General features: G+C 71.0%; 45 protein-coding genes and 1 pseudogene (1 of these 46 cut by a window edge). 25 read left to right on the top strand and 21 right to left on the bottom strand.

Annotation, left to right across the window (positions count from 1 at the left end; translation table 11 throughout):
- Positions 1 to 18 precede the first annotated feature (18 nt).
- The 5 genes and pseudogenes from ACIPK3_RS08215 to ACIPK3_RS08195 all read left to right on the top strand — a co-directional run bounded on the left by ACIPK3_RS08215 (position 19) and on the right by ACIPK3_RS08195 (position 4,475).
- Positions 19 to 945 (top strand): carbohydrate ABC transporter permease, encoded by a 927-nt coding sequence (locus ACIPK3_RS08215; RefSeq protein WP_402567330.1) that lies wholly within the window; start codon positions 19 to 21, stop codon positions 943 to 945.
- Position 946: 1 nt separating this feature from the next.
- Entirely contained in the window at positions 947 to 1,819 is an 873-nt protein-coding gene (locus tag ACIPK3_RS08210) for a carbohydrate ABC transporter permease (RefSeq protein ID WP_402567327.1), read from the top strand.
- Between the two features lie 47 nt (positions 1,820 to 1,866).
- Positions 1,867 to 3,333 (top strand): glycoside hydrolase family 32 protein, encoded by a 1,467-nt coding sequence (locus ACIPK3_RS08205; RefSeq protein WP_402567858.1) that lies wholly within the window; start codon positions 1,867 to 1,869, stop codon positions 3,331 to 3,333.
- Positions 3,334 to 3,812: 479 nt separating this feature from the next.
- Positions 3,813 to 3,980, top strand: a pseudogene (locus ACIPK3_RS08200) (hypothetical protein); the annotation flags it as partial.
- Positions 3,981 to 4,028: 48 nt separating this feature from the next.
- On the top strand, positions 4,029 to 4,475 hold the full coding sequence (locus ACIPK3_RS08195; RefSeq protein ID WP_402567857.1) for a VWA-like domain-containing protein: 447 nt from the start codon (positions 4,029 to 4,031) through the stop codon (positions 4,473 to 4,475).
- A 165-nt stretch (positions 4,476 to 4,640) separates the two neighbouring features.
- Here ACIPK3_RS08195 and sbnA read toward each other — a convergent pair whose 3' ends face one another.
- The 5 genes from sbnA to ACIPK3_RS08170 are packed head-to-tail and all read right to left on the bottom strand — an operon-like array spanning position 4,641 to position 13,651.
- Entirely contained in the window at positions 4,641 to 5,666 is a 1,026-nt protein-coding gene (sbnA, locus tag ACIPK3_RS08190) for a 2,3-diaminopropionate biosynthesis protein SbnA (RefSeq protein ID WP_402567326.1), read from the bottom strand.
- A 35-nt stretch (positions 5,667 to 5,701) separates the two neighbouring features.
- Positions 5,702 to 6,772: a 2,3-diaminopropionate biosynthesis protein SbnB gene (gene sbnB / locus ACIPK3_RS08185; protein WP_402567325.1), complete on the bottom strand. Its 1,071-nt coding sequence runs from the start codon at positions 6,770 to 6,772 to the stop codon at positions 5,702 to 5,704.
- Complete coding sequence (locus tag ACIPK3_RS08180) at positions 6,769 to 7,773, bottom strand: TauD/TfdA family dioxygenase (RefSeq protein ID WP_402567324.1); 1,005 nt, start codon at positions 7,771 to 7,773, stop codon at positions 6,769 to 6,771. The genes sbnB and ACIPK3_RS08180 overlap by 4 nt, the downstream gene beginning before the upstream one ends.
- Positions 7,774 to 7,815: 42 nt before the next feature.
- Entirely contained in the window at positions 7,816 to 11,073 is a 3,258-nt protein-coding gene (locus ACIPK3_RS08175) for an amino acid adenylation domain-containing protein (protein WP_402567322.1), read from the bottom strand.
- A gap of 13 nt (positions 11,074 to 11,086) precedes the next feature.
- Positions 11,087 to 13,651 (bottom strand): Pls/PosA family non-ribosomal peptide synthetase, encoded by a 2,565-nt coding sequence (locus tag ACIPK3_RS08170; RefSeq protein WP_402567320.1) that lies wholly within the window; start codon positions 13,649 to 13,651, stop codon positions 11,087 to 11,089.
- Positions 13,652 to 13,950: 299 nt separating this feature from the next.
- Between ACIPK3_RS08170 and ACIPK3_RS08165 the strand changes: the two genes are divergently transcribed.
- Positions 13,951 to 15,144, top strand: a complete 1,194-nt coding sequence (locus ACIPK3_RS08165) for a PP2C family protein-serine/threonine phosphatase (RefSeq protein WP_402567318.1) — start codon at positions 13,951 to 13,953, stop codon at positions 15,142 to 15,144.
- Positions 15,145 to 15,202: 58 nt separating this feature from the next.
- Here ACIPK3_RS08165 and ACIPK3_RS08160 read toward each other — a convergent pair whose 3' ends face one another.
- Positions 15,203 to 17,062 (bottom strand): M1 family aminopeptidase, encoded by a 1,860-nt coding sequence (locus ACIPK3_RS08160; protein WP_402567316.1) that lies wholly within the window; start codon positions 17,060 to 17,062, stop codon positions 15,203 to 15,205.
- A gap of 207 nt (positions 17,063 to 17,269) precedes the next feature.
- Positions 17,270 to 19,729, bottom strand: coding sequence for a SpoIIE family protein phosphatase (locus ACIPK3_RS08155; RefSeq protein WP_402567315.1), 2,460 nt, complete (start codon positions 19,727 to 19,729; stop codon positions 17,270 to 17,272).
- A gap of 202 nt (positions 19,730 to 19,931) precedes the next feature.
- On the opposite strand from ACIPK3_RS08155, the gene ACIPK3_RS08150 reads away from it, so the two are divergent.
- From ACIPK3_RS08150 to ACIPK3_RS08130, 5 genes are all read left to right on the top strand, one after another.
- The gene (locus ACIPK3_RS08150; protein ID WP_402567313.1) at positions 19,932 to 21,998 is read left to right on the top strand and encodes a SpoIIE family protein phosphatase; all 2,067 of its coding nucleotides are present in this window, start codon (positions 19,932 to 19,934) and stop codon (positions 21,996 to 21,998) included.
- Positions 21,999 to 22,102: 104 nt separating this feature from the next.
- The gene (locus ACIPK3_RS08145) at positions 22,103 to 23,605 is read left to right on the top strand and encodes a M1 family metallopeptidase (protein ID WP_402567312.1); all 1,503 of its coding nucleotides are present in this window, start codon (positions 22,103 to 22,105) and stop codon (positions 23,603 to 23,605) included.
- Positions 23,606 to 23,855: 250 nt separating this feature from the next.
- Positions 23,856 to 25,787, top strand: a complete 1,932-nt coding sequence (locus ACIPK3_RS08140; protein ID WP_402567310.1) for an N-acetylmuramoyl-L-alanine amidase — start codon at positions 23,856 to 23,858, stop codon at positions 25,785 to 25,787.
- Positions 25,788 to 25,918: 131 nt separating this feature from the next.
- Positions 25,919 to 27,352 (top strand): WGR domain-containing protein, encoded by a 1,434-nt coding sequence (locus tag ACIPK3_RS08135; RefSeq protein ID WP_402567856.1) that lies wholly within the window; start codon positions 25,919 to 25,921, stop codon positions 27,350 to 27,352.
- A 114-nt stretch (positions 27,353 to 27,466) separates the two neighbouring features.
- Positions 27,467 to 27,682 (top strand): hypothetical protein, encoded by a 216-nt coding sequence (locus tag ACIPK3_RS08130; protein WP_402567309.1) that lies wholly within the window; start codon positions 27,467 to 27,469, stop codon positions 27,680 to 27,682.
- Between the two features lie 55 nt (positions 27,683 to 27,737).
- On the opposite strand, the gene ACIPK3_RS08125 is transcribed toward ACIPK3_RS08130, so the two are convergent.
- The 4 genes from ACIPK3_RS08125 to ACIPK3_RS08110 all read right to left on the bottom strand — a co-directional run bounded on the left by ACIPK3_RS08125 (position 27,738) and on the right by ACIPK3_RS08110 (position 31,234).
- Positions 27,738 to 28,439: an SDR family oxidoreductase gene (locus tag ACIPK3_RS08125; protein WP_402567307.1), complete on the bottom strand. Its 702-nt coding sequence runs from the start codon at positions 28,437 to 28,439 to the stop codon at positions 27,738 to 27,740.
- Between the two features lie 96 nt (positions 28,440 to 28,535).
- Positions 28,536 to 29,264, bottom strand: coding sequence for a TIGR03943 family putative permease subunit (locus ACIPK3_RS08120; protein ID WP_402567305.1), 729 nt, complete (start codon positions 29,262 to 29,264; stop codon positions 28,536 to 28,538).
- The gene (locus ACIPK3_RS08115) at positions 29,261 to 30,301 is read right to left on the bottom strand and encodes a permease (protein ID WP_402567304.1); all 1,041 of its coding nucleotides are present in this window, start codon (positions 30,299 to 30,301) and stop codon (positions 29,261 to 29,263) included. Before ACIPK3_RS08115 ends, ACIPK3_RS08120 begins: the two co-directional genes overlap by 4 nt.
- 108 nt (positions 30,302 to 30,409) lie before the next feature.
- Positions 30,410 to 31,234, bottom strand: coding sequence for a lysozyme (locus ACIPK3_RS08110; RefSeq protein ID WP_402567854.1), 825 nt, complete (start codon positions 31,232 to 31,234; stop codon positions 30,410 to 30,412).
- Between the two features lie 1,034 nt (positions 31,235 to 32,268).
- On the opposite strand from ACIPK3_RS08110, the gene ACIPK3_RS08105 reads away from it, so the two are divergent.
- From ACIPK3_RS08105 to ACIPK3_RS08090, 4 genes are all read left to right on the top strand, one after another.
- A complete protein-coding gene (locus ACIPK3_RS08105) occupies positions 32,269 to 32,733 on the top strand; it encodes a hypothetical protein (protein ID WP_402567302.1) in 465 nt (154 codons plus the stop codon).
- Between the two features lie 72 nt (positions 32,734 to 32,805).
- Positions 32,806 to 34,425 carry a multicopper oxidase family protein gene (locus tag ACIPK3_RS08100; RefSeq protein WP_402567300.1) on the top strand — a complete coding sequence of 540 codons (1,620 nt, stop codon included), beginning with the start codon at positions 32,806 to 32,808 and terminating at the stop codon, positions 34,423 to 34,425.
- Positions 34,426 to 34,563: 138 nt separating this feature from the next.
- The gene (locus tag ACIPK3_RS08095) at positions 34,564 to 34,950 is read left to right on the top strand and encodes a roadblock/LC7 domain-containing protein (protein WP_402567299.1); all 387 of its coding nucleotides are present in this window, start codon (positions 34,564 to 34,566) and stop codon (positions 34,948 to 34,950) included.
- An 87-nt stretch (positions 34,951 to 35,037) separates the two neighbouring features.
- Positions 35,038 to 36,039 (top strand): NAD-dependent epimerase/dehydratase family protein, encoded by a 1,002-nt coding sequence (locus ACIPK3_RS08090; protein WP_402567298.1) that lies wholly within the window; start codon positions 35,038 to 35,040, stop codon positions 36,037 to 36,039.
- Between the two features lie 30 nt (positions 36,040 to 36,069).
- Here the strand turns inward: ACIPK3_RS08090 and ACIPK3_RS08085 are convergent, their stop codons facing one another.
- Both ACIPK3_RS08085 and ACIPK3_RS08080 read right to left on the bottom strand, forming a co-directional pair.
- Positions 36,070 to 37,182, bottom strand: coding sequence for a sensor histidine kinase (locus tag ACIPK3_RS08085; RefSeq protein ID WP_402567296.1), 1,113 nt, complete (start codon positions 37,180 to 37,182; stop codon positions 36,070 to 36,072).
- Positions 37,183 to 37,184: 2 nt separating this feature from the next.
- Positions 37,185 to 37,937 carry a response regulator transcription factor gene (locus ACIPK3_RS08080; protein ID WP_402567295.1) on the bottom strand — a complete coding sequence of 251 codons (753 nt, stop codon included), beginning with the start codon at positions 37,935 to 37,937 and terminating at the stop codon, positions 37,185 to 37,187.
- 114 nt (positions 37,938 to 38,051) lie between these two features.
- Here ACIPK3_RS08080 and ACIPK3_RS08075 point away from each other — a divergent pair, with 114 nt between their 5' ends.
- The 3 genes from ACIPK3_RS08075 to ACIPK3_RS08065 are packed head-to-tail and all read left to right on the top strand — an operon-like array spanning position 38,052 to position 40,170.
- On the top strand, positions 38,052 to 38,789 hold the full coding sequence (locus ACIPK3_RS08075) for a glycosyltransferase family 2 protein (RefSeq protein WP_402567294.1): 738 nt from the start codon (positions 38,052 to 38,054) through the stop codon (positions 38,787 to 38,789).
- Positions 38,786 to 39,403 carry a DUF2064 domain-containing protein gene (locus ACIPK3_RS08070; protein WP_402567293.1) on the top strand — a complete coding sequence of 206 codons (618 nt, stop codon included), beginning with the start codon at positions 38,786 to 38,788 and terminating at the stop codon, positions 39,401 to 39,403. Before ACIPK3_RS08075 ends, ACIPK3_RS08070 begins: the two co-directional genes overlap by 4 nt.
- On the top strand, positions 39,400 to 40,170 hold the full coding sequence (locus tag ACIPK3_RS08065) for a class I SAM-dependent methyltransferase (protein WP_402567292.1): 771 nt from the start codon (positions 39,400 to 39,402) through the stop codon (positions 40,168 to 40,170). Before ACIPK3_RS08070 ends, ACIPK3_RS08065 begins: the two co-directional genes overlap by 4 nt.
- A gap of 325 nt (positions 40,171 to 40,495) precedes the next feature.
- Here the strand turns inward: ACIPK3_RS08065 and ACIPK3_RS08060 are convergent, their stop codons facing one another.
- Entirely contained in the window at positions 40,496 to 41,734 is a 1,239-nt protein-coding gene (locus tag ACIPK3_RS08060; protein WP_402567291.1) for a molybdopterin-dependent oxidoreductase, read from the bottom strand.
- Positions 41,735 to 41,848: 114 nt separating this feature from the next.
- On the opposite strand from ACIPK3_RS08060, the gene ACIPK3_RS08055 reads away from it, so the two are divergent.
- A complete protein-coding gene (locus tag ACIPK3_RS08055) occupies positions 41,849 to 43,264 on the top strand; it encodes a hypothetical protein (protein WP_402567289.1) in 1,416 nt (471 codons plus the stop codon).
- Between the two features lie 72 nt (positions 43,265 to 43,336).
- On the opposite strand, the gene ACIPK3_RS08050 is transcribed toward ACIPK3_RS08055, so the two are convergent.
- Together ACIPK3_RS08050 and ACIPK3_RS08045 are read right to left on the bottom strand one after the other, a co-directional pair.
- Entirely contained in the window at positions 43,337 to 45,265 is a 1,929-nt protein-coding gene (locus tag ACIPK3_RS08050; RefSeq protein WP_402567287.1) for a collagenase, read from the bottom strand.
- A 150-nt stretch (positions 45,266 to 45,415) separates the two neighbouring features.
- Positions 45,416 to 46,375: a LysR family transcriptional regulator gene (locus tag ACIPK3_RS08045; protein ID WP_402567285.1), complete on the bottom strand. Its 960-nt coding sequence runs from the start codon at positions 46,373 to 46,375 to the stop codon at positions 45,416 to 45,418.
- A 163-nt stretch (positions 46,376 to 46,538) separates the two neighbouring features.
- Between ACIPK3_RS08045 and ACIPK3_RS08040 the strand changes: the two genes are divergently transcribed.
- The 3 genes from ACIPK3_RS08040 to ACIPK3_RS08030 all read left to right on the top strand — a co-directional run bounded on the left by ACIPK3_RS08040 (position 46,539) and on the right by ACIPK3_RS08030 (position 49,347).
- The gene (locus ACIPK3_RS08040) at positions 46,539 to 46,757 is read left to right on the top strand and encodes a hypothetical protein (RefSeq protein ID WP_402567284.1); all 219 of its coding nucleotides are present in this window, start codon (positions 46,539 to 46,541) and stop codon (positions 46,755 to 46,757) included.
- 107 nt (positions 46,758 to 46,864) lie between these two features.
- Entirely contained in the window at positions 46,865 to 48,310 is a 1,446-nt protein-coding gene (locus ACIPK3_RS08035; RefSeq protein ID WP_402567283.1) for a glyceraldehyde-3-phosphate dehydrogenase, read from the top strand.
- Between the two features lie 341 nt (positions 48,311 to 48,651).
- Positions 48,652 to 49,347: a DegT/DnrJ/EryC1/StrS family aminotransferase gene (locus ACIPK3_RS08030; protein WP_402567281.1), complete on the top strand. Its 696-nt coding sequence runs from the start codon at positions 48,652 to 48,654 to the stop codon at positions 49,345 to 49,347.
- Here ACIPK3_RS08030 and ACIPK3_RS08025 read toward each other — a convergent pair.
- Together ACIPK3_RS08025 and ACIPK3_RS08020 are read right to left on the bottom strand one after the other, a co-directional pair.
- Positions 49,330 to 49,830 carry a hypothetical protein gene (locus tag ACIPK3_RS08025; protein ID WP_402567280.1) on the bottom strand — a complete coding sequence of 167 codons (501 nt, stop codon included), beginning with the start codon at positions 49,828 to 49,830 and terminating at the stop codon, positions 49,330 to 49,332. The two genes, ACIPK3_RS08030 and ACIPK3_RS08025, sit on opposite strands and share 18 nt — an antisense overlap.
- Positions 49,831 to 49,863: 33 nt before the next feature.
- Complete coding sequence (locus tag ACIPK3_RS08020) at positions 49,864 to 50,337, bottom strand: SHOCT domain-containing protein (RefSeq protein WP_402567279.1); 474 nt, start codon at positions 50,335 to 50,337, stop codon at positions 49,864 to 49,866.
- 389 nt (positions 50,338 to 50,726) lie between these two features.
- Here ACIPK3_RS08020 and ACIPK3_RS08015 point away from each other — a divergent pair, with 389 nt between their 5' ends.
- The gene (locus tag ACIPK3_RS08015; protein ID WP_402567277.1) at positions 50,727 to 51,320 is read left to right on the top strand and encodes a potassium channel family protein; all 594 of its coding nucleotides are present in this window, start codon (positions 50,727 to 50,729) and stop codon (positions 51,318 to 51,320) included.
- Positions 51,321 to 51,353: 33 nt separating this feature from the next.
- Here the strand turns inward: ACIPK3_RS08015 and ACIPK3_RS08010 are convergent, their stop codons facing one another.
- The gene (locus tag ACIPK3_RS08010) at positions 51,354 to 54,104 is read right to left on the bottom strand and encodes a LuxR C-terminal-related transcriptional regulator (RefSeq protein WP_402567853.1); all 2,751 of its coding nucleotides are present in this window, start codon (positions 54,102 to 54,104) and stop codon (positions 51,354 to 51,356) included.
- A 156-nt stretch (positions 54,105 to 54,260) separates the two neighbouring features.
- On the opposite strand from ACIPK3_RS08010, the gene ACIPK3_RS08005 reads away from it, so the two are divergent.
- Together ACIPK3_RS08005 and ACIPK3_RS08000 are read left to right on the top strand one after the other, a co-directional pair.
- Positions 54,261 to 55,682 carry a purine-cytosine permease family protein gene (locus tag ACIPK3_RS08005; protein ID WP_402567851.1) on the top strand — a complete coding sequence of 474 codons (1,422 nt, stop codon included), beginning with the start codon at positions 54,261 to 54,263 and terminating at the stop codon, positions 55,680 to 55,682.
- Positions 55,683 to 55,785: 103 nt separating this feature from the next.
- A complete protein-coding gene (locus tag ACIPK3_RS08000) occupies positions 55,786 to 56,775 on the top strand; it encodes an aldo/keto reductase (RefSeq protein WP_402567276.1) in 990 nt (329 codons plus the stop codon).
- 36 nt (positions 56,776 to 56,811) lie between these two features.
- On the opposite strand, the gene ACIPK3_RS07995 is transcribed toward ACIPK3_RS08000, so the two are convergent.
- Both ACIPK3_RS07995 and ACIPK3_RS07990 read right to left on the bottom strand, forming a co-directional pair.
- A complete protein-coding gene (locus ACIPK3_RS07995; RefSeq protein WP_402567274.1) occupies positions 56,812 to 57,429 on the bottom strand; it encodes a class F sortase in 618 nt (205 codons plus the stop codon).
- Positions 57,430 to 57,554: 125 nt separating this feature from the next.
- Positions 57,555 to 57,671 carry the end of a hypothetical protein gene (locus tag ACIPK3_RS07990; protein ID WP_402567273.1) on the bottom strand. 441 nt of this gene lie beyond the right edge of the window, so 117 of the gene's 558 nt are visible here — the last part of the coding sequence; its start codon lies beyond the right edge, outside the window — the gene reads right to left on this strand; its stop codon occupies positions 57,555 to 57,557.

Below are 57,671 nucleotides of genomic sequence, written 5' to 3'. Positions count from 1 at the left end.
GGAGCTACCGTGACCACCATGATCGCAGCCTTCGCCCGGCTGCGTCCGGTCCGGCGAAATCGAACGACCAACGCCCGCCGCCGTGAGCGCCTCACCGCCCTCGGCATGGCCACCCCGGCCGTCGCGCTGCTCGTCGTCTTCCTCGTCGTACCGGTCGCCCTCGCCTTCGCCCTGGCCTTCACCGACGCGAGGCTCGTCTCGCCGACCCCGGCCCGCTTCGTGGGTCTGAGGAACTTCACCCAGCTCTTCGAAGACCCGGTCTTCTACAAGTCCCTGCGCAACACCGCGTACTTCGCGGCTGTCGTCGTCCCGCTCCAGGCGGGGCTCGCCCTGGCGCTGGCGCTACTGGTCAACGCGAAGGTGCGGGGCATCAACTTCTTCCGCACCGTCTACTTCCTGCCGGTCGTCACCTCGATGGTCGTGGTGTCCTTGCTGTGGACCTTTCTCTACAGGCAGGACGGCCTGGTCAACCGGGTGCTCACGGCGCTCACCCTCGGCCACGTCCACGGCCCGGACTGGCTGAGCGACCCCGTGACCGCCATGCCCGCAATCATCCTCATGTCGGTATGGCAGGGCGTCGGCTTCCACATGATCATCTGGCTGGCCGGCCTGCAAACCATCCCCGCCGAACTCTACGAAGCCGCCGACCTCGACGGGGCCACGCGCTGGCACCGATTCCGCCACGTCACCTGGCCCTGCCTGCGCGAGACACGCACGTTCGTGCTCGTCACCATCACCATCGCGGCGCTCAGCCTCTTCACCCAGATCCGGGTGATGACGCAAGGCGGCCCGCTCGACTCCACCACCACCGTCGTCTACCAGGCAGTGCACACCGGCTACGACCAACAGCAGACAGCTTACGCCTCGGCGATCTCGCTGGTCTTCTTCGTGCTCGTCCTGACCGTGTCCCTGATCCAGCGTTTTCTGACCCGGGAGAAGGACTGACATGACCTCCCTCCTGAAGCACCTCGGCGGTCACATTGGCCGCGTCGTCGTGGCCCTGGTCTTCGCGCTTCCTCTGCTGTTCATGGTGGTCTCTTCGTTCAAGCCGGACGACCAGATCTTCGGAGACCTCGGCTCGGTACGCGCCTTCCTGCCGCTCGGCACCCTGTCCCTGAACAACTACATCGGCGTCTTCGACCGCGTCCCCGCCGCGCGGTTCCTGCTGAACTCCGTGCTGATCTCCTCGATCACCGTGGTGCTCGGCATCATCGTCAACAGCCTCGCCGCGTTTGCCCTGTCCCGGATGCGCTGGCCCGGCCGCAAGGCCGTACTGACCGCGATCATCGCCACTCTCATCGTGCCGTTCGAGACCTTCGCCCTGCCCATGGTGTGGTGGGTCAACCAGCTGCCGCTGCTCCGCGTCAACGGCTTCCACCTGGAGTGGACCACCGGCTGGATGGACACCTACCAGGTCCAGATCGTGCCGTTCATCGCAAACGCCTTCTCGATCTTCTTCTTCCACCAGTACTTCCAGAGCATCCCCAAGGAACTGGATGAAGCGGCGATCGTGGACGGCGCCGGCTGGTTCACCATCTACCGCCGCATCGTCATGCCGCTGTCCGGGCCGGCCGTCGCCACCGTTGCCATCCTTACTTTCCTGCCCGCCTGGAACTCCTACCTGTGGCCGCTGATGGTCGTGCAGAGCGAGGAGCTGCGGCCGGTGATGGTGGGCATCTCCTACTTCTTCCAGCTGAACGTGGGCTGGGGCCAGATCATGGCGTACTCCTCCATGATCACCGTACCGATCCTGGCGTTGTTCATGGCCTTCCAGCGGTCGTTCGTCAACAGCATCGCCTCCTCCGGCGTAAAGGGCTGACCACGCTTCGCCCGGCCCCGCACCGAAAGGACCCCTGCGTGTCCGTCATGCCCACAGACCCTCATTTCCCCGTCTCGCACCTGCGCCCGCCCCGCAACTGGATCAACGACCCCAACGGGCTGGCTTACCACAACGGCCACTACCACGTGTGTTTCCAGTACAACCCGTACGGACCCGAGCACGCGAACATGCACTGGGGGCACTTCCGCAGCCCCGACCTGATCACCTGGGAAGAACTCCCCATCGCTCTCACCCCCACACCGGGCGGAGAGGACGCCGACGGCTGCTTCTCCGGCAACGCCGTCTCCGACGGCGACCGCATGGTCGCCTTCTACTCCGCCTTCCGCACCGACCGCTGGGCCCAGCCCGTCACCACCGCCGAGTCCGCGGACAACGGTGCCACCTGGACACCTCGCGGCAGGCTGCTCATCCCCGAGCCGCCCGAGGGCACCACGATGTACCGCGACCCGTACGTGTGGCGGGAGGCCGGCCGCTGGCGCATGCTGGTCGGCTCCGCCCTGGCGGACGGACGGGCGGCCGCCCTGCTGTACGAGTCCGCAGACCTCGAACAGTGGGAGTACCGGGGGCCGTTCCTGGACCGGGCCCCGCAGGCGGTGGCGCCGAGCGCGGACACCGGGCTGGGGTGGGAGTGCCCCCAATACCTCCACGTCGGCGGACGCGGTGCCTTGATCGTCAGCACCTGGGATCCGGAGCAGGGACCACGCCGGACCGTGGTCTACCCGGGCAAGGAGCAACACGGCCGCTTCCTCGCCGAGGCCCCCGCGCTCCTCGACCACGGCCCCGACTTCTACGCTCCCGCTCTACTGCCCGCCACCAACGGCCGGTGGCTGCTCTGGGGCTGGTCCTGGGAAGCACGCGACCCCGAGTGGGTGAGCGAGGCCGGCTGGGCCGGGCTGCTGACCCTGCCGCGCGAGGTGACCCTGGCCCACGACGGCACGGTACGCCAGCGGCCAGCCGCGGAACTCCTGGCGCTGCGCGCGGAGCGCACGGTGACGGCGACCGGGGAGACCAGGGGCTCGGCCGTCCTCGGCACGGTCGGTCCCAGCTTCGATCTGACGGCCCGTCTGGAGCCCCGCACGGCCAGGACAACAGCGGGGCTACGGTTGGTGACCTCCGCCGACGGCAACGAGTATCTCGACATCGGCCTCGACTCCACCACCGGCGAACTCGTCGTGGACCGCGACCACGCGTCCCTCGACCCGCGCGCGCACGGCGGCACGTATCGCGTACCCGCAGCCCCCGGCGTCCCCGTCGAGTTCCGCCTCGTGGTGGACCGCTCCGTCGCCGAGCTCTACCTGCCGTCGGGCCGGACACTGACCCTGCGCTTCTACCCGACCGGCGGTGCTCCCTGGCGGATCGAGGCCCGCGCCGGAGGTGGAGACGGACTCGGGTACACGGTCAGGGCGTGGAACCTGCGGCCGTACATGACGAGGTACATGGACAGGGCGAGCGCCGAGTCCGCGCTCATCGACGTCGGTCTGCCCCACCCCTGACCCCATTGCCGCGCCGAGACTCCGGCCTCCTGCGCTCCCGGCCCCGCCCGCCGACCTGTCGTGGGCGGTTTCCTGATCCGCACACCGCCCGTGGCCCGGCACGTGCCCTTCACGAGGTCGCACGGGAACACGGCCTGACCGTGACCGGCCCGGCGGAGCGGCTGCGGATGACATCGCCGCCGGCCCAGAGATCAACGACGACGTGTTCGGGGAGAGGCTGGTGCGGCCTGAAGCGGGCCTGCTGCCAGAGCCGTTGGGGCTCCATCGGCTCGCTCATGGAGGAGGAGCTGCGCAGGCTCCGTATCGATCCGAGCTCGCGCGGCGCCGCCTGGCTGGACTGTGTGGCAGCGGCGCCGACAGGCTGACCCGCCCGTGGGACCTCGGGCCGGAGGGGCCCACGGTCTGAGCGAGCAGGAGCGGGACACGGTGCGAGCACCGTCAGCAGCTCGGCGGACCCGGCGACCACGGCCTGGACGCCTTCTCGCCCTCGTCGAGCCGTTCCGGGGGCGCAGGGCGTCACCGGCCGGCCGGGCAGCGCCTCCCGGGGGTGGCGGCGGTGGGCTGACGAGGCGTTCCATCCCCCGCAGCCGTGGCGGGAGTTGCTGGGGTCGGCCGTCCGTACGGCGGCGTCCGGCTCCGGCGAGGACTACACGTACGGGCGCCCGTCCCGCCGCTCGGCCGGGTTGCCCGGGGTCGTGCTCCCCAGTCAGCGGCGCAGGCCGCCCCGGGTCGCCGTGGTCATCGACACGTCCGCCTCGGTCAGCGACCCGGAGCTGGGCAGCGCACTCCTCGAAGTGGCCGCGATCGCACGGGCGGTGGGCGGCGCCGCGATCTGGTCAGTGTGCTGCCGTGCGACGCGTCGGTCCCGCTCGTGCCATCCGCTGTGCCAGGGCGAGGGCATACCCCTGGTCGGCGGCGGGGGCACGGATCTGCGCACCGGCTTCACCAGGGCGCTCCGGTCGCGGCCCGACGTGGTGGTGGTCCTGACCGACGGGCAGACCCCGTGGCCGGACCGGCGCCCGCCGTGCCGCACGGTGGTGGGCCTGTTCCCCCGGGTGGGGCGGATCGACGAGGCCGACCCCGACCATGTGCCGGACACGCCGCCCACATGGGCGCGGGTGGTCGAGATCGGGTCCGGGTGACGGCCCGACGACAGGGCGAGGAGGACGCGCCCAGGAACGACCGCGGCGCCGTGCGGTGCGACGCACCCGCCCGGCCCGGATGACGGTGGAGCGGCGGTGAGCGACCGCCGGGCCGGGTGGTGCCGTGGGCACGACCCGGCCCGGAGCGGGAACGCCGCCGGGCGGCTACGGTCTGGGCCGGCGAACCGACTCCCCCGGCACGGGCTTGGCCGACTGCGGTGCCGCGGGCATCGGCTCGGAGTCGAGGATGTGGTCGCCGTACAGATCCTGGAGCCAGTTGATCTGGTAGATGGTGTCGAGGTAACGCTCACCCAGGTCGGGGGCGATGGCCACCGCCGTGAGGTCACGTGTGTCGTGCCGGGCGAGCCAGTCCATCGCGCCGCTGACGACGGTTCCGGTGGAGCCGCCGAACAGGAAGCCGCGTCGGGCCAGGCGGTGGCAGGTGCGGATGGTGTCCGCCTCCTCGACCCGGATCACCTCGTCGACATAGGACTCGTCGAGCAGCGGCGGGCGCATGCTCATGCCGAGGCCCGGGATCATCCGGCGGCCGGGTTCGCCACCGAAGGCCACCGAGCCGACACTGTCCACGGCGACGATCCGCACCGGACGGTGCCAGTGCCGGAAGTAGCGCGCGCAGCCCATCAGGGTCCCGGTGGTGCCCGCGCCGATGAACAGCACGTCGAGCTGCGGGAACTGAGTGGCTATTTCCGGTGCCGTGGTGCGGTAGTGGGCGCGCCAGTTGCCCGCGTTGGTGTACTGGCTGAGCCACACATACCGGTCGTCGGAGTCGCACAACCCGCGGACGTAGTCGATCCGCTTGCCGAGGAAACCGCCGTTGGAGTCCAGGTCGGCCACGATGTGCACCTCGCTCCCCAGCGCCTCCATCAGCAGTCGGGTCGAGAGGTTGCACCGGGAGTCCGTCACACAGAGGAACCGGTAACCCTTGCTCGCGGCGATCACGCTGAGCGCCACGCCCAGGTTTCCGGACGAGGACTCGACCAGAATCGAGTCGCGGGTCAGGATTCCCTCACGTTCGGCGCTCTCCACCATCTCGTTCGCGGCCTTGAGCTTGATCGAGCCGGCGAAATTGAAGCCTTCACACTTGAGGTAGAGACGGAACCCGAAGATCGACTCCAGGTCGACGTAGAGTCCGCCTTCGTTGAAGGCATGCGGGGCGGATATGACGGGCACGATGGGCCTCCTGGTGCCAGGGCGAAGTCGGGTCTTCAGCCGTACCGGCGCAGGTCGTGGAAGAAGTCGTCGATGAGTCGGAGCTGCCCCGCGCGGGTCACCTGGTCGTAGACGAACTTGCCGACCGCGAGGTCGAGCACGCCCAGTCCGAAGGGGGAGAAGATCAACGTCCGGTCGTCCGGCGGGATCCGCCGTCCGGTCATGACGTCGTCGAGGGTGCCGTCGAGGAAGTCGCGGTTGCCCGTGAGCTGCTCGGCCAGGTGGGGTGAGGTGTCCGCCTTCAGGCAGTGCTCGACGTCGTCGACGATGTTGGTGGAGCCGAGCAGGATCTCCGGGGCGAGGTCGCGCAGGGAGATGTGCAGCACCAGCGGGTGGTGGGAGAACCAGCCGGGGTCGGTGACGTGCGGTTCGCCGGCGACGGTGGCGAAGACCACCAGGTCGCTGGAGCGGATCAGTTCCTCGGCGCTGTCGTGGACGTCGATCTGCGCGGTGGTGCCGGTCTGCCGCAGATAGCCGGAGAATCCGGCGGCGCTGTCGGCGGACACGTCGTGCACGCCGATCGTGTCGAACGTCCAGCCGGTGCCGGCCAGGAAGGTGTGGATGTAGCGGGCGATCAGGCCGGTGCCGAAGAACCCGATCCGGGTGGGGCGCGGCCCGCGCCGGCTGAGCCAGTCGGCGGCCAGCGCCGCGGAGGCCGCGGTCCGGGTCGCGCTGATGATGGAGCTCTCCAGGCAGGCGAGGGGGTAGCCGGTCTCGTGGTCGTTGAGGATGAGGACCGCCGAGGCGCGGGGCAGGCCCGCCTGCACGTTGGCCGGGAAGCTGGAGATCCACTTCAGGCCGTCCACGTGGTTGGCGCCGCCGATGGAGGCGGGCAGCGCGATGATCCGCGAGCTGGGCCGGTCGGCGAAGCGCAGGAAGTAGGAGGGCGGGTTGACCGAGTCCCCGGCACCGTGCAGCCGGTAGGTGGTCTCGACCAGCTCCACGATCTCCTTCTCGCGCCCGCTGAGCGCCTGCTGTACCTGGGCTCCCGGGATCACCGCGAACGTCGGTATCGAGGGCTGGGGGGAAGTGCCCCGCTCGGTTGCGGGGGACAACAGGTTGGTCATCGCTGACTTGCCTCCGGGGTCGGGCAGCAGTCGGCCAGCCGGCAGGGCTCGGCCATGGCGACCAGCACCTGGCGTTCCCCGGTGTAGGCCTCTCTGCTGTGGGCGGTGCGGATGTTGTCGACGAGCATCAGATCGCCGGACTGCCAGGGTTCGCGCCGGGTGTGCTGCTCGTAGGTCGAGTTGAGTTGCTGGACGACGTCCTCGCCGATCGGGCTGCCGTCTCCGTAGCGGGTGTTGAACGGCAGCCCGTCCTCGCCGTAGACCTCCACCAGGTACTCGCGGACCTCCGGGGCGAGTGTCCACTCGTTGAGGAACGCGATCTGGTTGAACCAGCAGCGCCGCCCGGTGACCGGGTGCCGTACGACGGCGCTGCGCCGCTGCCGGGTGTGCAGGGAGCCGTCGGGCTGCCAGGTGAAGTCGATGTCGTGGGCGCGGCAGTAGCGTTCGACGGCGGCGGGGTCGTCGGTGCCGAAGGACTCGGCCAGGGAGGCACCGATCTCCTCGTTGTAGCTGCGGGTGAGCAGCCAGCCCTCCCGCTCGAACCGCTCGCTGAGCTCGGCGGGCAGCGCCTGGAGCACCTGTTCCGCGTCGGCCACCGCCGTGGCTCCGCCGTCGCCGGGTGCCGTCAGGCAGGCGAACAGCATCAAGCCGGGGACCTCGACGGTGTAGCTGAGCTCGTGGTGCATGCACATCGGCTGGTTGGCCGGCCAGGTCGAGGAGGAGTACAGCCCGGGTCCGTAGGTCTGCCGGGGGGCGAAGGCCTCCCGCTCGGTCATCAGGCCTCCGGACAGTCCGGCGAAGACGGCCTGGACCTGGTCCTGGTCGCTGAGGCCGAGCCCGCGGACGAGGACGGCGCCGTGCTCGGTGACCTGAGCGCGCAGCGCCTCGCGGTGCTGGGCGGCCCAACTCGCCGCGTCTTCAGGGGACTCCACGCGCAGGACGGGCGGTTTATCCGGCTTCAGCTCCAGATCGAGCGGTGACGCCAGGGGGGATGACGGCATGTCGGTTTCCCTTCGGGTTGCCCCTCCGGAGGCGGTGGACTTTCAGGAGGAGGCGAGCGGTTCGGTGGCGCCCAGTACGACCTGTGCCGCTTCGGTCGGCCGGGTGCGCAGGAAGTAGTGGCCTCCGTCGCCGAGTTCACGCAGGTCCACGTGCTCGGCCAGCAGTTGCCAGTCGCGGTGCCGGTCGGCGTACCCGGCCGTGTGGGGGTCGTCGGCGGCGACGACCACGGTGACCGGTGTGGCGAGGAGTGCGCCCGGCGGGGTCTGGATCGCGTCGGCGAAGTAGGTGTGGGCGCCCGCGCAGTCGTGGCGGTAGGCGGCGCCGATGTGTTCGGCGTGCGACGCGTTGAGTTCGCTGAGTTCGGTGTAGCCGCTCTGCGCGGTGAGCTCCGCGGCGATCTCGGCGTCGCTCCGGCCGGCCAGTTCGGCTGCCGCGGCGCGTCGTTCGGGGGCGGTGCCGAGCAGTTGCGCGCACAGGAAGACCCGTGCGACATCGATGTCACGCCCGTGCAGCCTGCGTGCCGTCTCCACGGCGGGCGCGGTGCCCGAGGAGTGGCCCCACAGCATCACCCGGGCCGGTCCGAGCGCGATGATCTCGTCGGCCACCCGTTCCGCCAACTGGTCGACCGGGAGGAACGGCTCGGTGTGGGCGGCCAGGTCGTGGCCGGGCAGTTCCACCGCGTAGACCGCGGTTCCGTGCTCCGCCAGGGCGGTGGCCATCGGCTGGTAGTTGACGGCGTTGCCGCCCGCGTAGGGGAAGCAGACGAGGACGCACTCCGGTGTGCCCGGTAGGTCGGTGAGCGGCTGGAGCAGTTCGGTGCGCCGGGCTCCGGCGCCGTCGAGGAGTGCGGCGAGGTCGGAGAGGACCGGGTGCCGGGTGATGTCCTTGAGGGACACGGCGCGGTCCAGGGCGATGGTGAGTTTCACCGCGGACAGTGAGGTGCCGCCGCGGTCGAAGAAGTGGTCGTCGCGGCCGATGCCGTCCTCCGGGATGCCCAGCAGCTCGGACCAGACGGCGGCGAGCCGGCGTTCGGTCGGGGTGAGCGGGGCGCTGCCGGGCCGCCGGGCGGCGTCGGCGGACTGCTCCTGCTGTCCGGCGAGTACCGTCAGGGCCTTGCGGTCGATCTTGCCGTTGGCGGTCAGCGGGAGGGTCTCCTGCCAGTGGAAGGCGGCGGGGACCATGTAGGCGGGCAGTGCCGCGCCGAGCGCTTCGCGCAGTTCGTCCGTGCCGAGGCGGCGGCCCGAGTGAAAGGCGATCAGGTGCTTGCTGTGGTCGGGGCGTTCGGCGATGACCACGGCGCCGTCCCGCACGCCGTCGACGCGCAGCAGGGTGTTCTCGATCTCGCCGATCTCGATGCGGAAGCCCCGGATCTTGACCTGGTTGTCCCGGCGGCCCAGGAACTCCAGTTTGCCGCCGGGGTGCCAGCGTCCCCAGTCACCGCCGAGGTAGAGCCGCTCCCCCGGCCGGAAGGGGTCGTCGCGGTAGGCCTCGCGGGTCCGGTCCGGGTCGTTGACGTACCCCCGGCCCACGCACACCCCGGAGAAGGCGATCAGTCCGGGGGCGCCGAGCGGTACCAGTGCCAGGTGCTCGTCGACGACGTGGACGCGGACGTTGTTGACCGCGCGGCCGAGCAGTACCCGTTCCGGCACCTCGGTCATGACCTCGTGGTTGGTGTCGTCGGAGGTCTCGGTCAGGCCGTAGGCGTTGACCAGCTTGATGCCGGGCTGGATCGCGAACCAGCGTTGGACCAGCTCCCGCTTCAGGGCCTCACCGGTGACGGACACACAGCGCAGGTCGGGCAGTTCGCGGGGGTGCCTTTCGAGGTAGGACACCACCACTTCGAGGTAGGACGGCACGAGCTGGGCGACGGCGGCGCGGCCGCGGACGACGGTGTCGAGGAACCGCTCGACGTCCGTGATCGATTCCTGTGGTACCAGCAGGGTCCGGCCGCCGACCAGCAGGGCGGAGATCAGCTGCCACAGCGAGATGTCGAAGCACTGCGGGGCGGTCTGGGCGACCACGTGTCCCTGGTCGATGTCCAGGTCGTCGATCTTGGCGTAGAGGTGGTTGAGCAGACCGGCGTGCTCGCACATCGCGCCCTTGGGCTCGCCGGTGGAGCCGGAGGTGAAGTAGATGTAGGCGAGTTGGCCCGGTTCGACCGGCACACCGGGGTCGGTGTCGGCGTGCTGTTCGGTGAGGGCGTCCTCGATGAACAGCTTCTCGGTGTCCGGGAGCGTACCGAGGGCCTGGTCGAGGGTGCCGGTGCTGCCGGGTTCGGTCAGCACCAGGCGGCATCCGGACCGGGACAGGGTGGCGGAGATCCGGCCGGCGGGGAAGTGCGGCTCGATCGGCAGGTAGACGCATCCGGCCTTGAAGACCGCGAGTACGGCGGCCAGCCAGTCGAGGTTGCGTTCCGTGACGACGGCGACGACGTCCTCGCGGTCGAGTCCGCGGGCCAGCAGTGCTCTCGCCAGCCGGTTGGCACGGGCGTTGAGTTCGCCGTAGGTCAGCTCGCGCTCGCCGTGGACGGCCGCGACCTCGCCCGGATGGGCCCGGGCGCGCTGTTCGAAGAGTTCGTGGGCACGCTTTTCGGGCAGCGGACGGCTGGGCCCGGCGAGGCCTTCGAGCTGCTCGCGCACCTCGCCGTCGCAGAGCAGGCTCTGCCGGGTGTGGTCTGCGTCCGGGTCGGCGGCCATCAGCCGCAGCGCGGTGAGGTGGTAGCCGGCGATCCGGGCGGCGGACTCCGCGTCCAGGACCTCGGTGCGGTAGTGCAGGTGCACCGTGGGCCGTCCGCCGCGAAGTCGCCAGCCGACGGCGAGTACGGCGTCGTCGGTGAGGCGGCCGCCGGCTCCCGAGGTGTCGAACACGATCTCGTACGACGGTTCGGACACGCCCAGTTCCCGGCGCAGTTCGGCCACCGGGAAGTCGCGGTGCGCGACCAGTTCCGCCTCGGTCTGCCGCGCCCGCGCCAACAGGGCGCGCCAGGGGCCGGGCGGTACGGTCAGCCGGCAGGGCAGTGGCCCGTGCCGTCGCCCGGCGGTGTGACCGGTCACCACGTCCTGTTCCGCGGACAGTGCCGTGAGCACCTTGGCGTGTGCCGCGAGCAGTACCGCGCGCAGCGGCACTCCCGAGGTCCGCGCCAGTTCGCGTACCGCGGCCGTCACCTCGTCGGGGACGGGCGTCTCGTGTTCGGCGACTCCCGGTACCGGGTTCCCGGCCCAGCGGGGTACCGCGGTGAATCCACCGGCGGTCAGCACTCGGTTCCAGAACTCCCGATCCGCTTCCACGCGCGCTTCCATCGTTTCGCCTTTCTCAACTCACCGTGGCGGTCGTGCTGTTGGGCGCTGACAGGGTGTTTGCCGAACCGATGCCAGTGACCTGGTCGCGGGCGTCGGGCATGTCCACGGCGGGGTTGCCGCCCCACCGCGCGAGGGAGGGGACTTCCTCGCCCTTCATGAGGAAGGAGTCGGCGGCCAGTACGGCGCCGTCCCCCATCGTCACGCCGTAGTGCACATGGGAGCCGACGCCGAGGGTGCAGCCGGGTCCGAGGACGGTGACGTCGGACTTGAAGGTGCCGTCCTCCTGCGAGTGGCACTGGATCTTGCTGCCCGCGTTGAGCGTGCAGCCGTCGCCGATGGTGGCGAGGGTCCGCTCCGTCAGATAGCAGCCGTCGTCGAACACCCTGCTGCCGATACGGACGCCCAGCAGCCGCCAGATCAGGCTCTTGAAGGGGGTCCCGTTGAACACGGCGAGGTGCCGGTCCGGAACCTTCCACAGGCGTTCGTGCCACCAGAAGTAGGGGTCGTAGATGGAGCACAGCCTGGGGCGCAGCGACCGGAAGGAGGTGATGCAGCGCTCCAGCAGCACGTAGTACAGGGCGGAGAAGGCGAGGGTGAAGGCCAGGTACCCGGCGATCACCACATGTCCGAGTACGCCGTACAGGTCGACGGTGGCCAGGCCGAACAGGGTGAGCGCAAAGGTGAAGAGCCAGCGCACGAACAGCATGAGGGCCATCGACCGGAGGTTGTAGCGGTTCTTGGCGGCGAGGCGGTGGCGCAGGGTGTCGCCGGTTCTGAGGTCGTCGAACCGGGTGTCCCTTTCCACGGTCCGCGGGATCTCGAAGCAGGGTGAGCCGAGCAGGCCCACACCCTGGCGGAGCTCGCCGTCGAGGGGGATCATCACCTTCGTCGCGAGGAGGCAGTTGTCGCCGGTCCGGCCGCCCGCGGGGTAGGCGATGTTGTTGCCGAGGAAGTTGTAGGGGCCGATCGACACCCGGGAGATCTTGAAGGACGTGCTGGAGTAGTCCGCGTTCACGATGGAGAGTCCGTCGGCCACCATCGTTCCGCTGCCGACCGAGACCAGGTAAGGGGTCTCGTGCTGTACCTCGGTACCGAAGTTCGAGCCCGTCTGCTCGACCTTCGACAGGTCGTAACCGATTCCGCGCAGGTAGTACACGATGAAGGAGCTGTCGCCGAAGAGCCAGGCGAAGAACCTGACGTTCGTCATGCGGACCGTGGCCTGGTGCAGCGCGTAGTGGAATCCGTAGAGCGGGTAGGTCCGGTCGGGCTTGATGAACAGCTGCACCACGCGCGGCAGGGTGCAGAGCGCGAACAGGCCGAGGACGACGAATCCGAGGAACATGCCGGCGGACAGCAGCAGCGCGTCGGTGAGCAGCGCGCCCACGGTGGGCCTGACCGCGTCCGGACCGATGCGGGAACCGAGCGCCGGGACCTGGGTGAAGAGCATGTACAGTCCGCCGATCGCGAGCGGAATGTAGAGCAGGAACAGCTGGACCAGGGTGACCAGGCCGTACCAGGTCCGGCGCAGGGTGCCACTCTTCGCCGGGGGGACCCTGATGTGCTCGATGTCCGTGGGCTCGGCCGGGGAGCCGTGGCGGTGCTCGCCCGCCGGGATCGACTGGCCGCGGTGCAGGGCGGACGAGTGGCCGAGCTGTGCTCCGTCGCCCATCGACGTGTCGATGTCGAGGACCGTCTTCTCGCCGATGAACACCTCACGGCCGAGGGTGATCCGGCCGGTCTGGATGCGTCCGGCGTGTGCCCGGTAGCAGAGCAGGAAGGCGTCCTTGCGGATCACTGTTCCGGCGCCGATGGTGAGGAGGTCGGTGCAGACCGGAAGGGTGCGGGAGAGGATCGTGACTCCCTTGCCGACCCGTGCGCCCAGTGCCCGCAGGTACAGGTTGTACAGCGGATTTCCGGCGAGGAAAACCATCGGATTTCCGTGCAGCAGTACCTTGACGAGCCAGAACCGAATATAGGCCGCGCCCCAGACGGGGAATTCTCCGGGCTTCCAGCGGCCGATGAGAATCCATTTCGCGGCGATCGGGAAGGCGCAGAGGAGGAAGAATCCTATTCCTCCGAACACCACTGCACGCTGATAGGTGGCGAAGACACCCGGGGCTTCTTCGATCCAGTTGTAACCGCGGGTGGAAACGACTCCGAAGACAAAGGAGTATGCCAGGAAGATCAGCAACTGGACGGTTCCGCAGAGGGAATGGACCAGTCTGCTCGGCAGTTTCACCGGCTCCGGCGGAGTCTGCTCGGCCAGAAGAGCGGCGGCGGTCGACGGCACATCCGCTGCGACAGACGCGGCGGGTACCTCGGCGAGCGCCTCGGCGAGCGCCTCGATCGTCGGGTACCGGTAGATGTCCTTCATCGACGCGGACGGCAGGTCGGGTATCTTCCTGACCCGTGCGCAGAATTGCGCCATCACGAGAGAATTCGCACCGAGATCGTTGAAGAAATGACTGTCGACCGCAACGCTCTGCGCGTTTGTGACGTCGGCGAGCACTTCCGCGAACCGGTGGGCGACCGTAGTGTCAGGCCCCGATATATGGACCCCGGAGGACTGCTCCATCATCCGACCCTCCTGGAGGACGTTTCGACAGGGCCGTGTTTTCATTCCTGATCACGAACCGTGGGTTCAGTCTCGGTCGCCGGAGGTCACGTTGCCACTCCGAAACGTCGGTGCGGAAAGGCCGCCCCGGGCGACGGGCCCGTGTTCTCCGGGTCCCGCACGGCTGACGGCGCCCCGGAGATCACCCGGATGGCCGTCCGCCCAGTGAGACGGACATGCCGCCCGGTGGAGCAATCGCCGGTGCGTCGGGGCCGGGCGCCGCAGGGTGGACGCGTCGCTGCGATCTTGTCCGGGAGTTCGGTGTGCACAGGCTGCGTCAGTGGGACCGTCGCGAGTCCCTGACCGGCGGCGAGGACGGCCGGGCGCGGCCCTCCGAGCCTGCCTGGTTGCGCTGGCTGCCGGTGCTCTACGTGGCGGGACTCCTGGTCCTGGAGCCGATCACGCCGGTGCAGTGGCCGGTCAGCTTCATCCTGATCGCCCTGCCCGTGGTGGCCGCCTTCTCGCACGGGCCCGCGATCGTGGCGCTGACCACCGTCTTCGCCATCGTCTTCCTGGGGGTCCTGGCCGGCACCCCGTGCTGTGCGGGCCGTGAGGTCGGCTATCTGTGGGACCGGCACTATGTGGCCGCCTACATCTGTACGGCCCTGGTGGGTGCCCTCGGCACGATCCTGGCAGCGCACCGGGTGCGCCGGGAGCGCACGCTGGCGGACGTGCGGTTCGTGGCCGAGATCGCGCAGCGCGTGCTCCTGCGACCGGTGCCGCAGCGCATCGGCGAGCTGCTGCTGGAGAGCCTGTACCTCTCCGCCGCCGCGGAGGCGCAGATCGGCGGTGACCTGTTCGAGGTCGTGCCCACCCCCTACGGGGTGCGCCTGCTCATCGGTGACGTCCGCGGCAAGGGCCTGCTGGCGGTGGAGACCGCCGCCACGCTGCTGGGTGCGTTCCGTGAGGCGGCGCACGACGAACCCGACCTGCCCACGCTCGCGGGCCGGGTGGAGACCAGCATGCTGCGCAGGGCCGAGCAGCTCTCCGGCAGCGAGGTGGGCGAGCGGTTCGTCACCGCCGTGTTCGCGGAGGTCCCGGTCGACGAGCACGTCGTGCGCATCGTCAACTGTGGTCATCCGCCGCCGCTGCGTATCCGCCCGGGAGATGTGTGCGAGCTGGACCGTGGGCGGTCGGCTCCGCCACTGAACCTCGGGATGCTCGTCGGCGAGCCGTACTACGTGGACGTGTACACCTTCCGGCCCGGTGACCAGATGTTGCTCTACACGGACGGGGTCACGGAGACCCGCTCGCCGGACGGTGAGTTCTACCCGCTGGTCGACCGCGTCCGCTCCTGGGGGCCACTGCCGCCGTGGGAGCTGCTGGAGCGGCTGCACCTGGATCTGCTGGACTACAGCGACAGCCGGCTGGACGACGACACGGCCGCGCTCTCCGTGTTCCTCCTGTCGGACGGGACGGACGACCCCGACGACGCGGAGTCGGTCTGGGTGGAGTGAGGGGCGGCCCGTGTGCCGGGCCGCCCCTCACCGTTCACTGTGCCATCGCTGTGCCGGGTCAGCCGTCGATGCGGTGCGTGGTCCAGAACGAGGTCAGGTCCGTGGTGGTAGCGGCCTGCGCCGCCGCCTTGAACTCGGCCGTGGTCGAGACGCCGTACCAGTGCGAAGTGGCGTAGTCCTTCAGCACCTTGGCCATCGCGGTGTCACCGAGGACACGTCGAAGGTCGTGCAGGGCGCACTTGCCGTAGTTGTAGACGACGGTGGAGTAGCGGGACGAGTGGGCGTCCCAGTAGGCCATCGAGTTGGTGATCTTCTCCGCCGACGACGCCCAGGAGACGCTGTTCCAGCAGCCGGCTCCGGTCTTGTTCAGGGCGAGGTCGGTGGCGTAGTCGGTGAACGCCTCGTCCAGCCAGGGGTTGTTGTACTCGTCGTCGCCGACGATGCCGTAGAACCACTGGTGGCCGATCTCGTGGGTGAGCGCCGTGGTGCTCACCAGGTCTAGGACGAACCCGGGATACTCCATGCCGCCGAACCAGAAGCTGTTGTCGATCACCGCGTCGAGTTCGCCGTACGGATAGGCGCCGAAGCGTGCCGCGTGGGCGTCCACGGCGGTCTTCGCGGTACTGAGCATCGACTGGGCGCTGGAGGAGCTGATGCCCGTGACGGAGTAGATGTTCACCGGAACGCCGCCGGCCGAGTTGCCGGAGATCTTCGTGAACGGCCCGGCGCCCCAGGCGAAGTCGCGGACCTTGGTGGCCGTGGCGGTGGTGACCGTACGGCCGCTGGAGCCGGGGGTGTCGACCGAGGTGCCGGTGGCGGGGACCAGCAGGCTGCTGGGGTGGTCGAGGGTCACCCTGAAGTCGGCGGCCAGGGAGTAGAACGACTCGCCGTTGTTGGTGTACGGGTCGAGGTGCCAGCCGGAGCCGTCCTTGACGGCGAGGACGGGCAGGGCGTTGCCGATGAAGCTGAACGCCCCGTCGTAGCCGAAGCGGTCGGCGCCGCTCGGGACGGTGATGCCCAGGTCGAAGCCGATCGTGGCGGTCTGTCCCTGGGCCAGCGGGGTCGGCAGGTCGATCCTGAGCGCCGTGCAGGCGACGGAGAGGGCGCCCGCGGTGCCGCCGGTGACGTTGGTGACGGTGATCGGCGGGGCGGAGCAGGTGCCGTGGTAGTTGTCCCACAGCCGCAGATAGACCTCGGTCAGCGGCGCCGCGGCCGCATTGGTGAACGACGCGCTCTCATGCCCGGTCCACACCCTGCCGTTGGCGTCGCTGCTCAGGCTGACGGTGTAGGCCGGCGCGGCCGGGGTCCGGGTGGAGTCTGCCGGGGGCGTGCTGCCGCCCGAGGTGTCGAGCGCGATGTCGTCCAGAACGAAGCTCGTCTGGAGGCTGGAGTCCTCGGTTCCGGTGAAAGCGAGGGTCACCGTCTGCCCGGCGAACGACGAGACGTCGAAGGACTTCTGCACATAGCCGGTGTTCTTGTTCAGGTTCGAGTACGTCGCCAGCGTGGTGCTGCCGATCTTCGCCGTGAGCTTGTCGTACTGGGTGGACGAGGTCGTCTCGGCGGTGTCGATGTGCAGCCAGAAGGTCAGCGTGGCGGTGCTGCACCCGGACGGGACGGTGACGCTCTGCGAGAGCGTGTCCGTGCGGGTGCGGCCGGTTCCGCCCAGCCAGGCGAAGCTGCTGCCGCCGTGCGCGGTCTGACCGGTGCGGCTGGTGATGACGCTGGTCGAGGACTGGGTCCAGGGCGAAGTCCCGTTCTCGAAGCCGCCGTTGCCGACCACCTGGGCCGGAGTGCAGTCGGCGGCGCGGGGTGCGGCGGGCGGCTGCGCCGCCGCCGGGGTGGCGGGCAGTGCGGCGACAGCCAGCGCGAGGGCCGCGAGCGTGCTCGCGACGATGCCCTTGTGGGGGGTCGATCTCACACGAAACTCCTCGGGTTACGGGTTTCGACTGAGCGTGGACGGTGCTGAGTTCGGCCACGGCCCCTGGGGACGGGGACGCGACAGACGGCAGGGTGCCAGATCTGACCGGAGCATGCCACGTTGATGCATGAAGTAACCCTCGACGCGCCGAACGGCAGGCGGTAGCCGCGGCAACGCCCAACGGACCCCCGCTTCACCTCACCGGACCTACGGGATCTCCTGCTCGGCCCAGATGACCTTGCCCCCGGCCGTGTAACGGGCGCCCCAGCGGTGGGTCAGCTGGGCCACCAGGAACAGGCCACGGCCGCCCTCGTCCGTGCTGCGGGCGTGCCTCAGCCGCGGGGCGGTGCTGCTGGCGTCGGAGACCTCGCAGGTCAGCCGTGAGTCACGGAGCATGCGCAGCCTGACGGGCGGGGTGGCGTACCGGATCGCGTTGGTGACCAGCTCACTCACGATGAGTTCGGTGGTGGTGGCGAGTTCCCCGAGCCCCCAGGCCTCCACCTGCCGGGTCGCCCCGGCGCGGATGTCACCGACGGCGGCCGGGTCCACCGGTACGTCCCAGGAGACGACGTGGTCCTCCCCGAGGATGTGAGTGCGGGTCAGAAGCAGTGCCACGTCGTCCGGTTGGGGCACGGCCACCAGTCGTCGCGCCGCTGACGTGCACAGCGTGTCGAGGTCGGAGTCCGAGTGGGAGAGCACCTCGGCGAGCCGGGCCATGCCGGACTCCATGTCGCGGTCGGCGCCCGCGATGAGGCCGTCGGTGTAGAGCCCGAGCAGACTGTTCTCGGCCAACTGGATCTCGGTGGCCTCGAACCCCATGCCGCCCAGGCCGAGCGGCGGCCCCGCGGGGGGCTCCGGGAAGTGGACCTGCCCGTCGGGTTCGACGACCACCGGGGGCGGATGTCCGGCCCGCGCCATCGCGCACCGCCCGGTGACCGGATCGTAGACGGCGTACAGGCAGGTGGCACCGAGGAAGGCGGCCGCGTTCCGGCCGCCCTCGTCGCCGACCGCCTCCTCGCTCAGCCGCAGCACCAAGTCGTCCAGGTGGGCGAGCAGTTCGTCGGGCGGCAACTCCATGTCGGCGAGGGTCTGGACGGCGGTCCGCAGTCGGCCCATGGTCGCGGCGGCGCTGATGCCGTGCCCGACCACGTCGCCGACGACAAGGCCGACTCGCGCCCCGGACAGGGGAATCACGTCGAACCAGTCGCCACCCACCCCGCCGGTGGCGTCCGCGGGCTCGTAGCAGGAGGCCACCTCCAGCGCCGTACCACCGGTCAGCGCGTGCGGCAGCAGACTGTGCTGGAGGGTGACCGCCGCCGCGTGTTCCCGGGTGTAGCGGCGGGCGTTGTCGACGCACAGCGCCGCCCGCGCCACCAGCTCCCGGGCGATCAGCACGTCGTCGGACCGGAAGGAGGCGGGGTTGAGCGACCGGGCGAAGGTGGTGAGACCGAGGGTGGTGTTGCGGGCCCGCATCGGCACGGAGATCAGCGAGTGCAGTCCGTACTTCCGGATGCTCTCCGCCCGTTCGGGCTGCTCGGTGATCCACAGCTCGTCGGCCGGGTCGAGGAGCGGGATGAGGATGGGCTCGCCCTTGACGAACAGGTCCACGCCGTACGGCGGCGGCAGGAAGTCCACCAGGTCGCCGACCTTCGCGACCGCCTCCGGGCAGCCCTCGCGCGCGGAGCTGAGCCCCGCCCGGCGCATCACCGGCCTGACCGGGGCCGGGCCCGCGTCGGTGAGCCAGGTGCCGTGCCCTTCGGTGCTGAGGACGGAGTCCAGAAGGTCGACGATGACGAAGTCCGCGAAGCGGGGAACCGCGAAGTCGGCGAGTTCCTGTGCCGTCCGCATCACGTCCAGGGTCCTGCCGATGCTGGTCCCGGCCTCGTTGACCATCGACAGGAGCCGACGGGCGTGCCAGCGCTCGGTGACGTCCTGGACCATGTAGCAGAGCCCGGTGATGGAGTTGTCGGCGTCCAGCAGGGGGAAGAAGGAAGTGGAGTAGGCGTGTTGGGCGCGCTGGTCGTTCAGGCTCCAGCCCAGGTACTCGCGGTCGGTCACCGGTTCCCCGGTCGTGAGCACCTCCCGCATCACCGCTTCGATGCTTTCCGCCTGGAGCCCCGGGAGAACCTCGCTCAGCCGGTGCCCGAGCCGCTGCTCACGCGGCACCCCGCCGAAGCGTTCCAGGGCGTCGTTCAGCCACACATGACGCAGTCGCGGATCCAGCACCGCCATGCCGACCGGCGACCGGGTCAGGAATCCGGTCAGCACCGACTCGGTGAACGCCCATTCCCTGCCCTGCTCGCGCGCGGAGAGCAGGAAGCACTCGGCCGTCCCGATGCGGAAGGACGCGGAGACCCGCAGATCGATGTCCGCCGGGTCCTGGTCACGGCGTCGTACCGACACCTGGCCGGTCCAGCTCAGTCCGGAGCGGCAGCGTTCCAGGATGCGCGAGACGCGTGCCTGGTCCACGGGCATCGCCAGCAGATGTGCCGCGGGCCGGCCGACGACGTCCGACGCCGGATGTCCGAGGAGTCTCTGAGCGCCCCTGGTCCAGCCGGTCACGACGCCGTCCGCGTCGATCACCGCCGCCGCGTCGGTGGACGCGTCGAAGTCGTCGCGCGGTGCGGCGGACGTGGCCGCCTCAGGGCCGTTTCGCGCAGAATCCATCGGTACGTCGATCCCATCCTCTACAGGACCATGGTCCTGCTTGTCCGGCCGATCCGCACGGCCCCGGGACAGGCGGACCGGACGGGTGAACGCTCTCCCGCGACACTCGCCGTTGGGCAAGCGGCCGGGACCGAGGGAGCATGGAGATACCGGGAGCCTGCCCTGGCATGCGGCACCGCCGACCGGTCGAGGAGGATCTGGGATGACAGCCGAATCCTTCGAGTCCAGCGTGGACATCCCCGGCAACGAGCCGATACGGCCGACCGGTCTGCTGGATGTGCTGAGTGTTGCCGCCGTGGTCCTGGACTCCGAAGGCCGCATCGTGTTCTGGACGCCGCAGGCCGACGAACTCTTCGGCTACACCGCCGAGGAGGCGCTGGGCAAGGAGGCCGCTCGCCTGCTGATCCACCCCGAGCACCTCCAGGCCGTGATGAGCCTGTTCGCGGAGGTGCTGACGACCGGACAGAGCTGGGCCGGCGCCTTCCCCATCCGGCACCGGGACGGCGGCACCCGGCTGATGGAGTTCCGCAACATGCGGCTCCTGAACGACCGCGGCGAGGCGTACGCCCTCGGCATCGCGGCCGACCACAACCTGCTCCAGCGCGTGGAGACCGACCTCGCCCTGTGCGAGCGACTGATCACCCAGTCGCCGATCGGCCTGGCCATGCTGGACCCGGAGCTGCGCTATCTCCTGGTCAACCCGGCGCTGGAACGCATCGACGGCACGCCCGCCGAGGCACACATCGGCCGCCATCTGCGGGAGACGCTGCCCTTCTCGGACGTCGACACCATCGAGTCGGCGCTGCGCCAGGTGCTCACCACCGGCACTCCCCTGCTCGACCAGTACCACGTGGGCCGGACCACGACCGACCCCGACCAGGACCACGCCTGGTCGCTGTCCTTCTACCGTCTGGAGGATCCCGGCGGGCGGGTGCTGGGCGCCGCCGCCTCGGTCGTGGACGTCACCGAACGGCACCGGTCCGCCACCGAGGCCGACCGGGCCCGGCGCCGCCTGGCACTGATCGCCGACGCCTCCACCCGGGTCGGCACCTCGCTGGAGGTGGAGCAGACTGCCCACGAACTGGCCGAGATCGCGATTCCCGAACTGGCGGACGTGGTCGCGGTGGACATCCTCGACGCCGCCCTGGCCTGCCGCGACCGCCGCAGACCCGACAACGGGCCGGAGCTCTTCCGCGCGCTCGCGCTCAAGGCGGCCCGACCCACCGTGGCCCTCCAGGCCGCCGACCGCCCGGGTGACCTGGCCACCTACGAAGGGGACCGCCTGGTCACCCTCTGTGTGCACACCGGCAGACCGGTCCTGGTCCGGGAGGTGGGCGACGACGACCTGCGGCGCATCGCACGCAGTCCCGAGGCATCCGAACTGCTGGCCCGGGCCGGTGTCCACTCGTATCTCGCGGTGCCGCTGATCGCGCACGGCGAGGTGCTCGGCGCCCTCGACCTCAAGCGCACCGTCAACCCGATCCCGTTCGACCAGGACGACGTGGTCCTGGCCAGCGAGCTGGCCAGCCGGGCCGCCATGTCCATCGACAACGCCCGCTGGTTCCAGAGCGTCCGCAACACCGCCCTGACCCTCCAGCGCAGCCTGCTGCCCAACCACTCGCCGGAGCACACCGGGCTGGAACTGGCCTCCCGCTACCACCCCGCCCAGGCCACCAGCGAGGTCGGCGGTGACTGGTACGACGTGATCCCGCTGACCGGCGACAGGACCGCACTGGTCGTCGGGGACGTCATGGGCAACGGCATCGACGCCGCCGCGACCATGGGCCGGCTGCGCACGGCCACCTGCGCCTACGCGGACCTGGACCTGCCTCCGAGCGCGGTGCTCCAGCATCTCGACAAGATCACCTGCGATCTGGAGCACTACATCGTCACGTGTCTCTACGCGGTGTACGACCCGTACACGCGCGAGTGCCAGATCGCCAACGCCGGGCACATGCCACCCGCGCTGGCCCACCCCGACCGGGCCCCGGTGCTGCTCGACCTGCCTCCGGGGGCCCCGCTCGGCGTGGGCGGTGTGCCCTTCGAGACCACGACGGCGGAGCTCGGCCGCGGCGATCTGCTGGTCCTGTACACGGACGGCCTGGTGGAGACCCGGCACCACCCGATCGACGATCGCCTGAGCATGTTGCTGACCTTCCTCGACGATCCCGGGCGACCTCTGGAGGAGACCTGCGATCTCCTGCTGAACGGTCTGCGCCATCCCGACGACCACGACGACGTCGCCCTGCTGGTCGCCCGGACACTGTGACGGTTCGTCCTCCGTGATGTGACGGTTCGTCCATTGGAGCGCTTCTCGGGGGCACGCGATCGGTTCATATGACCTCCGGCCGTGTCCCCAGCCATAGTGCGGCCATGAAGATCACGCCCGCCGTCCTCGCCCTGGCTCTCGCCGGAGCGGGCGCGATCACCGCCGCCGTCGTCCTCGGCGCGCCCGCTCCCGCTCCCCGCGGGGACCACCGCTCCCCCGTCCCGGGCCCCTCCGGCGAGAGGCCGTCCCCGGGCGCCCCCGGCATCGGCGACCCGCTCGCACCGCTCGACGGCAACACCGGGTACACGGTCCGCCGCTACACGCTCGACTTCGACTGGCGGGCACCCAGGACGCCGTTCGAGGCGCGTACGACGATCAGCGCCACCGCCACCCAGGCCCTGTCCCGCTTCGACCTGGACTTCGCGGGAAACACCCTGCGCACGGTCACCGTGGACGGGGCTCCGGCGGCCGCCGTGCGTGACGGGGACGAACTCGTCGTCACCCCCGCGAAGCCGGTCCCGCGCGGCAGGGCGTTCACCGTCCGGGTCGCCTACACCGCCGACCCGACGCGGCAACGACACCGCGACGACGCGATCCAGGACTACGGCTGGGTGCCCACGGCCGACGGAACCCTGGTGTGCGCACAGCCCGACGGCGCCAAGATGATCTTCCCGGTGAACGACCACCCGAGCCTGCGGGCCCCGATCACCTTCCGCGTCACCACGCCCGCGGGCCTCACCGCGGTGGCCAACGGCCGGCTCACCGAGCGGGTGGAGCTGCCCGAGGGACGCGTCCGGTGGACGTACGACTCCGAGGAGCCGGTCGCGGCGCAGCTGGTGCAGCTGGCCATCGGGAGGTTCACCGTCGTCGACGGCACCGGACCGCACGGCCTGGCCCTGCGAGACGTGGTCCCCGGCCCTCTGGTGGCCGACACCGAGGCGTACCGCGCCCTCACCCCGGAGCATCTGAGCTGGCTGGAGCAGCGGCTCGGGCCGTACCCGTTCCGCCGCTACGGCGTCCTGGTCGGCGACACCGACCTGCCGGTGGCGCTGGAGACGCAGTCGCTGTCCGTGGTGCCCGGGGCCCGGCTGCTGGGCGACCGGGTGGACGCCGAACGGGACCTCGTGCACGAGCTGACCCACCACTGGACCGGCGACAGCGTCGCCATCCGGCGCTGGTCCGACCTGTGGCTGAGCGAAGGGCACGCCCGCTTCTACGAGCGTCTCTACTCCGACACCCACGGCGGCCCCGGCCTCGAAGAGGCGATGCGGGCGGCGTACGAGGAGCACGACCAGTGGCGGCACGACGACGGGGCACCCGCCGAACCCACCGCGCCGGGCCTGTTCCGGAGCATCCGGTACGACGGCTCGGCACTGGTGCTCCTTGCCCTGCGGGAGAAGGTGGGCGAGGACACCTTCGGGCGGATCGAACGGGCCTGGGTGACCAGGTACCGGGGCCGTGCGGCGGGCACCCGGGACTTCGTCGCTCTCGCCTCCGAGGTCGCGGGCCAGGACCTGACGCCGTTTCTGACGCCGTGGCTGTACGGCCCACGCACCCCGCCCATGCCGGGGCACCCCGACTGGCGGACGGACCCGGTCCAGGACTGAGTGTCAGACCACCGGTGCCGGACGGCACTTGGTGCCGCCGACCGGGTGGCCTGTGCCGGGTGGCTGGTCCAGGCCGGTGACGCTCGGCGCGACGGGGCATCGCGGGCACGGAATCGTACAAGGGGTGGCGTAAGGGGCAACTGTCTTGTCCTGGCCGCGTCCTGCACTGAGACGAGCCCGGTTGGAGACACCCGCAATGAAAAAACGCTTCGCCCACCGTGTCCCCAGCGCCGTCCGCAAGCATCGCCGGATGGTCGTCGTGACCGCCTCGGCGGCCCTCATGGCCCCGCTGCTGGCCCCGCTGCTGACCGGCACGCACGAGGTGCCTGCCGACCGCCGTATGGAGAACGACTTCACCACCGCCTCGGACGAGTACCACGTGCCGCGCAGCGTGCTCCTGGGCGTGGCCTACCTCCAGTCGCGCTGGGACTCGCACGGCGGCGCGCCGAGCGTCGGCGGCGGCTACGGCCCGATGCATCTGGTGGACGCCCGGCTGGCCCAGAGCCCGTCACCGGAGACACCACAGCCCGACGGCGCGCTGGCCCTCGCCGGGCCTACCGCCGCGCCCGCGCCGAAGTCGGCGGGCGGCCGCTCCGAGCAGCTCTCCGGCCTCCAGCGGGCCGCCCGGCTGACCGGCACCCCGGAGAACCGGCTGCGCACGGACATCGGCGCCAACGTCCGCGGCGGGGCCGCGCTGCTGGCGGACACCCAGCGGCGGCTCGGCAAGCCGCTCAGCGACGACCCCGCCGACTGGTGGGACGCCGTGGCCCGCTTCCCGGGCATCTCGGACACCGCTTCGGCGGCGGCGTTCGCCAACGACGTCTTCGGGGTGATCCACAGCGGGGCCCGCCGCACCACGGACGCCGGACAGTCCGTCACCCTGCCCGCCAGCCCGGACGTCCGGCCCCGCGGAGCGGGGTCCGGCCAGTCGAAGGACGTCGAGTGCCCGCGCGAACTGGTCTGCTCCTGGCTCAGCGCGCCCTACACACAGATCAACGAGGACGAGTACGGCAACCACGACCTCGGCGACCGGCCCAGGGACCAGAAGATCGAGTACATCGTCATCCACGACACCGAGGCGAGCCTGCGGTCGATGTTCCAGACCGTGCAGGACCCCACGGAGGCGTCATGGCACTACTCGATCCGGTCCAGCGACGGCCATGTCACCCAGCACATCAAGACGAAGGACTCGGCCTGGCACTCGGGCAACCAGTTCGTCAACGCCCGCTCCATCGGCATCGAGCACGAAGGTTTCCTCAAGCAGCCCGACGCCTGGTACACGGAGCAGATGTACCAGTCCTCGGCCCGCCTGGTGCGCTACCTCGCCAAGAAGTACCACGTCCCGCTCGACCGGCAGCACATCTTCGGCCACGACAACGTGCCGGCACCGACGGACGACTCGATCCCGGACATGCACGACGACCCGGGCCCGTACTGGGACTGGCGGCACTACTTCGACCTGCTCGGCGCACCCCTGAAGGCGACGGCCGGGGCGGACAGCCCGATCGTGACCGTGCTGCCGGACTACGCCTCGCACAAGCCGCGGTTCAGCGGCTGCGCCAAGGACGGCGCGACGTGTTCACCGCACGGATCCAGCGCCGTGCGGCTGTACACCGAGCCGTCCGAGAACGCCCCGCTGATCCAGGACCCGGGCCGGCACCCGGAGGGCGATGACTCCACGGAGGACGTGAACGACCTCGGTTCACGGGTCTCCGCCGGCCAGTCCTACGCGGTCGCCGAGCGGCGCGGCGACTGGACCGCGATCTGGTTCCAGGGGGAGAAGGCCTGGTTCCGGAACCCGAAGGGGGCCCCGACGGCGGTCGGCGCGGCGGGCCGGATGGTGACCCCCAAGGAGGGCCTGAGCGAGGTCCCCGTCTACGGCCGGGCCCTCCCGGAGGCGGCCGCCTACCCGCCGGGGGTCACCGAGCCGGACGACTCACCGCTTCCGTACACCCTCGACGCCGGGCAGCGGTATGTGACCACGGCCCGCCTGACCGGCTCCTATGTCGACAGGTCGGTCTTCCAGTACACACCGGGCCCGGTGGTGAAGGGTCAGGAGCAGTACTACGAGATCCAGTTGGGCCACCGGCTCGCCTATGTCAGGGCGAGCGACGTGGACGTGGTGGAGGGTCCCGCCCTGGCGGGCCCCGAGAGCGGAACGGAGAAACGTTCCGGCAGGTGAGCGGCCGTGCCCGGACTCCGTCCCGGTCCATTGTCAGTGCCGTCCCCTATGTTTCGATCATCGAGGGGCGCACCGCGGGACGGTCGCGCCCGTGGGGTCGTACGTGCTGTACGCGGGAGGGACCGGGCGTGGTGGAGACGACGTATCTGGAGCTGTCCGAGGACGACGGCGGGGCGCACAAGTTCTACGAGGTGACGGTGGACGGGACCGCTGTCACCGTGCGCTACGGCCGGATCGGCGCCGCGGGGCAGATGCAGTCGTCGTCGTTCGCGACCGAGGCCAAGGCGCGGGCGGCGGCGGCGAAGAAGATCGACCAGAAGGCCCGCAAGGGGTACGCGGCGGCGGTGCCCGGTCACCGTGCCCCCCGTGCCGTGACCCGGCGTCAGGTCAGCTCGGCGCCGTCCACCGCGCGCGCCACGGCACCGGTGCTGTGGCGCTTCCGCACCGGCTCGGCCGCCTTCGGCATCCATGTCGACGAGGACCGGGTCTGGGTGGGCAACCAGGCGGGCGATGTGTACAACCTGGGCCACGACGGCGAGGTGCTGGCACGCTACCGGCTGCCCGACGGGGTGAAGTGCCTGGTGGCCGACGACTTCTGGATCTACGCGGGGTGCGACGACGGCCGGGTCTACGACCTGTCCTCGAAGCTGCCCTTCGCCGCCTACGAGATCGCGCCGGACGTCGACATCTTCTGGCTGGACATCCATGAGGGCGTGCTGAACGTCTCGGACGAGTCGGGCGGTCTGACCGTGATCGACCACGAGGACGAACACCAGTGGTCGCGGCGGTCCTCCGGCCGTTCGGGCTGGATGGTGCGGGCGGACGAACAGACCGTCTACCACGGGCACGGCGGCGGTGTGACGGCCTACGCGCCGGACGGCAGCGGACAGTTGTGGCACACCGACACCCGTGGTGGCGTGCTGTTCGGCTGGCAGGAGGCCACGTCGGTGTACGCGGGGACGGACCGCCATGTGGTCGAGCGCCTGTCGAAGGCGACCGGCCGGGTCGAGGGCGTGTACGCCTGCGACGGCGTGGTGTACTCGTGCGCCACCGCCCCGGACGGCCGCTATGTCTTCGCCGGTGACAACGCCTCCTCGGTGTACTGCTTCGACGCGTCCGGCACCCGGCTGTGGAAGCTGCGCACGGGCAACGGCTCCGCGCTGTCGATGCAGTACTTCGACGAGCGGCTGTATCTGGTGACCACGGACGGGTCGCTGGTGTGCGTGGACACCTCGGAGGCGGCCATCTCGGCAGCCCAGCGGGGCTCGCTGCCGGTCGCGGTCGACGTGAAGTCGGCGGCGGCCCTGCCCACCTACGACCCGGCGAGGTCGGTGTCGGCCCTGGCCACCGTGAGCGCTCCCCCGGCCGGCGGGGTGGTGGTCGAGTGTGTCCAGCAGGCCGGGCGACTGCGGGTCCATGTGCTGTCCGAGGGCTACGAGCAGGGCTGGAACGTGCAGTTCCCGCGCGAGGTCCGCGAGGCAGGGGCGCGCTATGTGGTCGACGGCGTCCACGCCGCGGTCGGCGGTTTCTACCGGGTGCGGGGAGAGATACGCCGGGTGCGGTGAGCCGTACGGGTCGCGCCGCGGTCCCGGTGGGCCACGGCGCCCGCGGTGCCGCCCCCGTACCGGTCACGCTGGGACGGTCACCCCGCGACGAAGGACGCGACGAAGGAGAAGCGGATGGCGATCGACACGGTTGAGCGGTTCCTGGCCGCGCTGAGCCCGCATCACCGGGAGGAGGTACAGCGGCGCCCACGTGAGGAGCAGGAACGGCTGGCCGGCGCCTGGGAGGCGGAGCTGCTGAAGGACACGGACCTCGACACGCTGGACGAACTCTCCCCTCCGGTCGCCGAGAGCGAGGCGGCGGCACGGGTCGTCAAGGGGCTGTTCGACTAGGGCGTGTCGCTTGGATCGCGCCGCGGACGCGGGGCCCGGCGGGTGCGCCGGGCAGTCATGCGGCGAGCTGCTCGTACATCGTCGCCGGATCGCCCGACAGCGCGCCCTTGACCCAGCGGGTGAGGTCGTCGGCGAGCACCTCGTACGCGTCGGACTCGATGCCGTCCAGCGCGGCCACGGCGATGTCGCGTGGGCTGGACTTCGCGGCGTCGACGCCGGCCGTCATGTCGGTCTCCACGTAGCCCATGTGCAGCCCGGTGACGGCGATGCCGCGCGGCTGGAGTTCCAGGCGCATGCTGTTGGTCTGGGACCACAGCGCGGCCTTGGTGGCGCTGTAGGAGCTGCCGTTGGCGATCCAGGACAGCACGGAGTGCGCGTTGAGGAGATGACCGCCGCCGTTGCCCTCGATGACCGGCACGAAGGCGCGGGTCAGCAGCAGGGGGCCGTAGAAGTTGGCCTCGAACTCGCGGCGGATGTCGTCGACCGGCGAGCTCAGCACGTTCGCGCCGGTGGCGATGCCCGCGTTGTTGATCAGGATCGTGACGTCCGCGGCCTGCCCCACGACGGCGGCCACCGAGGCGGGGTCGGTGACCTCCAGTGCCAGCGGTACGGCGTCCGGGTGGGTCACGGTGCGCGGGTCCCGGGCGGTGGCGTACACCTTGCCGGCCCCTCGCGCGTACAGCTCTTCCACCAGGGCCTTTCCGATACCACGGCTGCCGCCGGTGACGAGGACGACGGATTCCTTGATCGCAGTCATGAGCATCTCCAAAATTGGGAAACCGATCGGTTTCCACGCCGTTTCCAGCAGAGTAAACCGATCGGTTTCCGATTTCAACGCCGCACGGACGGGACGCTAGGAAGGCGTGAGGGGCAGGTCGTCCGTGAAGGCGTTGACCGGCTGGGAGATGGGCTCCAGGCGGTGTGTGTCGAGGGCCGCCTCGGCGGAGCGGGTACCGAGGGCGCCGCGGGGGTGCCAGGTTCCGGTCACCGCCAGCCAGGTGTTGGCGGGCGGGGCCGGTGAGCCGTAGACGCGGACCTTGACGGTCTGGGAGTCGGCGGCGCAGCAGGTGAAGATGATCCGGGTCAGGTACCAGCCGCCGCCCCGCCCGGCCGGGGAGGCGAAACCGGTCAGGCGGACCCCGCGTCCCTTGATGGCGCGCGTGCGGTCCTGCTGGACGCGGGTGGTGAAGTCCGTGAGGGTCATGGGCAGCGGGGAGGCCGCCGGCAGTGGGTCGAACCGCTTGCGCTGCTCGACCGCCTTGTTGTTCGAGTGCGCCGCGGTGTAGGCGCCCAGGGCGGGTGGGGCGTGGAAGAGCAGACTGAGGGCCGGCAGGAAGAGCAGCCAGGCGACGCGGGGCGCGGTGGAGTGGTCGTGGCCGTGCGCGTGACCGGGGTGCTCGTCGCGCCCCCGGTCGAGGGCGGCGGCCGCGAGGCCGAGCATGGTGAGCAGCACGCCGGAGGCGATCAGCGCGGGGCGCAGCCCCTCCTTGACGTAGCGCAGGTAGAGGTCGGTGAACAGGGCGGCGTGCAGCAGGCCGATGCCGGAGAGCACCAGCAGCAGAGCCTGGGCGTGGCGCTTCACAGCAGGGCTCCTCCGATCAGCACTCCGGCGGCGACCGCCGTCACGATGGTCGCGGCCGAGAAGCGCCAGGCGAAGGAGCGGCCGAAGGTGCCCGCCTGAAGGGCGATGAGCTTGAGGTCGACCATCGGGCCGACCACCAGGAACACCAGCCGTGCGGTCGGCGAGAAGCCGGTGAGTGACGCCGCCACGAAGGCGTCGGCCTCGGAGCAGACCGCCAGCAGCACGGCGAGGGCCGCGAGGAAGAGCACCGAGAGCCAGGCCGAACCGGAGAAGGCGTCGAGGACCGAGCGCGGCACGAGGACGTTGAAGGTGGCCGCGGCCATGGCGCCGAGCACGAGGAAGCCGCCCGCGTGCAGGAAGTCGTGCTGGAAGCCGAGCCGGAACTCGCTCCAGCGGCCACGCCCGTGCTGGTGTCCGGTGTGCCGGCCGGCGGGCCGCAGCCACTCCTGCCTGCCGAGCCCGAGCCACAGCCAGCCCATCACCGCGGCGGTGACGAGCGAGGCGAGCAGCCGTGCCACGACCATGGCGGGGCTGCCGGGGAACGCCACGGCGGTGGCGGTCAGCACGACCGGGTTGATCGCGGGCGCCGACAGCAGGAAGGTGAAGGCCGCGGCCGGTGTGACACCCCGGCGGATCAGACTGTTCGCGACCGGCACGGAGGCGCACTCGCAGCCCGGCAGCACCGCTCCGGCCAGGCCGGCCACCGGCACCGCGAGGGCCGGATTGCGGGGCAGCACCCTGGTGAACAGGTCGGCCGGGACGAAGGCGTTGATCGCGCCGGACAGTACCGTCCCCAGCAGCAGGAACGGCAGGGCCTGCACGGTGATGGCCAGGCAGACGGTGCGCCAGGCCTCGACGGCTGGGTGGTGAGTCCACTGGGTCCCGGCGAGCGCGAGGACCGTGGCCAGCGCCGCGGCACTCGCGACCGCCGCGGCTCCCAGGACGAGAGGCCGGGCGAGCGGCCGGCGCCCGGGCCGACCGACAGGTACGACGGCCACCGATCGAGTTACATCAACCAGTTCATCCGCTTTTGGCATTTATGCTCCAAATATCGGATCCCTGGCCGAAGATATGCGAAGCGGGCGGCCGCCGCGGGGCTCACACGCCGGGCGCGGGGCAGGACCTGCCCGACCCTTGACGCCGGGTCAGCCCTTGGCCAGCTTGCGCAGCCGGTCGGAGGCTCCGTTGAACTTGTCGTGGTCCCCCACCGTCGGTCCGGTCGAGGTGTACTGCCACATCGTGTACGTGGACCAGCCGGCCGGCAGCGTGCCGGGGCTGGACGCGTAGCGGGCGATCCACAGCGGATTGCTCCCGCCGAAGCCGGAGTAGTTGTCCGTGCAGGTCTTCCACCAGCTCGTGGCGGTGTAGATCACGGCGTTGCGGCCGGTACGGGACTTGTACCGGTTCAGGAAGTTCCGGATCCAGGTGACCATCTCGCTCGGCGACTTGTCGTAGCAGTCGTCGCCGTACGGATTCCACTCGATGTCGAGCACACCGGGCAGCGTGACACCGTCGCCGGACCATCCGCCGCCATGGTTCACGAAGTAGTCGGCCTGGGTGGCTCCGCCCGTGCTGTCGGGTGTCGCGAAGTGGTAGGCGCCGCGGATCATGCCGACCCCACGGGAGCCCGTGTACTGCGACGCGAAGTAGGGGTTGGTGTAGTAGGTGCCCTCGGTCGCCTTGGTGTAGGCCCATCTGACCCCGCCGCCCCAGAGCTTCGACCAGTCGACATTGCCCTGGTGGCTCGCGACGTCGACACCTTCGGTCTGGCTGGCGCGCTGCATGCTCGGAGCGCTGCTCCGGCCGTCGTGGGCGAGGACGCCCACGCCCATGTAGGCGGAGCCACGGGCGGAGCCACGGACGGGCGGCCCTGGAATGGCCGCGGATACGAGCAGGGTCAGGGCGGCGGTGGTGACACCGACCGCGAGGCGACGGGCACGGCGGGCCCGGGGAACGGTGACTGAGTGTATGGGTTCTCGCACGCATACCATCCGACCCGCACTCGCAAGGAGCCGCACGCCAAGGGCCGCCCAAAGAAGGCAAGTCGGCCGCATATGACTCCGTTCGGGTGAGGGGTGCGGCCCGGCGGACGGGCACGGGGAAAGCCCCTGACGCCGTGCACCCGATGCCCAAACCGGCCTCACCACCGGGCGTCTGACCCGGCGTCCCCTCCACCATTCGGGTGACGATCCGCCAGGCGGAGTCCTCGGCCGATGTCCTGGCAGCCCTCTCCCCGACCGGCTCCCGGACGCAGCGGACACACACGCCGACCATGCCGAGCAGCTCACCGACGGTCGCTCGACAGGCGACATGCGGCAGGCGGCACCTGCCGGGCCGCAGGCGGCAGGCAGCGGCTCATCGGGTTCGCCGGAGGGCGGCAGGTGGCAGGTGGCAGGCGGCAGGCGGCAGGTGGCACCAGCCTGGCAGCCGACGGCAGGCGGCGGGCAGCGGACAGCGACTCATCAGGTTCGCGGGAGGGCGGCAGGCGGCAGGTGGCACCGGCCGGGCAGCCGACGGCAGGCAGCGGGCGGCTGGTGGCACGCGGCCGGGCAGCCGACGGCAAGCGGCGGACAGCGGGCAGCAGGCAATGGCCCATCGGGTTCGCGGGAGGGTCGCGGGCAGCAGTTGGCATCGGCCCGGCAGCCGACGGCAGGCCGCAGGCCGCGGCTCTCGGGTCCGCAGGGAGGCCCGGCCCGAGCGCCCGCAACCCTCCCGCGGACCCGATGGCCCGCCGACCGCCCGCGGCCCTCCCGGCGGCATTCGACCGAGCCACCGCATGACGCCCGCGAAGAGCCCGGATCCGGACGTGGGAGACGGGACCAGTCCGGCGGCCTCGCTCCTTGGCGCACCGCCGCGGCGCGTGCTCCACGCGATCCGGGGCGGGCCCGCCAGTGGATCACGTGCGGGGCAGGCGGGCGACATGCGCTGCTCCGTGCGAGTGGTGCATCCGGCAGGACGGTCGTAGCGTCGATACATAAGCGATCACGCACGATCGGGAGCAACGATGGCGAGACCAGCGGTGTACACGGCGATCACGCTCGGGGCGGGCACCTTGCTGACGGCGGCCATGACGACGGTCTCCGCCACTCCGGCGCTGTCGGCGCAGGCTCCACCGACGGTGACGGCCAAGGGCGATCCGGTCCTCGTGACCTGCGCCTTCAAGCCCACCGCACACCCCAAGGACTTCATCGTGGCCTGCGGCGACGGCAACAGTCGCCTGGTGGAGATGCGCTGGTCGACGTGGGGTCCGAAGTCGGCGACGGCCATCGGGGTGAACGTGGTCAACGACTGCAAGCCGTACTGCGCGGCGGGCACGTTCCGCGGGTACCCGGTCGTCGTGCGGGTGGACCGCCCGGAGACCTGGAAGAAGGACCCGAAGCTCCAGCAGTTCACCCGGATGACCATGACGTACACGGACGGACGGCCCAGCGGCTACAACCGGGTCATGACGATCCCGCTGTGGGAGTGACACACACGACGCGAACGCGGGTATCACCCCCGGTTCACGGACATATCAGTACAAAACGTGTGTTATTCAGTCATGCACACACCTTCGCGCCGTACCTTGCTCCGTGCCCCCATCGCGGCCGTCGGCATGGGAATTGTCGCCGGCTGCTCCGAATCCGAGCCGGAGACGACGAAGACCAGACCCTACTTCGGGTCCGGGAACCACACGGACACCACCGGATTCGTCCCCGAGGGGCCCAAGGGGTACGTCAACCCTTCGGGCCCCGAGGTCCGTGCCACCGAGCGGAAACGCGGGTCCGGCCCGGTGCGCAAGCACAAGTTCACCGCCTCCCCGGTCACCGTCGACCTGGGCGGCCGGAGGGTGCACACCTGGGGCTACGGCGACACGCTGCCGGGCCCCACGGTGCGCGTCACCGCCGGAGACATCCTCAGCCTGACGCTGAACAACCGGCTGCCGGCCACCACCACCCTCCACTCCCACGGCGTCCGACTGCGCTGCGACATGGACGGCGTACCCGACCTGACCCAGCCGCCCATCCAGCCCGGAACGGACTTCACCTACCGGTTCGCCGTCAGCCACCCCGGGACGTATCTGCTGCACTCGCACGTCGGACTCCAGCCGGACCGCGGACTGTACGCGCCCCTCATCGTCGACGACCCCAGGGAACCCCTCCACTACGACAAGGAGTGGGTGATCGTCCTGGACGACTGGCTCGACGGGGTGAACGGCTCCGACCCCGACGACGTCCTCTCCCAGCTCCTGCCGCCCGGCAAGCACGTGACGATGGAGGGCATGGGCATGGCCATGGGCGGCGGCCACGCCGGCCCGAACGGCTCCTCCGGGCACAGCGGCCCCAACCGTGTCCTGCACAACTCCTACAGCCGCATGCTGAAGAGCGAGGGCGGCAGTGTCGCCTACCCCTATTACCTCATCAACGGGCGCGCGAACATGGCCCCCACGGTGTTCCAGGCCAAGCCCGGTGACCGCATCCGGCTGCGGATCATCAACGCGGGCTCCGAGACCGCGTTCCGTGTCGCGCTCGGCGGCCACGACATGATCGTCACCCACACCGACGGCTACCCCATCGTGCACAAGCGCACCGACGCGCTCATCGTCGGCATGGCCGAGCGGTACGACGTCATCGTCACCGCCAAGGACGGCGTCTTCCCCTTCGTCGCCCTCGCCGAGGGCAAGAGCGGCCAGGGAGTCGCGCTGCTGCGCACCGGGAAGGGAAGAACCGTTCCATCAGCGAACGTCCGTCCGAAGGAGCTGGACGGGGAGCTGGTTCCCGGCTGGCGGATGCGGCCGGCCGAGTCCGTGGACCTCGGACACGGCAAGCCCGACCGTGAGCTGCGCCTCCGACTGACCGGCACCATGCAGAAGTGGGACTGGGGCTTCGACCACGAGCCCTATGCCGTGACCCAGCGGCATCCCATCCGGCAGGGTGAACGCGTCCGGCTCACCCTCTCCAACGCCACGGACATGTGGCACCCGCTGCATCTGCACGGGCACACCTTCGCGCTCTCCGGCATCTGGGACGCCGGAGCCCGCAAGGACACCTCCATCGTCCAGCCGCACCGCAAGCTCGTCGTCGACTTCATCGCCGACAACCCCGGTCTGTGGATGGTGCACTGCCACAACCAGTACCACTCGGAGAGCGGCATGATGACGGTCCTCGGCTACCAGGACTGACCCAGGGCCCGCCGTTCGGATCACGCCGCACACGAACCGCTGCTCCCGGCCAGGGAGCAGCCGTTCCATCCCGGTGACAACTTACGGACTCCGCCGACTCACTTGACTCCCCGCGCTCCCACGCGGTTGGCTCCGGCCATGACCCGCCCCACCCCAGCCACACACGCCCGGATCGATCAGCTGCTCACCGGCCTGGTGGACCAGGTCGCCGAGGTGAACCACGCCGTCGTCCTGTCCGAGGACGGTCTTCTGGTCGGCAAGTCCACCGGACTCCCGCGCGACGACGCCGAGCGCCTCGCGGCGACCGCGTCCGGCCTGGTGAGTCTCGGCAAGGGCGTCAGCATGGACTTTCGCGGTGGCCCGGTGCGGCGGACCGTCGTCGAGATGGCGGGCGGCCACCTGATCCTGGCCTCGGCCGGGCCCGGCGCCCATCTGGCGGTGCTCACCGGTCAGGGGGCCGAAGTGACCGCGGTGGCGCACCGGATGGAGATACTGGCGGCGAGGGTGGGCGAGCACCTGGGCTGAGCGATGCGCTTCCCACCTCTTACGGAGTGGTGACGTACCGGGCGCGGACGTGCCCCGCGGCCTCGGCGCGGATCTAGCGTGTGAGGCATGCGTGTACTGGTCACCGGCGGTGCCGGGTTCATCGGGTCCCATGTCGTCGAGGCGCTCGCCGCTCGCGGGCACGAGCCCGTGGTGTTCGACGTACGGGCCCGGCCCGGCGGCGACGTGCGCGACGCGGCGGGCGTCGCCCGCGCCCTGTCCGGCGTCGACGCCGTCTGCCATCAGGCCGCCATGGTCGGTCTGGGCAAGGGGTTCTCGGACGCGGCCGAGTATGTCTCCCGCAACGACCTGGGCACCGCGGTGCTCCTCACCGCGATGGCCCAGGCGGGGGTACGGCGCCTGGTGCTGGCCGGGTCGATGGTCGTCTACGGCGAGGGCCGGTACGAGTGTGCCTCGCACGGGACCGTACGGCCGGGCCCGAGGAAGGCCGCCGATCTCGACGCGGGGCGCTTCGAACCCGTCTGCCCCCGGTGCGGACGGGAGTTGACCCCCGGGCTGGTCGGCGAGGACTCCCCGGTGGACCCGCGCAACGTGTACGCCACGACGAAGCTGGCCCAGGAGCACCTGGCTGCCGCCTGGGCACGGTCGACCGACTCGACCGCCGTCTCGCTCCGCTACCACAACGTGTACGGCCCCGGGATGCCCCGGGACACCCCCTACGCGGGCGTCGCGTCCTTCTTCCGGTCCGCGCTGGCCCGTGGTGAGGCGCCCCGCGTCTTCGAGGACGGCCGCCAGCGGCGGGACTTCGTGCATGTCCGGGACGTGGCGGCCGCCAACGCCCTCGCGCTGGAGGCGGATCCGGCGTCCGGGGCGCTCACCGCGTACAACACGGGCAGCGGAGAACCGCGCACCGTCGGCGAGATGGCACACGCCCTGGCCGCCGCGTACAGCGGCCCGGCCCCCGTGGTCACCGGCGAGTACCGTCTCGGCGACGTACGGCACGTCACCGCGGACTCGTCCCGGCTGCGGGCGGACCTGGGCTGGAAGCCCGAGGTGGGATTCGAGGCCGGGATCCGGGAGTTCGCGCGAGCCGGGCTGCGCGGCGAGTAGCCGTGCACGAGCCGGCCGACGCGCCCGCCGTCACCTCCCGGCCGCGGGCAGTGTCACCTCGAACCGGCAGCCGCCCGGGATGTTGTGCACGGCCGCGCTTCCCTGATGGGCCTCGACGATGCCGCGGACGATGGCGAGGCCGAGGCCGGCGCCGGCCGGAGGGGTTCGGGCGTGGGTGCCGCGCCAGCCGGTCTCGAAGACCCGGGGCAGGTCGTCCTCGGGAATGCCGCCGCAGGCGTCGGAGACGGACACCACGACGCCCTCGGGGCGGCGTTCCGCGGTCACCGCCACCGTTCCGTCGGCCGGTGTCCGGCGGATCGCGTTGACCAGCAGGTTGCCGAGCACACGGCTCATCTCCTTGCCGTCCACCTCGACCGGGACGGGCTCCACCCGGTCGCCGACGAGCCGCACACCGAGTTCGCGGGCGAGCGGGTCGGCCCCCGCGAGGGCGTCGCCCACGAGGTCGTACAGGGAGATCCGGGACGGGGACAGGGCCAGGGAACCCGCGTGGATGCGGGAGAGCTCGAACAGGTCGCCGACCATGCCGTTGAGGCGCTCCACCTCGGTGCGGATCTGCCTCAGGTAGCGGTCCGGTTCCGCGGCGACACCGTCCTCCAGGGCCTCCGCCATGGCACGCAGCCCGGCCAGCGGAGTGCGCAGGTCGTGCGAGATCCAGGCGACCAGGTCCCGGCGGGACGACTCCAGGGCACGTTCGCGCTCGCGGGACTCGGCGAGTCTGGCGCTGGTGGCCGCCAACTCCCGGCTCAGCGCGGCGAGTTCGGCGGTGGCGGGCACATCGGGGACCGCGAAGTCGCCGTCGTCACCGAAGGAGCGTGCGGCGAGCTGGAGTTCACGGCTGCGCGCGACGACCCAGCGGCCGAGCAGCAGCGCGGTGGCGAGCGAGACGACGGCCGCCATCACGACGATCGTCGTCACCACCCGCAGGTCGTGCGGCGACAGGAACATCGCCTGCGCCACCGCCAGGGTGCCGGAGAGCATGGCGAACACGGCGACGGCCGCCACCACGGCGAGCGAGGCGGTGACCGACCGCTTGCGGATCAGCCGCAGCACGAACGCTCCGACCAGCCCCGTCGCGGTGGCACCGAGGAACGCGTACAGCACGATGAGAAGGCTGTCCCGCACGGTCAGCTCCCTTCGCGGTCGCCGGAGACCGCCGTCTCGAAGCGGTAGCCGACGCCCCACACCGTCTGGATGAGGAGGGGCCGGCCCGGGTCGTCCTCGACCTTGCCACGCAGCCTGCGGACATGGACGGTGACCGTGGACAGGTCACCGAAGTCCCAGCCCCAGACCTCTCGCATCAGGTCCTCGCGGCTGAAGGCCCGGCCCGGATGCCGCAGGAAGAACGTCAGCAGGTCGAACTCGCGCAGGGTGAGGGCGAGTTCCTCGCCGTTCTTGGTGGCGCGGCGGGAGCCGGGGTCGACCTGCAGCCCGGCCGCGGCCAGCGGGACGAGACCCGCGCCGGGCCGGGTGCGGCGCAGCACCGACTCGACGCGCAGGACGAGTTCACGCGGGCTGAACGGCTTGGTGACGTAGTCGTCCGCGCCGACCTCCAGGCCCATGATGCGGTCGTCCTCGTCGCCGCGTGCGGTGAGCATGATCACCGGCACGGGGCCGCGCCCGCGCATCCGGCGGCACACCTCCAGGCCGTCCATCCCGGGCAGCATGAGGTCCAGGACCACCAGATCGGGCCAGTGCGCGGCGGCCCGGCTCAGCGCGGTCGGCCCGTCGGGGGCACGGTCCACGACATAGCCCGCGCGGTCCAGGTAGCCGGAGACGATCTCGGCGACCGTCGGATCGTCGTCCACCACCAGGACGCGGGCGCCCCCGCCGGCCCGGCCGCCGGGCGACGGCTCCTCGAATTCGTACGACTGCTGCATGCGTCCAGCCTCCCACCCCGCCCGCCACGTGCGACGGCGCGGGTCCCGCCGTGCCCTCGACGTCCGCGTTTCGTAAGGAGCGGAAGCCCGTTTTGTCCGGTTCACGTTCGTAGGGTGAAAGCCGTGACGACCTCTCCCCACTTTCCGGCCTCTCCGGCCTCTCCGGAAGCGTCCCCGGCCGTCGACGTGGTCCTGCCGTGTCTGGACGAGGCCGGGGCGCTGCCCTGGGTGCTCGCCCGGATCCCGCGCGGCTGGCGGGCCCTCGTGGTGGACAACGGATCCACCGACGGCTCGGCGGACGTCGCCCGTGCGATGGGCGCCACCGTGGTGTGCGAACCGCGCCGCGGGTTCGGCGCCGCCTGCCACGCGGGCCTGACCGCCGCCACCGCGGACATCGTCTGTTTCTGCGACTGTGACGCCTCACTGGACCCCGGCTTGCTCGTCCCGTTCGTCGACGAGGTGCGCGACGGCACGGCCGACCTGGTGCTCGGCAGACGCCGACCGCTGGGCCGGGGCGCCTGGCCGGCGCACGCGCGGGTCGGCAACCTGGCACTCTCCCGGATGCTGCGCCGCCGTACCGGTCTCGGGCTGCGCGACCTCGGCCCGCTGCGGGCCGCCCGCCGCGAAGCCCTGCTCGCCCTGGACCTGACCGACCGGCGCAGCGGCTATCCGCTCCAGATGGTGGTGCGCGCCGCCGACGCGGGCTGGCGTGTCACCGAGCACGACGTGCCGTATCTGCCGCGGACCGGCGCCTCGAAGGTGACCGGCACCTGGCGCGGCACCTGGCAGGCGGTGCGCGACATGCGCCGCGTCCTCGCCGAACCACCCGTCCGAGAAGGGTTGCCCCGGTGAACACACTGCTCGTCATCGCGAAGGAACCGCGCCCGGGCCGGGTGAAGACCCGGCTCACGCCCCCGTTCACTCCCGCTCAGGCGGCGACGCTGGCCCAGGCGGCCCTCCAGGACACGCTGGAGGCCGTGGCGGCAACACCCGCCGCCCGGCGGGTCCTTGTCCTCGACGGCACGCCGGGCCCCTGGCTGCCGCCCGGGTTCGAGGTCGTACCGCAGTGCGCGGGCGGCCTCGACGAGCGGCTGGCCGACGCGTTCGCCCGGTGCGCGGGCCCGGCCCTGCTCATCGGCATGGACACCCCGCAGGTGACGCCCGCTCTGCTCACGGTGGACTTCGCGGGCTGCGACGCCTGGTTCGGGGCCGCCGAGGACGGCGGGTTCTGGGCACTCGGCCTGGCCGAGCCCGACCCGGGACTGCTGCGGGGCGTGCCGATGTCGACGCCGGTGACCGGTGCGGTCCAGCGGGAGCGGCTCGTCGCCGCGGGACTGCGGGTGCGTGAACTGCCCCGGCTGCGTGACGTGGACACCGCCGCGGACGCGCAGTCGGTCGCCGCCGCGGTGCCGGGCGGCCGGTTCGCGGCCACGCTCGCCGGGCTGACGGCGGTCACCGGCCGATGAGCACCGCGCACGAGATCGTGCCGACCGTCACCGCACGCCCCTGGGCGGACGCGTATGCCGAGGCCGTGCGGGCGGGGCGTGGTCCGCTGTTCCTGCGCCGGGCCGACGGCTGGCTCCTTCCGCTGGAGGTGGAGCGCTGGTGCGCCGACGCCGACCGGACCGACCTGGCGGTGCTGGCCCGTTGCGAGGGCGCGGTCCTCGACGTCGGGTGCGGTCCGGGACGGCTGGTGGCCGCCCTCGCGTCGCGCGGACGGCGGGTCCTCGGCATCGACGTCAGCGAGGCCGCGGTCGCCCACACCGTGCGGCTCGGCGGCTCGGCACTGTGCCGTTCGGTCTTCGAGCCGCTGCCCGCCGAGGGCCGCTGGGGAACGGCTCTGCTCATGGACGGCAACGTCGGTATCGGCGGCGACCCCGGTGCGCTGCTTCTCCGGCTGCGTGAACTCCTCGCGCCGGGTGGCCTGCTGATCGCCGAGACGGTGCCCGCCGACATCGACGAGCGGGCCAGTGTGCAGATCGTCCGGCTGAGCGGCAGGCACCCGGCCGGGACCCCGTTCCCGTGGGCGCGGCTCGGCACGCCGGCCCTGCTCCGCCATGCGGAGGCCGGGGGCTGGCGTGCCGTCGCTCAGTGGACCTCGGGCGACCGTTCCTTCGTCGCCCTGCGCAGCCGCCGTACCAGCAGCAGGGCGGAGCCGCCGAAGAGTACGGCGGTGATCAGCAGCCAGCGGGTCAGGAAGCCGTCCGTCGACAGGTCGGCCGCCCGCCTGTAGCGTTCCTCCGTCCGGCCGCTGATCAGCGGGAACCACACCAGGAGCAGCAGCGCGGACAGCGCCGCCGGCACCCGGACGTACATCGCCCAGGTGCGGCGGCCGGCCGCGCCCAGTCCCCGGGTGAGGACGCGGTCCGCCGTGGCGTACAGCGGAAGCAGCACCAGGTCGTGCAGTACGGCCACGCCCACGAACCACAGCACCACACCGAACCAGTCGCCCGCGAGCAGCCGCACTCCGGCGTATCCGGCGAGCGCGAACGAGCAGGCCAGCAGCAGCAGTTGCAGCGGACTGCCGACGGGGATCCGGCTTCTCATGACAGGTCGCCTCATCGCAGCTCTCCGAAGGTCAGCCGGCCCACCCACTTGGTGTTGAGGACACCGGGCGCGCCGGGAACGATGACCCGCGCCGGGTAGCCGTGGTCGGGGGTCAGGTCCTCGCCGTTGACGTACAGGGCGAGCAGGGAGCGCGGGTCCGCCACCTGGTTGGCGCGCAGCGCGGCCCGGCGGAACGCGCCATGCCGCTGGAGCGACTCGACGAACAGGTCCGGCGGATCGGTGTCGTGTCCGACGAGGGCCGCGAGGTCGCGCAGTCGCACCCCGCGCCACCACTGGTCCGAGGTGGACCAGCCCTCCACGCAGGCGATCGGCAGCGCGGAGCTGTGCAACGGAAGCCGGGCGAGTTCGGCGCGGCTCAGCCGGACGGTCCCGGTGCGGCCGGTGACCACCAGCCGCCAGGCGTCGTCGCCGGTCTCCGCCGCGGTGATGCCCGCGTGGGCGGCGGTCTTGTTGATCTGGAAGCCACCGGGGCCGCTGCCCGGGTCGGTCCAGCCGTGCGGCGCGAGGAGCGCGGTGCGGCGCAGGGGCTGGTCGAAGCTGCGGCCCGCGCTGGTCCCGAACAGCAGCAGGGAGCCGCCGCCGACGAACCACAGCGCCCCGCGCCGGGAGACGGTGGGCGGATCGGGCCGGGGCGCCACGAGTTCGCCCTCCTCGCCGGGACCGCGCAACCCGCGCAGATTGCGCAGGGCGGCGGGCGTCTTGAGGACGGCGTGCGCGAGGAAGGCGGCGAAGAACACCCAGGCGCCGTAGAAGTGCAGGGTGTAGAAGGAGCCGGGGAAGACGTAGTCGAGCTGGACGTTTAGCACGCCGGTGATGAACTCGAACAGGGCGCCGCCCACCAGCAGCAGCAGGGAGATCCGCTCCAGGGCGTGGGCGAGGGAGCGGGCCGGTGGCAGGGTGAACAGTTTCGGCACGACCGACCACAGCTTGGCCAGCAGGACGGGGATCAGCGTCAGGCCAAGGGTGACGTGGACGCCCTGCGTGAACCGGTAGAGCCAGTAGGGGTGCGTCGGCCAGGAGAAGAGGTAGAAGCCCAGGATCCCCTTGCCGGGGGTCTGGTCGTTCACCGGCGAGAGGTCCGGGTTGTAGGCGGCGTAGGAGAGCAGCCCGGTCACGAACAGGACGGTGATGCCGACGAGGAGGACGAGGCCGAGCACGGAGGTGAACCAGGGTCCGCGCACGGGGCTTCGCCAGAAGCCGGGTGAGGTGGGGAGGCGTTGGTCGCGCATGTCCCGACGGTAGGCCGGGACATGCGCCGAACAGGGCTCCCGACCCATGACGAAACGCTGACGTCCGGCCCGTGCACGGGCTTCCCGGCCGGGTTCCGGCCTAGCGTCTTCGGTGTGACCCGTGTTTTCCTCCGCGACCTGTGTGCCGTCGCGTCCGCAGCCCTGCTCGTCCTCACGGCCGTACTCGTCGGCCGTCACATCCAGGACGCCCACCGCACCCTGTTCGTCCACTGGCCGCCGTTGTTCGCCGAGTGGGATCCGCATGTCGGTCCCGGGACCCCGGCCGCCCTGGCGGTGGCGGTGGCCGTGGTGGCGTACGGCCCCTCGCTCGCAGGACGGCTGTCGTGGCGGGCGATGCTCCTGTCCGCCTGGGCCGCCTCACTGGCCTGGACGTGGTCGCTGGCGCTGGTGGACGGCTGGCAGCGGGGCGTCGCGGGCCGGCTCACCACCACCAACGAGTATCTGCGCGTCGTGGACCGCTTCCACGACATCCCCGCCGCACTGAGCGACTTCACCCGGCACATCGTGTGGGGCACCCCCGATCCCTGGCCCGCCCATATCGCGGGCCACCCGCCGGCCGCGACGGTGACCTTCGTGCTGCTCGACCACTTGGGGCTGCGCGGCGGGGGCTGGGCGGGCGCGTGGTGCATCACGGTCGGTTCCACCGCCTGTGTCGCCGTGCTGCTGACGGTGGGTCTGCTCGCGGGGCGCGATCTCGCCCGGCGGGCCGCGCCGTTCATGGTGCTGGCACCGGCCGCGGTGTGGGTCGGGACGTCCGCCGACGGCTACTTCGCGGCGGTGGCCGCCTGGTCCGTCGCGCTGCTCGCGCTGGCGGTGCGGGGGGCTCCGGGGGCGGGAGGCAGGGCCGTGGCCGCGTTCGGCGCGGGGCTGCTGTTCGGCCTGACCTGTTATCTCTCCTACGGCCTCACCCTGTTCGCGCTGATCGGGGCCGCGGTGCTGCTGCTGGGCGCGATGCCGGGCGTCGCCCGCCGGGCGGGACTTCGCGGACACGGCCCGGCCGGGATCCGGCCGGCCGTTCTGCTGCGCGGGTCGGCCGCCCTGCTGGCCGGACTCGCCGTGGTCCCGCTCGTGTTCACGCTGGCCGGTTTCGACTGGTGGGAGGGCTACCGGCTACTGGTGACCCGCTACTACCAGGGGGTCGGCGGCACCCGTCCCTACGGCTACTGGGTGTGGGCGAACCTGGCGTGCACTGTCTTCATCGCCGGGTTCGCGACGGCAGCCGGGCTCGGCCGGGCCGGTGCGGCGCTCGTCCGGGACCGGGCGGACCTGCTCCACGGCCGGCTCTCGGCCGCCGAGGCCCGGCTCGCCGTGCTCGTCTTCGGCGCCTTGCTGGCACTGCTGGTCGCCGACCTGTCCGGCATGAGCAAGGCGGAGACGGAACGCATCTGGGTGCCGTTCGCCCTGTGGCTGCTGCCGTCCTGCGCCCTGCTCACCCGGCCACGGGCCTGGCTCACCGCCCAGGCCCTGCTCGCGCTGCTGGTCAACCACCTGCTGCTGACGGGGTGGTGAGGAGGACCGGGTGGTGAGGACCGCGCCCGGGGCGGCGGCCCCCCTCCCAAGGGGCCGCCGCCGGAATGAGGCCTATGCGTGGGCGCAGGCGCCGGACGCGCAGGCCGTGAGCCACCGGTCGAAGTCGGCGTCGTAGCGGGTGCCGATGCCGGCGTTGTAGACGTCGTATCCGCCCTGGTAGTCACCGGCCCGGAAGCGGACGAGCATGCGCTGGATGTCCGCCGGGTGGTTCTCGAACATGTAGCGGACGGCGAGGTAGCCCCACGGGTAGGTGCGGGTCGTGTCGCTGTTGTCGTAGGTGCTCTGGAACAGCGTGCTCAGCCGGTAGGTGTGCCGTCCTGCCTCGGTGACCGCCTGGTCGTAGGTGATCCCCCGGTATCCGTAGGAGACGTACTCGGCCAGGCCCTCGATCCACCAGATGTCGGGTACCGAGATCTGGGTGGCGAAGGCGCCCGCCATGTCGTCACGGGCGTCGAGGAAGTGCGTGTACTCGTGGTTGAGGTTCCATATGCGGGCCGTGAAGCCGTCGTCGTAGTCCTTCTGGTACATGATCGACATCGGCTGGTTGGCGGGGTCGGAGGGGTCTCCCCCCATGGTGATGCCGCCGTTGTCGGTGCTGACGCCGTAGATCGCCCCGGCGTAGGTCTGGTAGTCGGCGCGGCTGGCGAAGACCACGAGCCGGATGGTCGACGCGTACTGGCCCGGTATGGGTCCGTCGCTCTTGACCAGGGCGCCGAAGTAGGCGTCCTGGCGGAGCACGCTGGTACAGGCGGCGTCGAGGTCGGCGGAAGTGAGCGACTGGGCGAGGATGGTGTGCGCGGCGTCGCAGGAGTGGGTGATGGGCAGGGCCGCCTTGGTCAGTCGGCCGGGCAGGTCACAGACGTCGTAGTAGGCGCAGTTGGCGCCGTCGTAGGCGTCGGCCTGAGTGGCCACCGCGACCCAGAGTCCGGCCGTGGGACCGGTGATGTGCGAGGCGTTGAGCAGCCCTCTGGTCAACGGCCGTACAAGCGGCTGGAGTTCGGGGTGCTCGACATGGCGGGCCAGGATCATCCCGGCGTTGGCGTCCAGGTAGGCGCGGTCGGTGCCGAGCAGGTCGAGGTGGTCACGTGCGAACGTGTCGAGGGTGTCGATGATGCCCGGGTCCGCGCCGACCGCCTCGACATATCCCGGGTTCCAGTTGCCACGCCACAGGGGCGTGTAGACGTCGTTGACCGCCGCGAGCATGGCGGGGACGGTGTCGTAGGAGCTGTCGTAGTCGTCGAGCAGCCGCTGGTAGACGTCCAGATAGCGGGCCTGCTGGTTGGCGCTGTCGGTGAGGATGACGACCTCGCCGAGCACGTTGCCGTTGGCGGCCGTCACGTCCCGGGAGTGCTTGCGGGCGAAGAAGGCGTCGAGCCCTGCCGTGGTGGCCCGGGTGAGACGTGCGCCGTAGGGGCCGACGTCGGAGGGGTTGTTGAACTGCGCGTAGTAGCCGGCGCGCAGGAAGAGGACGAGTTGCCACACGTTGTTCGTGTTGTCGCCGCGGTAGGTGCCGGCGGCGCGGGTGAAGGCGTCGGCGACGGTGACCATCTGGGCCTGGCGGAACACGTCGTGCGCCGCCGTGCCGGTGACCGCGAACAGGGTGTTGACGCAGTCGGGGGTCGAGGATCGTATGAAGGCGACGAGCGCGGCGCCGGTTCGGCCGCCGAAGTCGTCGGGCGTGCACGAGACCGCTCGGCTCAGGGCGGACGGACGGGCGGACGGGTGCGCCGGTGAGAGCGGCGGCAGTTGGGCCGGGCTGACCCGCCGGGCGGGCGTGGCGGGGCGGTCGACGGGATGATCGGTGGGGGCGGCGGCCGAGCCGGACGGCGGGGGCGCCGGGGTCCGGGACGCGGTGGGGGCGGTGGGGGCGGCCGCGGCTCGGGGTGCTGCGAGTGCCGGTGTCGCCAGCAGGCCGGCCAGGGTGACGCAGACGGCGAGAGTGCCGGCCGCGTGTCTGGGCAGCACGGAGCGGTAGCGCATCTGGGGCTCCTCAACGGGTGGACGCGCCTCCATGGGGGTGTGAGGCGTGTGCAGCACTGTGCCAAGGGCGGGACGCGCCAACAATGCCGTGTGACATAGCACATGGCACTGGCACGGCATAACATCCGGCGGATGTACGTCAGTTGACCGTCAGCCGCCGGTGACGTGCCAGGTGCGCGCGGCCCAGGTCCTCAGGTGCGGGGACTGCGCGACGAGTTCGCGGTGCGCGGCGACGGCCGACTGGAAGAGCGTCTCGGCCAGTTCCCCGGTCACGGCGCCGTTGCGCCAGGCCAGCACATAGCGGCACCACAGTGGCGTACCGGCCAGGGGCTTGACCACCACCTGTGGGATGGGCCGGAGGGTCGGCTGGACGAGGGACACGCCGAGCCCGTCGGCGATCATGCTCTGCAACTGGAGCCGGTCGCCGAAGAACTCGTGCACGGTCAGCGGAGTGAACCCGGCCGCATCGCAGGCCGCGTAGAAGACGCCGGGCCAGCCCGCGCCGTCGTCCGGCGTGAGGAACCACGCGTCCTCGGCGAGGTCGGCCAGCGCGACCTGGGCCCGGTGCCGCAGCCGGTGGCCGGACGGGAGCGCGACGAAGGTCGGCTCGGTGACGATCCCCCGGTGCGTCACCGCGGCCGAGTGGGTCAGCTCCATCCCCGGGTAGTCGGCGGCGATGGCGGCGTCCACCGCGCCCTCCTCCAGCAGTTCGACGATCCGCGCGGAGGAGTACACGCTGTTCACCGAGAGGTCGATGTCCGGCCGCCGGGCCCGGAACCGGGAGACGGCTCCCGGCAGTACCGGTGAGTTGGTCGCGGCCACGCGCAGAACCCTGCGTCCTTCCGCGGCACCGCCGGCCGGGCGGCGGCCGATCGCGTCGGCGCGGGCGAGGACGTCGCGGGCCTGGGCGACGACGTCGACGCCGTAGGGCGTCAGCCGCACCCCGGTGGCTCCGCGCTCGAACAGCGGCTCACCGAAGTAACGCTCGATCCGCCGCAGCTGGGTACTGACGGCGGGCTGCGAGTACCCCAGGTCGGTCGCGGCACGGCCGACGCTGCCCGCGTCGGCGATCGCGCACAGCACACGCAGATGCCGCAGCTCAAGATCCATCCGCCACCCCACTCCCGAAGTCCCCCGGCGGACAGGAAGCGTCGCATCGTGCCTTCGCCGTCACAAGACGTCAGCAAGATTACGCTCCGCCACCGTGTCCAGCCCCTCCCCGCCTTCGTTGGATCGGCCGTATCGCGACGACAGCCCCCGAGGAGCGGAAGAGATGAACGTGACGATGCGCACAAGGCGAGCGATGGCGGCGGCACTGCTGGCCGGTGCCGGCCTGGCCGCGGCCACGGGCCCGGCCCTGGCCGCGGACAGCGGTCAGGGTGCGTCCGGCCACCCCGTCGCCGAGCTGTTCACGCAGGTCGGCGGCCCCTTGGTGGAGTGCGCGGTGGACGACGGGTTCAAGGACTGCTCACCGATGAAGCTGAACCCCTGACCCTCGGCACCGGCACGGTCACGGCATCCCGCTCGGGCGACCCGATGGAATGACGAAATGATGGTGGCGCTAGCATATGAGCGCCACCTAGCTCGAAAGAGATTGCTGTGACTGTCAACGACGACTCGTTCACCGACTGGAAGAACCGCGAAGAGATCGCGGAATCCATGATCCCGATCATCGGAAAGCTGCACCGTGAGCGGGACGTCACCGTCCTGCTGCACAGCCGCTCGCTGGTGAACAAGTCGGTGGTCAGCATTCTGAAGACCCACCGCTTCGCCCGGCAGATCGCCGGCGCGGAACTGACCGTCACCGAGACGCTGCCGTTCCTCCAGGCGCTCACCACGCTCGACCTCGGCCCGTCGCAGATCGACATCGGCCTGCTGGCCGAGACCTACAAGGCCGACGACCGCGGCCTGACGGTGGAGGCGTTCACCGCCGAGGCCGTCGTGGGCGCCACCGGCGCCAACAAGATCGAGCGTGGCGAGGGCCGCGACGTCGTCCTCTACGGCTTCGGCCGCATCGGCCGCCTCGTCGCCCGGCTGCTGATCGAGAAGTCCGGCTCCGGCAACGGACTGCGACTGCGCGCGATCGTGGTGCGCGGTGGCGGCGAGCAGGATCTCGTGAAGCGCGCCTCGCTGCTGCGCCGCGACTCCATCCACGGGCAGTTCCAGGGCACGATCACCGTGGACGAGGCGAACAGCACGATCTTCGCCAACGGCAACGCGATCAAGGTGATCTACGCGAACGACCCGAGCGAGATCGACTACACGGCGTACGGCATCAAGAACGCCATCCTCATCGACAACACCGGCAAGTGGCGCGACCGCGAGGGCCTGTCGCAGCACCTGCGCCCCGGCGTCGACAAGGTCGTCCTGACCGCGCCCGGCAAGGGCGACGTGCCCAACATCGTGCACGGCGTCAACCACGACATGATCAAGCCGGACGAGCAGATCCTGTCGTGCGCGTCCTGCACCACCAACGCGATCGTCCCGCCGCTGAAGGCGATGGACGACGAGTTCGGCGTGCTGCGCGGTCACGTGGAGACCGTCCACTCGTTCACCAACGACCAGAACCTGCTGGACAACTACCACAAGGCCGACCGCCGCGGCCGCTCCGCGCCGCTCAACATGGTCATCACCGAGACCGGCGCCGCCTCCGCCGTGTCCAAGGCCCTGCCCGACCTCAAGGCCCGGATCACCGGCAGCTCGATCCGTGTCCCGGTGCCGGACGTCTCGATCGCGATCCTCAACCTGCAGCTGGCCCGTGAGACCGACCGCGAGGAGGTCCTCGAACACCTCCGTGAGGTGTCGCTGACCTCGCCACTGCGCCGCCAGATCGACTTCACCACGGCCCCCGACGCGGTCTCCAGCGACTTCATCGGCTCGCGCCACGCCTCGATCGTCGACGCCGGAGCCACCAAGGTGGAGGGCGACAACGCCATCCTCTACCTCTGGTACGACAACGAGTTCGGCTACTCCTGCCAGGTCGTCCGAGTCGTCCAGCACGTCTCCGGGGTCGAGTACCCGACTTTCCCGTCCCCGGCGGCCTGACAAGGTGTGCACCTCGGCCGAGCAGGGCGGGGCCGGTGTCGGCCGGGCCTCCTTGATCTGACATCTGACCTGCGCAGACAGGCATGATCGACGTAGATATTGAAGGCCGTCACCCGCAAGACGGGTGGCGGCCTTCAATGATCGTCTACAAGCCCAGGGAGTTCTCGGGGGGTTTTCGCCAGTAGCTGCGCACTGTCCGCAACGGGTGCAATCCGCAGCCGGCCGAGCGGCCTGATACGGCCGGGCCGCCTCCGGGAACTCACTGCTCAGGTTCAGTGCCTGGACCACAGCCACGCCCCAGGCTCCGCCGTTGGAACGTTGTCGAGGACGTGGTGCGCGCGTTGAACGGCGTCTTGCGGGGTGGTGGCCGGGCCGTCGACTTCTCCCGGACTCGCAAGGAGCTGGCCGCCCGGGACATCGCCATCGTGGAGGACGCCGCGCACGCCTTCGGCTCCCGCAACGGCGCCCGCCGCGTCGGCGCCACCGAAGACCTGACCTGCTTCTCCTTCGGCCCGATCAAGAACCTGACCTGCGGGCAGGGCGGCATCGTCATTCCCCGTACCCGCGCCGAGGCCGACACGACCCGCCGCATCCGGATGCTCGGCGTCGTCCAGTCCCAGGCCGAACGCGGCCGGACGACCAACTACCAGGTGGAGGGCTTCGGGCTGCGCTACCAGATGTCCGGCATCAACGCCGCCATCGGCCTCGCCCAGCTCCCGCACTTCGAGAAGACCGAGACGACCCGCCGCATCCTGTGGCGCGCCCACCGGCAAGCGCTCGCCGGCCTGGACGTCAGGCTGGTCGACGTCGACCCTGACCGGTCCGTGCCGCACCTGTGCCAGGTCCTCATCTCCAACCGGGACGAGGTGCACGCGCAGTTGAAGGCCCGCGGCATCGGCGTCGGCGTCCACTACCCGCAGATCGCGTCACGCAGCTGCGACGACCTTTCGCATGCACGTGAGAGTCCCCGGTGCCGCACCATCGGCACCGGGGACCTGACCTACGACACGTGGCCCGCGCTAGACGGTGGGCCCTGAGGTTCCCGCGGGCCCGGACATGCCCGCCGTACCCGTACCCGTACCGGTACCAGGTGGCGCCGCCGATGAGTCACCTCTCGGGTTCACACACAGCGCCCAGATGATGAACGCCGAGAACGCGATCATCACGATCGACCACACCGGCGAGTACGGCATGGACAGGAAGTTGGCGATGATGATGAGCCCGGCGATGGTCACGCCCGCGACGCGGGCCCACATCTGCGTCTGGAACAGACCGAGCCCGATGATGACGGCCACCGCGCCCAGGATCAGGTGGACCCAGCCCCAGCCGGTCAGGTCGAACTTGAACACGTAGTTGGGCGTCGTGACGAACACGTCGTCCTGGGCGATCGCCATGATGCCGCGGAAGATGTCGAGTATCCCGACGATCATCAGCATCACGGCCGCGAACGCCGTCAGACCGTAGGCCCACTGCTGTTTGGCCGTACGCGCTTGCGTGTGCGTAGTGCGTGGAGCGGTCATGCCCGTGCCTCGATTCCCTTTCGTCGGATGTACTCAGCGGCCGGAGGCGGTGGTAACGGCGCCACCCGGGCGCTCCGCCGGGCCGTGGTCGCTCAGGACCAGCGCCTTCGCTCTGGTGAACTCCTCGTCCGTGATGTCGCCACGGGCGCGCATCTCGGACAGCCTGGCCAGCTCGTCGACACCGGTGGGCCGGTTCGCGCCGCCCTCGACCGTCCTGCGGATGTAGGAGTCGAAGGCCTCCTGCTGCACGCGTGCCCGGTCCATCTCGCGGGTGCCCATGGTCCTGCCGCGGGCGATCACGTAGACGAGCACGCCCAGGAAGGGCAGTACGACCACGAAGAGCAGCCAGCCGGCCTTGGCCCAGCCGCTCAGGGTGTCGTCCCGGAAGACGTCGACGACCACCCGGAACAGCAGGATGAACCACAGGATCCACAGGAAGAACCAGAGCATGGTCCAGAAGGCGCTCATCAGTGGATAGTCGTACGCGAGGTACGTCTGAGGGCTCATGTGACTCCTCCGTTCCGGGCAGGCGCCCGGCGGCGGATTGCCGCCGATCTCAGCGTGCCCAGAGCCTCGCCCCGGGGCCTCACCCGGGACGGGTGACCTTGCGCCGCGATCGGTCTCCCGGCCCGGCGCGGGGCCCTCGCCCCTGTGCGGTCCGCCCCGCCGGGAGTGTGTCCCGGCCCGGGACCCGGCTCCGGCCCGCGTGATTCGGTCATGGCTCCTCCTCACACGTTCGGACGGGTCGCCCCCGGGCCGCCTGCGGGACGGGGAGCGAGGGCCTCACCGCGCCAGCGTCCCGCCTGCCGTCGCCCGACGGGTCACCCCCGGCGGGTGATACCGGAGCGCACCGGTGACGATGAGGAGATGGATGGATGAAGGGGATGGATGAGGGGATGAGGGATGGACGCACAGGGCGGCCCCGCCTGCCCAGACCGCACCGGCCGGCTGTGGTGGCGTGCGCCCGCACGTTTGTGATCACGACCGGACTCGTCACCGCCTACTACCTGCTGCCGCTGCGCGAACGCAGTACGACCGCCACCTCCTGGCTGCTGCTCGGCGGGCTGGTGGCCGTGGTCCTGGTGTTCGTGTGGGAGGCCTACGCGATCCTGAGCTCGCCGCACCCACGCCTGAAGGCCGTCGAGGCCCTGGGCGCCACGCTGGTGCTGTTCCTGGTGCTGTTCGCCGGTTCCTACTACGTGCTCGACGGGACCAGTCCCGGGTCCTTCAGCGAACGCCTCACCAAGACCGACGCCCTGTACTTCACCCTGACCACCTTCGCGACCGTCGGGTACGGCGACATCACCGCCCGCTCCCAGGTGGGCCGGGTGATGACGATGCTCCAGATGACCGGTGGCCTGCTGCTCGCGGGCGTCGCCGTGCGGGTGCTGACGAGCGCGGTCGCGGTACGGCTGCGAAGGCAGCAGACGGAGGACGACGGGAGCGAGGGGGACCAGGAGGACGGGCAGAGCGAGGCAGACCGGCAGTGACGGTCGTGTCCTGCAGCGGCCACAGCTCACGACCTACAGCAGGCGCAGCTCACGCGCTCTGCGCACCGCGTCGCTGCGGCGGTTCACCGCGAGCTTGCGGTAGACGCTCTTGAGGTGGGTCTTCACGGTGTTCACCGAGACGTAGAGGTCGGCGGCGATCTCCTCCGTGGACATCATCCGGGACAGCCGCAGCAGCACGTCCCGTTCACGGCCGCTGAGCTCCTCCACCACGAAGGGCGGGGCCTCCGCCACGGCCGCTGCCGTGCCGTCCGGCCGGGGACCGTCCGGCGTCAGCCAGCCCGCGGCCGAGTCCCGCTGGGGTGCCGTGCGCAGCAGCCGCCGGATGCGCGGCCCGGCTTCGAGGAACGGGCGGCGCAGCCGGTCCCGCCGGGCCTCCTGGAGCGCCTGGGTGAGCAGCCTGCGCGCGGCGGCGGTGTCGCCCTCCTCGTCGGCGGCCTGGGCCCGGATCAGGGCGGCCCGGACGGTCACCGCGGGGCCGGCCCGGCCGCCCGTGCCCAGGTGGCCGAGCAGTTCTACGGCGGCTTCGCGGTCCCCTTCGGCGAGCCGGACACGGGCCATCTGTACGGCGCAGGCCGGCTGGTCCTCGCAGGGCACCCGCTCCAGCGCCTCCGCGGCGCTGTCCGGCCGTCCCTCGGCCAGGTGGGCGGCGGCGCTGATCAGCGCAGTGTGGCCCTCCGCCCAGGGCGAGGGGACGTCGGCGGGGACGGCGGGGTCGGCCGCCGCGACGGCACCCGAGGTGTCGCCGCGGGCCAGCAGCAGCCGTGCCGTGGCGATGGACCGTGCCGCGGCCGTCACGGGGTCCTGGAAGTCGGGGCGGGCGTCGGCGGCCTCGTCCAGGAGGGCCCGCGCCCGGGACAGTTCGGCCCGGTCGACGGCCACGGCGGCCAGGACCAGCCGTCCGACGGCGCAGCCGGACGGCTGCGGCAGCCCGAACCGCTCGGTCTCCGCCTGTGCCGCGAGGGCCTTGCGTTCGGCCCTGCCCGGCCAGCCGTTGAGATGGTCGATCAGCGCCAGGTGCCCGAGGGCCTCCGCCCGGGGCAGGGCCGTCGCGGCGCCGCCGGAGCCCTCGACCACGGCGGACAGGGCGGCGCGCGCGTCGTCGAACTGTCCTGCCCACAGGCGGGCGGACCCGAGGTGGGTCAGCAGCAGCGCGGTCAGCTCGGGATGCTTGTCCAGCAGGTGGGCGGGGACCCGGTGCCGTAGCTCCGCGGCCTGTTCCACGGCCTTCTCGGCCCTGCTGCAGGAGCCTGCCAGCCGGGCCGCCAGGGCTTCCAGCAGGGCGCGGCTCAGCCGGCCGGCCGGATCGGCGTCGTCCCTGGTGAGGTGCTGGTCGGCGGCCCGCAGATGGCTGAGGCCGGCGTCGAGGTCGTGCCGGGACAGGGCGCGGGCGGCGCGCACCAGTTCGGCGGCGGGGTCGGCGGTCTCCGGTCCCATCCGGGAGAACAGTTCGGTCAGGTCGTCGCGGCGCAGGCCGGTGAAGAGCTGGCCGATCGCGAGGTCGTCGACGAGGGCGCGCGCCGTGAAATCCCAGTCCTGTGCCGCGGCACCGTGCGTGAGGGTCTCGGGAAGGGATCCGGAGCGGCGCAGCCACTCGGCGGCCCGCCGGTGCAGTTCCGGTTCGAGGCCGGGGGTACGGGACCGCAGATGGGCCCGGAGTATCTCGGCGAACAGCGGGTGCAGGCGGTACCAGTCGTGCCCGAGGTGTTCCACGAACGCGTTCTGGCGGTGCAGTTCGGTCAGCGCGCCGGCCGCTCCGGCGTCGCCGGTGAGGGCCTCGGCCAGCTCGGGACAGAACCGGTCCAGGACGCTGACCCGCAGCAGCAGGTCCTGGGTGCGGTCGGTCTGCTGTCTGAGCACCTCGGCCAGGAGGAAGTCCGCGACCGCGCTGCGGTCTGCCTCGAACTCCTTGAGGTATGTCTGCGGATCCGGGCTCTCCTGGGCGGCCAGAGCGCACAGTCTGAGCCCCGCGGCCCAGCCCCGGGTGCGATCCACGAGGGCGCGCGCGGCCGGCTCGGGCAGGCTCAGTCCGTGCAGGTCCAGCAGGGTGGCCGCCTCCTCGGGGGTGAAGGCGAGGTCGGCGTTGCGGATCTCGGTCATGGCGCCCGCCGCCCGGTACCGGTGCAGCGGCAACAGCGGTTCGGTGCGGGTGACCAGGATCAGCCGCATGCCGCGCCCCGCGTGGTGCAGGACGAACTCCAGCTGGTCCGCGATCTCCGGCGCGGTCACCTGGTCGTACTCGTCGAGGACCACGATCACCGGCCGGTCGAGGGCGCTGAGCTCGGCGGCGAGCCGGGCGAGCAGCTTGTGGTCCACCGGGCCGGCGTCCGCCGGGCAGCCGACCTCGCCGGAGACCGGGACGCCCGCGGCGCGCAGGGACTGGAGCAGATACGCCCAGAACACGCCGGGCCCCTGCTCTCCGGCGTCGTTGGTGAGCCAGGCGACCGTCTCGGTCCCGGGCAGGCCGGCGGCCCAGTCGGCGACCAGCAGTGTCTTGCCGGCGCCGGCCGCGCCGTTGACCACGGTGAGCGGTGTGTACAGGGCCTGGTCGAGGTGGTCGGCCAGCCGGGCCCGGCGCAGGAAGGTGGCGGGCACCGTCGGCAGCGCGAACCGCGTCCGCAGGAACGGCTCGCCCAGGGGATCGACGTACGCGTCGGCCGTCGGCCCCGCTTCGCCACCCCCGCCGGCCGCGCTCTCGGCGTTCTCGGCGTCTTCCGCGTTCTCGGCGTTCTCGGCGTTCTCGGAGTTTTTCTGGACCGCAGTCACTGCGCTCACCACCCCGTCCGTCAGGCCCCGGGCAGTGCTGTCCCGCTCATGATCCCAGCTTTCGCCCGGGTGCGCAGATCGCCCTGGGGTAGCAGTGTGACGACAGAGGCGTACGAGCCCTCGGGAGGCACCGTGACCACGTCAGCACAGTCCCGGGTGCCGGGCCTGGAGGTCCGGTCCATCGACTATGTCCCGCTGGACGAGCGGCACGGCAAGCTGTGGCACCTCGGGCCCCTGTGGTTCATGTCGAACGCGCAGATCGCGACGCTGGCCGTGGGGCTGATCGGCATCACCGAGGGCGGCAATCTGCTCTGGTCACTGGTCGCGATCGTGACGGGCACCCTGCTAGGCACCTTCTTCATGGCCTTCCACTCGGCCCAGGGCCCGCAGCTGGGCCTGCCGCAGATGATCCAGTCGCGACCGCAGTTCGGTTACGTCGGCGCCCTCCTGGTGTGGCTGTTCGCCTATGTGCAGTACGCGGGGTTCAACGTCTTCAACACCATCCTGGCCGGTCAGGCCCTGCATGCCACGGTGCACGGCGGCGTCAGGCTGTGGGTGGCCGTGGTCACGGTGGTGGCGCTCGTGATCGCGCTGGTCGGGTACGACGTCATCCATCGAGCAGAGCGTGTGCTGACGTATGTGTTCCTGGTGGTCTTCGGGATCTTCACCGTGGGCGTCCTCGTGAACCTGCACTATCCGCCGGGCTCGTTCGACGTCGGCGGCTTCCGCTGGACGCCGTTCCTCGCGCAGTTCGGCGTGGTCGCCGGCTACCAGATCAGCTGGGCCATCTACGTGTCGGACTACTCGCGCTACCTGCCGCCGGGCGTGACGGTCCGCAAGACGTTCTACTGGACCTACTTCGGTTCGGCGCTCGGCGGCATCTGGCTGATGGTGCTCGGAGCGCTGCTCGCCGCCTGGGCGGGCAAGGACTTCGACACGATCCGCTCGATCAACGCGGCGGGCGACCAGGTGTTCGACGGCTTCGGCGCGGTCGTGCTGCTGTTCGCCGCCCTGGGACTCGTCTCGGTCACCGCGCTGAACATGTACGGCGGTTCGCTGACGCTGATCAGCGCCATCGACTCGTTCCGCAAGGTGCGGCCGACGCTTCTGGTCCGGCTGCTGACCATCGGGTTGACCGCGGCGCTCTCGCTGGTCGGCGCGCTGGCCGCCACGGCCCACTTCCTTGAGAACTTCAACGACTTCCTGCTGCTGGTGCTCTACCTGTTCATTCCGTGGACCGCGGTGAACCTGATGGACTACTACGTCGTGCGCCGCGGCCACTACGCGGTCGCCGAGATCTTCAACCCGCGCGGCATCTACGGACGCTGGGGCGCGCACGGCATCATCGCGTACCTGGTGGGGTTCGCTGTCATGATCCCGTTCTTCTCGGTCGGCACCCTCTTCGTCGGACCCGCCGCGAAGGCGCTGGGCGGCGCGGACATCTCACTGTTCGTGGGGCTGCCGGTCTCGGCGTTGCTGTACTGGGGGCTGAGCCGGTCGATCGACGTGGCGGCCGAGCAGCGCATCGCCGACGCGGAGGCCGCCGAGCTGGAACGGGCCGCGCACGAACACCGCTGACCTTCACCTTGACTTGGAGCGCGCTTCAAGTCGTAGCGTCCAGAACGCGGAACACCGAAGCGATCATCACGATGATCACCATCACAGGGAAGGACCGCGACACATGGAACGGCGCAGTCTGCGAGACCTCACGGTATCGACCATCGGCCTCGGTTGCATGGGCATGTCCGCCTTCTACGGCTCCACCGACGAGAACGAGGGCGTCGAGACCATCCGGCGCGCGCTCGAACTCGGCATCGACTTCCTCGACACCGCGCAGATGTACGGGCCCCTCACCAACGAGACCCTCGTCGGCAGGGCGATCCGTGGACATCGCGACGAGTACGTGATCGCCACGAAGTTCAACTACCGGATGGACGACGCCGTACCGGGCGACATGAGCACCGTCGGACGGCAGGACGGCTCCGCCGAGCACGTCCGCAGCTCCGTCCACGGCTCGCTGGAGCGGCTCGGCACCGACCACATCGACCTGTACTACCAGCACCGTGTCGACCCGAACGTGCCGATCGAGGAGACCGTCGGAGCACTCGGGGAGCTGGTGGCGGAGGGCAAGATCCGGCACATCGGCCTCAGCGAGGCCTCGGCCGCCACCATCCGCCGCGCACACGCCGTGCACCCGATCACGGCCGTGCAGACGGAGTACTCGCTGTGGACCCGCGACCCGGAGGCCGAGGTCCTGCCGGCCTGCCGGGAGCTCGGCATCGGGTTCGTCCCCTACTCGCCCCTGGGACGCGGATTCCTCGCGGGCCGCTTCACCTCCCCCGAGGAACTCGACGAGGGCGACTTCCGTCGCACCGGTCCCCGGTTCACCGGCGACAACCTCGACGCGAACCTCCGGCTCGCGGCCAAGGTGAAGGAGATCGCCGCGGAGAAGGACGTGACACCGGCGCAGCTGGCCATCGCCTGGGTGCTGGCGCAGGGTGAGGACCTGGTGCCGATCCCCGGCACCAAGCGGCGCACGTACCTGGAGCAGAACGCGGGTGCGGTCGACGTCGAACTGACCAAGGACGACCTGGCCCGCATCGACGCCGAGCTGCCGCAGGCCGCCGGGGAGCGCTACAACGAGGCCGGGATGAAGGCCGTCAACCTCTGACGGTTCCCTTGACGGGGCCGGACGAGGTGGACCGGGTCAGACGAGGTGGGCGAAGACCACCAGGTTCTCGGTGTAGTCGCGGGCCGTGTGGTCGTAGTCGCCGGCGCAGGTGATGAGACGGGCCTCGGCACGCGGGGTGTCGCCGTACACCCGATGGCTGGGGAAGTTCTCCTTGTCGAACATCTCGGCGCTGTCGACCACGAAGTCCGCCGTCCGCCCGTCGGTCCGCCGTACGGAGAAGTGGTCGCCGGTCTTGAGCTCCTCGAGTCCGGCGAAGACGGCCGCGGCGGTGGTCGTGTCCACGTGCCCGGCGATGACGGCGGTGCCCGCCTCTCCGGGCGCGGCCCCCTTGGCGTACCAGCCCACGAGGTTCACGTCGTCGGCGGGCGGGGCCTGGAGCTGCCCGGTCGGGCCGATGATCAGGGATGTGAAGGGGGCGTCCACCCCGATCTTCGGGATGAGCAGGCGCGTCGGCGTGGAACGGGGCAGATGCTTGCCCGCCGGGTGTGCGGCGGGCGAGTCGCCCAGGGCGGCGCGGGATGCCTCGGACGTCCTACCGTGGCCGCCGAGCACGCTGACGACCAGCAGCAGGGTCGCCACCACCCACATCGTCAGACGCCCGCCGGAGGACGCGGACGGCGCGGAAGCCGCCATCGGACTCCACCTCACTCGTTGTCTGAAGGGAGGGTCTGAAGGGAGGCCGGCCGCCGGCACGGTGCGTGCGGCGGCGGCCTCGGGGCCCCTGGTTCGTCAGCGGTGGAAGCAACGAGAGCGGCGGATCACGACGCCTGCGCCGCGCCGCGCCTGCGCCGCAGTGCGTAGAGGCCCGTGACACCGACGGCCAGGACGGCCATCCCGCCCGCGCTGACCCCACCCGAGTCGGCGAGCCCGCCGCC

Origin of the sequence: Streptomyces sp. NPDC086787 (assembly GCF_044745865.1) — a bacterium.
Taxonomy (GTDB): Bacteria; Actinomycetota; Actinomycetes; order Streptomycetales; family Streptomycetaceae; genus Streptomyces.
Note: the sequence above shows the minus strand (reverse complement) of the source record. Positions and strands in the feature narration are given on the sequence as shown.

Coding starts and splice junctions, on each gene's coding strand:
- ACIPK3_RS08020 (WP_402567279.1), bottom strand. CDS start 50,337: ATGAGCCCTCAGACGTACCTCGCGTACGACTATCCACTGATGAGCGCC.
- ACIPK3_RS08100 (WP_402567300.1), top strand. CDS start 32,806: ATGCACACACCTTCGCGCCGTACCTTGCTCCGTGCCCCCATCGCGGCC.
- ACIPK3_RS08025 (WP_402567280.1), bottom strand. CDS start 49,830: ATGACCGCTCCACGCACTACGCACACGCAAGCGCGTACGGCCAAACAG.
- ACIPK3_RS08180 (WP_402567324.1), bottom strand. CDS start 7,773: ATGCCGTCATCCCCCCTGGCGTCACCGCTCGATCTGGAGCTGAAGCCG.
- ACIPK3_RS08015 (WP_402567277.1), top strand. CDS start 50,727: ATGAGGGATGGACGCACAGGGCGGCCCCGCCTGCCCAGACCGCACCGG.
- ACIPK3_RS08115 (WP_402567304.1), bottom strand. CDS start 30,301: ATGCCAAAAGCGGATGAACTGGTTGATGTAACTCGATCGGTGGCCGTC.
- ACIPK3_RS08155 (WP_402567315.1), bottom strand. CDS start 19,729: ATGGATTCTGCGCGAAACGGCCCTGAGGCGGCCACGTCCGCCGCACCG.
- ACIPK3_RS08125 (WP_402567307.1), bottom strand. CDS start 28,439: ATGACTGCGATCAAGGAATCCGTCGTCCTCGTCACCGGCGGCAGCCGT.
- ACIPK3_RS08060 (WP_402567291.1), bottom strand. CDS start 41,734: ATGCGCGACCAACGCCTCCCCACCTCACCCGGCTTCTGGCGAAGCCCC.
- ACIPK3_RS08130 (WP_402567309.1), top strand. CDS start 27,467: ATGGCGATCGACACGGTTGAGCGGTTCCTGGCCGCGCTGAGCCCGCAT.
- ACIPK3_RS08210 (WP_402567327.1), top strand. CDS start 947: ATGACCTCCCTCCTGAAGCACCTCGGCGGTCACATTGGCCGCGTCGTC.
- ACIPK3_RS08145 (WP_402567312.1), top strand. CDS start 22,103: ATGAAGATCACGCCCGCCGTCCTCGCCCTGGCTCTCGCCGGAGCGGGC.
- ACIPK3_RS08170 (WP_402567320.1), bottom strand. CDS start 13,651: ATGATGGAGCAGTCCTCCGGGGTCCATATATCGGGGCCTGACACTACG.
- ACIPK3_RS08205 (WP_402567858.1), top strand. CDS start 1,867: ATGCCCACAGACCCTCATTTCCCCGTCTCGCACCTGCGCCCGCCCCGC.
- ACIPK3_RS08175 (WP_402567322.1), bottom strand. CDS start 11,073: ATGGAAGCGCGCGTGGAAGCGGATCGGGAGTTCTGGAACCGAGTGCTG.
- ACIPK3_RS08045 (WP_402567285.1), bottom strand. CDS start 46,375: ATGGATCTTGAGCTGCGGCATCTGCGTGTGCTGTGCGCGATCGCCGAC.
- ACIPK3_RS08090 (WP_402567298.1), top strand. CDS start 35,038: ATGCGTGTACTGGTCACCGGCGGTGCCGGGTTCATCGGGTCCCATGTC.
- ACIPK3_RS08095 (WP_402567299.1), top strand. CDS start 34,564: ATGACCCGCCCCACCCCAGCCACACACGCCCGGATCGATCAGCTGCTC.
- ACIPK3_RS08150 (WP_402567313.1), top strand. CDS start 19,932: ATGACAGCCGAATCCTTCGAGTCCAGCGTGGACATCCCCGGCAACGAG.
- ACIPK3_RS08105 (WP_402567302.1), top strand. CDS start 32,269: ATGGCGAGACCAGCGGTGTACACGGCGATCACGCTCGGGGCGGGCACC.
- ACIPK3_RS08140 (WP_402567310.1), top strand. CDS start 23,856: ATGGTCGTCGTGACCGCCTCGGCGGCCCTCATGGCCCCGCTGCTGGCC.
- ACIPK3_RS08000 (WP_402567276.1), top strand. CDS start 55,786: ATGGAACGGCGCAGTCTGCGAGACCTCACGGTATCGACCATCGGCCTC.
- ACIPK3_RS07995 (WP_402567274.1), bottom strand. CDS start 57,429: ATGGCGGCTTCCGCGCCGTCCGCGTCCTCCGGCGGGCGTCTGACGATG.
- ACIPK3_RS08065 (WP_402567292.1), top strand. CDS start 39,400: ATGAGCACCGCGCACGAGATCGTGCCGACCGTCACCGCACGCCCCTGG.
- ACIPK3_RS08080 (WP_402567295.1), bottom strand. CDS start 37,937: ATGCAGCAGTCGTACGAATTCGAGGAGCCGTCGCCCGGCGGCCGGGCC.
- ACIPK3_RS08040 (WP_402567284.1), top strand. CDS start 46,539: ATGAACGTGACGATGCGCACAAGGCGAGCGATGGCGGCGGCACTGCTG.
- ACIPK3_RS08215 (WP_402567330.1), top strand. CDS start 19: ATGATCGCAGCCTTCGCCCGGCTGCGTCCGGTCCGGCGAAATCGAACG.
- sbnB (WP_402567325.1), bottom strand. CDS start 6,772: ATGACCAACCTGTTGTCCCCCGCAACCGAGCGGGGCACTTCCCCCCAG.
- ACIPK3_RS08050 (WP_402567287.1), bottom strand. CDS start 45,265: ATGCGCTACCGCTCCGTGCTGCCCAGACACGCGGCCGGCACTCTCGCC.